Here is a 55,286-nt window from a genome sequence, read left to right as displayed (position 1 = left end):
GTCGCGAGCGCCGAGGCGGGCCATCTGCACTGCCATGTCGATGGCGGTGTTGCCAGCGCCGAGGACGATGCAGTGCTCGGCCAGTGGCAACTGGCTGAGGTCGTCGGCCTGGCGCAGTTCGCGGATGTAGTCGGTGGCGGCCAGCAGCCCGGGGGCATCCTCGTGTGCCAGCCCCAGCAGCTTGCTGGCGGCCAGGCCGAGGCCGAGGAACACCGCGTCGAACTGCTGGTGCAGTTCGGTCAGGCTGAGGTTGGCGCCGAGCTTCTGCCCGTGGCGAATCTCGATCCCGCCGATGCCCAGGAGGAACTCCAGTTCCTGCTGGGCAAAATCGTCCACCAGCTTGTACTTGGCGATCCCGTATTCGTTGAGGCCGCCGGCTTTGTCCCGGGCTTCGAAAATCACCACTTCATGGCCGTGCAGAGCGCAGCGGTGGGCGCAGGACAAGCCCGCCGGGCCGGCACCGACCACAGCGATGCGCTTGCCGGTGGGCGCGGCGCGCTGGAATGGGTGCTGGGTGAAATGGGCGTTGTCCACGGCGTAGCGTTGCAGCAGGCCGATCAGCACCGGTGCGCACTCCTGGGCGTTGTTGCGCACGCAGGCCTGCTGGCAGAGGATTTCCGTGGGGCAGACCCGAGCGCAGCTGCCGCCGAGGATATTGGCCGAGAGAATCTTCTGCGCTGCGCCCTGGACGTTGTCGGTGTGGATATTGCGGATGAACGAAGGGATGTCGATCTCGCTGGGGCAGGCGTTGACGCAGGGTGCGTCGTAGCAGTAGAGGCAGCGTGATGCTTCCAGGTGGGCCTGGCGGGCGTTGAGCGGTGGCGCCAGGTCGGTGAAATGGCCGGCGAGGGTGGCGTTGTTCAGGGTTGGGTGGGGCAAGTGGTTCAAGGTCTTGATCACGGTTTTGGCCTCACGGTTTTTTTGGCTGCCTCTGACGGGCATCTTTGCGAATTTCGTGTAGGAGCCGGCTTGCCGGCGAAGAGGGCCTTGAGTCCTGTGGGGGCTTTGAGGACGTCTTCGCTGGCAAGCCAGCTCCTACACAATCCGGCTCCTGTGATGGGCGGGGAGTGGCGGTCAGCGTTTGACGGCAGTCGGTTTGTGCCGCTCGGCGCGCTTGCTCAAGAGGTCGAACACCGCCGGGTAGGCCGGGCGCTCGATGTAGCGCCCGGCGCCGCGTTCGGCCCGCAGGTCGCCGTCGGCCCACACCAGCCGGCCCTGGCTGATGGTGTGGCTGGGCACGCCGCGCACGGTCTTGCCTTCGAAGATGTTGAAGTCCACCTGCTGGTGGTGGGTCTTGGCGGAGATGGTGCGGCTGCCTTGCGGGTCCCAGAGCACCAGGTCGGCATCGGCGCCAACGCGGATCGCACCCTTGCGCGGGTAGAGGTTGAAGATCTTCGCGGTGTTGGTGGAGGTCAGGGCGACGAACTCCTGCATCGACAGGCGCCCGCTGTTCACCCCTTCGTCCCACAGCACCGCCATGCGGTCTTCGATGCCGGCGGTGCCGTTGGGGATCTTGCTGAAGTCGTCGCGGCCGGCGGCTTTCTGTTCGGCGCAGAAACAGCAGTGGTCGGTGGCGGTGGTGTGCAGGTTGCCCGATTGCAGACCATGCCACAGCGCCTGTTGATGGCCGATGGGGCGGAAGGGTGGGCTCATCACGTAGCCGGCGGCGGTCTGCCAGTCTGGGTGGCGGTAGACGCTGTCATCCAGCAGCAGGTGGCCGGCCAGCACTTCACCGTAGACCGGTTGGCCCTTGCTGCGGGCGTAGGTGATTTCGTCCAGGGCCTCCTGGGTCGATACATGCACCAGGTACAGCGGCGTGCCAATGGTTTCGGCAATGCGGATCGCTCGGCTGGCGGCTTCGCCTTCCACCTGGGAGGGGCGCGACAGCGGGTGGGCTTCCGGGCCGGTGATGCCCTGGGCCATCAGCTTGCGTTGCAGGTGATACACCAGCTCGCCATTTTCCGCGTGCACGGTGGGCACTGCGCCCAGCTCCAGGCAGCGCTCGAAGCTTGCCACCAGGGTGTCGTCGGCGGCCATGATCGCGTTCTTGTAGGCCATGAAATGCTTGAAGCTGTTGATGCCGTGGTGCTGCACCAGCTCGGCCATTTCCTCGCGGACCTGCTCGCTCCACCAGGTGATGGCCACGTGGAAACCGTAGTCGCTGGCGGATTTTTCGGCCCAGCCGCGCCACTGCTGGAAGGCTTCCAGCAACGACTGCTGGGGGTTGGGAATCACGAAGTCGATGATCGAGGTGGTGCCCCCCGCCAGGCCCGCCGCGGTGCCACTGAAAAAGTCTTCGCTGGCCACCGTGCCCATGAAAGGCAGTTGCATGTGGGTGTGGGGGTCGATGCCGCCAGGCATCAAGTATTGGCCGCTGCCATCGAGCACTTCGCAGCCTGCGGGAATATCCAGATTGTTGCCGATGGCTCTAATCAGGCCCTCTGCGCAGAGGACGTCGGCTGTATAACTTTCATCATGGGTAATAACGGTGGCGCCACGGATCAACAGAGACATTCCGAGTTCCTCGCAGGCATGACCGACTTGTGCCGGTTCTAACTTTTTTATTGAACGCGCTGACAACTTTGTAATCCTGTCAGCGGTGTCAGGAATAGAAGCTAGCCCGAGTTACAAGAAACAGCAAGAATATTTTTTATAAGCTTATATTAAATATAAATAGTTGAAATATAAGGATAAAAAATAGAAATCTGCAAAATGGTGCAGCGCCTCACCATTTTGACGCACTTGACAGGATCGAAAAATAGTCGAGATTTCCTATGTCGAATCAGCCGCTTGAGGAGGCACTGGGAAAACCGATAAATAATTAAAAAAATAACTGTGCACTGCTTTGGGTCCTGACCGAATGGACAACTTGCCAAACACCCGGCCTGAGTGAATTGGCAACTAACCAGGGACTCGCAAGTTGCTTGCATAAAACCCAACTACATCAGTTGTTTACATGGATTCCGCCGACTGTGCAGCAGCGCCCGCGCAAGTACTTGGCATCTTTATTGAGTGCCGCCGCAGGTCGATGTGCCAGAGGCTGGAAGTCGTAAGTTCTCCGGCCATCGTCCGGCGCGCGAACCCTTCGCCTGCCGCCCTGATGAGCAAAATAATCAGAACAACAGTGGAGCGGCCATGCAACAGAACAGATCCCAGGTCACCGAGCGCGCCGGCTTGTACGAGCTGGACGCCGGCAGCGACGTACTCGACAGCCCCCGTTACAACCACGACATCGCACCGACCAAGGTCCAGGAGCGCACCTGGAACAAATGGCACATCACCGCATTGTGGATCGGCATGTCGATCTGCGTGCCCACCTACACCCTGGGCGGGGTGCTCACCGCTTACTTCGGCCTCAGCGTCGGCGAGGCGCTGCTGGCGATCCTCCTGGCCAATATCGTGGTGCTGGTGCCCCTGACCCTCAACGCCTTTGCCGGCACCAAGTACGGCATCCCGTTCCCGGTGCTGCTGCGCTCGTCGTTCGGCATCATCGGCTCCAACGTGCCGTGTCTGATCCGCGCCCTGGTGGCCTGCGGCTGGTTCGGCATCCAGACGATGTTCGGTGGGCTGGCGATCCACCTGTTCCTGGGCTCGATCTTCGAGGGCTGGAAGGCCCTGGGCGGCACCGGCGAGGTGATCGGCTTCATGATCTTCTGGACCCTCAACCTGTGGGTGGTGCTGCGCGGCGCCGAGTCGATCAAGTGGCTGGAAACCCTGTCCGCGCCGCTGCTGGTGGCGGTGGGTATCGGCCTGCTGGTGTGGGCCCTGCCCAATGTGTCCCTGAGCGAGTTGCTGGCAATCCCGCCCAAGCGTCCCGAGGGCGCTAGCGTCACCAGTTACTTCATGGCCGGGCTCACGGCGATGGTCGGCTTCTGGGCCACCCTGTCGCTGAACATTCCCGACTTCAGCCGCTACGCGAAAAGCCAGAAGGACCAGATCCTCGGGCAGATCTTCGGCCTGCCACTGACCATGTTCCTGTTTGCCGCCCTGGGGGTGGTGATGACCGCCGCCTCGGTGAAACTGGTGGGGGTCACCGTCTCCGATCCGGTGAGCCTGATCGGCCACATCCAGAGCCCGGGCTGGGTGGCCCTGGCCATGGCGCTGATCATCATCGCCACCTTGTCCACCAACACCGCGGCCAACATCGTCTCGCCCACCAACGACTTCCAGAACCTGGCGCCGAAGCTGATCGGCCGCACCACCGCAGTGATCCTCACCGGCCTGGTGGGGCTGGCGCTGATGGGCCACGAGCTGCTGAAAAAGCTCGGCCTGCTGGTGTCCGACGTCAGCCTGGAAACGGTCTATTCGAACTGGCTACTGGGCTATTCCAGCCTGTTGGGGCCGATTGCCGGGATCATGGTGGTGGACTACTTCATCATCAAGCAACAGCGCCTGGACCTGGCCGGCCTGTACCGCGACGACGTCTACCCGGCGTGGAACTGGCACGGCTTCATCGCCTTCGGCGTACCGGTGGCGCTGACCCTGATGTCCCTGGGCAGCGACGCTTTCAGTTGGTTCTACAGCTACGGCTGGTTCACCGGTTCGGCCCTGGGCGGGCTGCTGTATTACGGCCTGTGCACCTGGCGCAGCCCCCAGGTGGCGACCGCCAAGACCCCGACATGAACACCCAACCAGCGCTCTGCTCACCACCATTCCCGTAGGAGCTGGCTTGCCAGCGAAGGCGTCAGCCACGACGGCACAAGGCTCCAGGGCCTATTCGCCGGCAAGCCGGCTCCTACGGTGGGCTGGCGGTGTTTGTTGTAGGCGCTGGCTTGCCAGCGAAGGCGTCCTCAGCCTTGCAACCGGCTCGAGGGCCTCTTCGCCGGCAAGCGGAGCGCTGCCCGGCCGGCTCCTACAGATACAGGTTTTGCCGGGCCATTATCCCGGGCGATTGCTGGCACGAATCCCCCGACACCATCAGAAGAAACGCCTGAGGAGATCACCATGAACGCTGCTGTCGAGGTTCTGCAATCCAGCCACCAGCACATCAACCGCGACCGCCTGTGGCAGTCGCTCATGCAACTGGCCAAGCTCGGCGCCACGGTCAAGGGCGGGGTCTGTCGCCTGGCCCTGACCGACCTCGACCGCCAGGCCCGGGACCTGTTCGTGCAATGGTGCGAGGAGGCCGGTTGCACCGTCACCGTGGACGGCATCGGCAACATCTTCGCCCGCCGTCCCGGGCGCAACCCGCAACTGCCGCCGGTGATGACCGGCAGCCATATCGACACCCAGCCCACCGGCGGCAAGTTCGACGGCTGCTTCGGCGTGCTGGCCGGGGTGGAAGTGCTGCGCACCCTCAACGACCTCAAGCTGGAAACCGAGGCGTCCCTGGAAGTGGTGGTGTGGACCAACGAAGAAGGCTCGCGCTTCCCGCCGTGCATGATGGGCTCCGGGGTGTTCGCCGAGAAGTTCAACCTGGAAGACACCCTGGCCAAGACCGACGCCGAGGGCGTCAGCGTCGGCGAGGCCCTGAATGCCATTGGCTACGCCGGCAGCCGCAAGGTCAGCGGGCATCCCGTGGGTGCCTACTTCGAGGCGCATATCGAGCAAGGCCCGATCCTTGAGGACGAACGCAAGACCATAGGCATCGTGCTCGGCGCCCTCGGCCAGAAGTGGTTCGACCTCAAGCTGCGGGGCGTCGAAGCCCACGCCGGCCCGACCCCCATGCACCTGCGCAAGGACGCCCTGGTGGGCGCCGCCGCCGTGGTGGCGGCGGTCAACCGCGCCGCCCTCGGTCACCAGCCTCACGCCTGCGGCACCGTCGGCTGCCTGCAAGCCTATCCGGGGTCGCGCAACGTGATCCCGGGGGAGGTGCGCATGACCCTGGACTTCCGCCACCTGGAGCCGGCGCGCCTGGATTCGATGATTGCCGAAGTGCGCCAGGTGATCGACAACACCTGCGAAGAGCACGGCCTGAGCTTCGAACTGACCCCGACCGCGGACTTCCCGCCGCTGTATTTCGACCCCGTCTGTGTCGAAGCCGTGCGCGGCGCGGCCCAGGGGCTGGGCCTGTCCCATATGGACATCGTCAGCGGCGCCGGGCACGACGCGATCTTCGTTGCCGAACTGGGCCCGGCGGGGATGATCTTCGTGCCTTGCGAAGGCGGCATCAGCCACAACGAAATCGAGAACGCCGACCCCGACGACCTGGCCGCCGGCTGCGCCGTGCTGCTGCGCGCCATGCTCGCCGCCTCCCAATCCATCGCCCAACGCCAACCGTAGGAGCCGGCTTGCCGGCGAAGGGGCCCGTCAGACATGCATCGCCCATGGCGACGCCTTCGCTGGCAAGCCAGCTCCTACCGGGGCTGGCGGTGTTTTCACGAATCCGCCCGCGCCACCATTCCCGTAGGAGCCGGCTTGCCGGCGAAGAGGCCCGCCAGACATGCACCGCCCATGCCGACGCCTTCGCTGGCAAGCCAGCTCCTACAAGGGCATCGTCAGCCGCTGGTCCTGGCGTACACTGGCGAACTTTTCGCACGGGATATCGACTATGCACAGGATGGCGTTTTGTTTGGCCCTGGCTCTGAGCCTGGGGGGGTGTATCGATTACAAATGGGGCCATGACTGGAAGGCCGACAGCCTTGGCGGTTGGCAGGACGCCAGCAAGGGAAGGTATGACCAGGGCACTTCGTTCAAGCTGGCCTGCGGGCCCGAGCCGCTGTATGTGAAGCTGACCTCCGCGCCGTCCCACCATCTGATGTCGCTGCTGTTCGTTCCCCTGGTCCCGGCGGCCACCGGTGATGACAACCATCTGAGCATCAACGCCCGCCACCCGAGCCTCTCGGCCTGTTCGGCGGCGCAGAACCCCCTGGTGATCAAACTGGACAACCGGGTGATCAGCAATATCGGCTACACAGCCGGCAACCAGGCAGGCAGTTGCGAGCTGCGGCTGGACGAGCGCGAGTTGCAGGGTGAGCGGGTGTCGATCGAGGTCAATCAGGCCGTGCTGCCTTGTGCCGTGGCCCCGCTGACCTTGAAGAAAAACGGCTTCTTCTGCCTGCGGCAAACCCAGTTCGGTGGTTCCAAGCCCTGTGAGCGCTAGGGGTAGTCAGTCGCACGAACCTAAGCTAATTCCTAAAAAGTATTTATTTTCGATTTGTTAGATCGATTAGCTTTTAGCGACTTTCCTGTCTCTCAGAAGGTCCGCCCCCATGCGCCTGCCCTTTGCTTTGCGTCGCAGCTTGTCGATCACCGCCCTGGCCGGCTTGGCGTTGGGCATGGCCTTGAATGCCCAGGCCGACACCGACTTGCGCATTGGCTACCAGAAATCCTCGACCCTGCTGGCCTTGCTCAAGGCCCAGGGCACCCTGGAGCAGCAACTGGCAGGGCAGGGGGTGAAGATCACCTGGCACGAATTCACCAGTGGCCTGCCGCTGGCGGAATCGCTGAATGTGGGCAATGTCGATATCAGCGCCGATGTCGCCGACACGGTGCCGGTCTTCGCTCAGGCCGCCGGGGCCAAGCTGACCTATTTCGCCACCGAAACCCCATCACCCGCCGCCCAGTCCATCGTCATCGCCAAGGATTCACCGCTCAAGTCCCTGGCCGACCTCAAGGGCAAGCGCATCGCCGTGACCAAGGCTGCCGGCAGCCATTACCTGCTGATTGCCGCCTTGCGCGAAGCAGGGCTGAGCTTCGCTGATATCCAACCGGTGTACCTGACCCCGGCCGATGGCCGCGCGGCGCTGGAAACCGCCAAGGTCGATGCCTGGGTCACCTGGGAACCCTTCGTCGCCAGCGCTCAGCGCCAGCAGGGCGCGCGGGTGCTGCACGACGGCCAGGGGCTGGCCAGCTATCGCCGTTACTACCTGGCATCCAGCGACTACGCCAAGGCCCATCCCGAGGTGCTGAACCAGGTGTTTGCCGAGCTGCAGAAGACCGGTACCTGGGTCAAGGCGCATCCGGCCGAGGCGGCGAGGCTGCTGGGCCCGCTGTGGGGCAACCTGGATGTACCGACCGTGGAACTGGCCAACAGCCGCCGCACCTATCAGGTGGAAGTGGTGAAGCCGGAAGCCTTGGGTGAACAGCAGAAAATCGCCGATGCCTTCTACCAGGAAAAGCTTTTGCCCAAGCCGGTGGACGCGCGGGCCGTGCAGTTGTGGAGCCCCAAGAAGTTGTGATCGCTGGTTAGATTGCCTTCGCTGGCAAGCCAGCTCCTACATGCACCATACGCTGCCCTTGTAGGAGCCGGCTTGCCGGCGAACAGGCCCCCCTTTTTTCTTGTTCACCGCCGGCTACGCCATCCCGCGCCCGGCGTCAGGAGTTCCCGTGTCTGCCGTTCACGCCCAAGAGGCTTTCGCCGTCCCAGCCTCAGCCGCCACGCCACCGAGCCCCGCCGACGTGGTGCTGGAGTTGCGCAACCTGACCAAGCACTACGCCCGCCGCCGTGGCCAGAGCGCGCCGCCGGCGGTGCAGCAGGTCAGCCTCCAGGTGCGCCGTGGCGAAGTGCTGTGCCTGATGGGCACCTCCGGCAGCGGCAAGTCCACCTTGCTGCGGCATATCAACCGGCTGATCGAGCCCAGCAGCGGCGAGGTGCTGATCGACGGTGCGGCCATCAGCCAACTCTCGGCCCAGGAACTGCGCACCCTGCGTTCGCGGCGCATCGGCATGGTGTTCCAGCATTTTGGCCTGTTGCCCCATCGCAGCGTGCGCGACAACGTCGCCTTGCCCCTGGAACTGCGCGGCGAGCCCGAGGCCCAGCGCCATGCCGCGGCCGATCTGCAACTGCAAGCCATGGGCCTGGACGGCTGGGGCGAGCACTACCCCCATGAACTGTCCGGCGGCATGCAGCAGCGGGTCGGCCTGGCCCGGGCCCTGGTCAGCGAGCCGGACATCCTGCTGATGGACGAACCCTTCAGTGCCCTCGACCCGACCATCCGCCGCGACCTGCAAAGCCACTTTCTGCGGGTGGTGCGCGAGCGCGGCATCACCACTTTGCTGGTGACCCACGACCCGGCAGAAGCCTTGCGCCTGGCGGACCGCATCGCCGTGCTGCGCCACGGCCAACTGATCCAGCTGGGCACCCCCAGCGAGTTGCTGGAGCAACCGGCGGATGCCGAAGTGGCGGACTTCTTTCAGGACCACGGGGCCCGCAGCGACACGCCGGTGACGGTCTTGCCGACCCCGGTCAAGCGCGGGGTAGCGCCGGCTCCAGCCAGCCCTGGATTGTCCTTGGCCCAGACCCTGCTGCTGGGGCCGGCGGCCCTGGCTGCCAGCGGTCGTGGTGGCCTGTATTGGCTGGGCTTCGCTCTGGAGCTGGGCGCCGCCGCGGCCCTGGGCCAGGGGCTGGCCACGGCCAGTCTTGCCTGGGGCGCCCTGGCGCTGCTCGGCCTGCTGTGCAGCCGCCTGTTGAGCCTGACCCTGGCCCGGCGCCCCAGCCGCCAGGGCCGTTCCGACTGGCGCCTGCCGTGGCTGGTGTTGCTGCTGTGCCAGGCCCTGGTGCTATGGCGGGTTCTGGCCGCCGATGCTTCGGGCCCCTGGCTGCAATTCCCCGCCGACCGCCAAGTGCTGCTGGGCACCGCGGCGGCCATCGATCAGTTGATCGGCTGGTCCCAGGTCACCTTCGAGAGCACCTTCGTCGGCGTGATAGTGGCCGTGCGCACGGTGATCGAAAGCATCGAAAGCCTGCTGGGCTGGCTGCCCTGGCCGGTGCCGGCCCTGGCCCTGGTGCTGCTGGCCTGGCGCAGCGCCGGCGCCGCCCTGGCCCTGACCAGCGCCGTCGCCTTGCTCTACATCGGTCTGTTCGGCTTCTGGGAACGGACCATCGCTACCCTGGCCCTGGTGGGTTCCTCGGTGCTGATCTCGCTGTTGATCGGCGTGCCTGCCGGCATCCTCCTGGCCAAGCGCGCCCTGGCCCGGCGCCTGATCACCCCCTTGCTGGACGTGATGCAGACCCTGCCGACCTTCGTGTACCTGATCCCGGCGGTGGCGTTCTTTTCGGTGGGCAAGACCCCGGCGGTGATCGCCACGGTGATCTTCGCCCTGGCGCCGATGATCCGCCTCACCGCCCTGGGGATTCAGGAAGTGCCCAAGACCGCCGTCGAAGCGGCCCTGGCCCATGGCGCCACACCGTGGCAGATCCTGACCAAGGTCGAGCTGCCCCTGGCTGCGGGTTCCTTGCTGCTGGGGATCAACCAGACCCTGGTGATGAGCCTGTCGATGGTGGTGGTGGCGGCGCTGATCGGCGCCGGCGGCCTGGGCTACGACGTGATGACCGCGCTGCGCAACATCAAGGGCGGCGAGGGCATGTTGGCCGGCGCCGCGATCGTGTTCTGCGCGTTGATTCCCGACCGCATCATTCAAGCGACCCTGCGCCAGCGGGATCGCACATTGCATCAATCATGAGGTGTCCCTTGAACAAGTCGTTTACCCGTACCCTTGGCGCCGCCGCGCTGCTGTTGGGTTTGTCCCTGCCGGTGCTGGCCAAGGACAAGATCGTTATCGGCGAACAGAACTGGACCGGCGCCATCGCCATCCAGAACATCCTCGGCGAAGTGATCAAGAGCCGCCTCGACGGCGACGTTTCCTACCTGGCCGGCGACGTGCCGGTGCTGTTCGCCGCCGCTGCCAAGGGCGATGGCTCGGTGGACGTGCTGACCGATATCTGGCTGCCCAACCAGTCTGCCGCCTGGGCCAAATACGTCACCGGCGGCACCCGCTCCCTGGTGCCCAACAAGCAGCCGTACCTGGGGGTGCAAGGCTTCTACATTCCCGGCTACCTGCAAGACAAATACGGCGTGAAATCGGTCTACGACCTGCAAAAGCCTGAAGTGGCGAAACTCTTCGAACCCCTGGGCGGCGGCAAGGCGCAACTGCTGGTGGGCCCTGCGGGCTGGGAGTCCACCTACATCGGCGAGATCAAGGCCAAGGACTTCGGCTTTGCCGACCAATTCGAATCGGTGTCCACCGAAGCCTCGGTGACCTACGCCAAGCTCGCCGCGGCCTACAAGGCCCAGCGCGGCGTGGTGTTCTACGCCTACACCCCGGACTGGATCTTCTCCGCCTTCGACCTGCGCCGCCTGGATGAACCGGCGTTCGACGGCTATGCCCAGGACAACAAGAAGGGCGACCCGCTGTACAAGGCCGATGGCTGCTGGAAATTCATCAGCCCCACGGTGGACGCCGACTGGCTGAGCAAGAGCAAGATCACCTGCGCCTACCCGGATGCCCGGGTGTATGTCCTGGCCTCCAGCGCCCTGCAAAAGCGCGCACCGCGAATTGCCGCGTTCCTGGAGAACTTCAGCATCGAGCCTCAGGCCCTGAACGACCTGATCCTCAAGATTGAAAAGGAACAGCAACCGGCGGCGCAGGCGGCCAAGGAATGGGTAGCGGCGCATCCGCAGATCGTCGATGGCTGGCTGGGCGCCAGCGGTGAAAAAGTGGGAGTGGCGCAATGAGCGGGGCGCCGGTGAACAGCGTCGAACAGGCGACCTTCGGCGCCGGCTGCTTCTGGGGCGCGGAAGCCGCGTTCCGGGCCCTGCCTGGAGTAGTTGGCAGCCGCGTCGGCTACGCCGTGGAAGCGGCGGACGAAGCCTTGCAGATAGAAGTGGTGCAGGTGGATTTCGACCCCCAGGTGCTGGCTTATTCGACTCTGATCGAACACTTCTGGGGCCTGCACGATCCCACCTCGGTGGATCGCCAGGGCGAGCATGGCGGGGTGAAGTATCGCTCGGCGATCTTCCACACCAACGCCATGCAGGCCGAACAGGCGAGGGCGGCCAAGACCGCCCTGCAAGACTCCGGACGCCTCAACAAACCCGTAGCCACGGTGGTCGTGCCACTGGGGCGCTTTGAACTGGCGGATGAAGAGCACCAGCGTTACCTGGAAAAGAACGGCCTGAGCAGCTGTCATATCTGATCGTTTGCAGATACGCAGGCTTCTGTAGGAGCTGGCTTGCCAGCGAAGAGGCCCGCAAGACCGCCTTCGCCGGCAAGCCGGCTCCTACGCCACCCGCCACTGAATCACTTCCAGCACCGCGCAGCCTTCTCGTGTCAGCAGGTGCACGCCACGGGTGATGCGGATCAGATCGCAATCGCTGATGTCTTTCAGCTCCAGGCTGGACAGGCTGTCCATCAGGTCGCGGACCACGGTGAAACGGTGGGCGGCGCTGCTGGCCAGGTCGCTCAAAGGGGCTTGGGTGTCGAGGTAGAACACCGGGTGTTCGGTGTCGTGGGTGTCGATGGGGGTGAAGCGGGGGAGGTGATGGTCAGTCATAGGTACGACTCCTGCTCATAGAGCAATCACCTTGGTTGCCGACCGAAAGAGCTGAGGCAGTGGTACGCGAGCAGGTTGGCCGAGGAAAGGGCAACAGCACACCTGGGGTGTCCCGCGCAGCACCGTCGTAACTCCTGATCGCGGGAACAAAAGCGACTGCCAGGATGTTTGAAAGTGGATGCGTTCCTATATTCGACCGGCCAAGGTCGCTCGCGGATTTGGCTGCGAGGGGCGGACTATAGGAAGGATGCCAGGGCGGCGCAACCGAGTGTTGAAGGTGATGTTTGAGTGGTTGTGTCGACTGTCTGGTGGCTGGTTTTGATGGGGTACATATCCATTGCTGCGGTCACGGCCACGTAGGAGCCGGCTTGCCGGCGAATAGGCCTTCAAGTCATGCATCGTTCTGGCGGACGCCTTCGCTGGCAAGCCAGCTCCTACGCGGGAGGGGAACACCCCGGATTCTCTTCAGGCCGGCCGCAAGGCCGCCGTCAGATTTTGCCTTTGCTTTTGATCTTCCTGCCCCTTTAAACACGATGGCCGGAGTGAGGGCATGCCGAGCCTAAGCGAGGCACCGAGTGGAGGGGCAGGAGCGTTTTGCTTACTTTTGCGCTGTTCAAAAGTGAGTCGCTGTAAGAGCGAAACCGTAAGTGGCCACACCCGCAGCAACGGATATGTACACCACCGCGGTAAAAGCGAAACGCAACAACGGATATGTACTCCGAACCTCCCTAACGACCTCTCTATCACCCCTTAAAATAGACTAAAGAGTGTCGTCACAGACTCAAAAAACATTGATGATTGATCTTTCTAGTTAGACGGCCAGCGTGTCGTGGCTCTTGCGACGTCATCGGCGTCACGATATTTACGACAGTTTATGGAACTCGCTGAAACCTCATTTACCCACCCGTTCCCCGTCAGAGGAACTGATGGTGAAACAATACTTCTGCTCAGATATTTGTATTGCCTTGTGGGCTATCAAAGCTTGTGGGCATGAGATTAAGCAGGCATCTCGGCAGAAAAACACAGTTTGTTTTTATCCAAATCTCTCGCATACGCTGAAAAGTAGGGCCCCCGTTGGCCGGGTTTACCCTCGCAAGTACCGCCCAATTCAATCGCCTTTTCATGAAGTCTTTTTACTTTTTCTACAGAGTCAACATTAAAACCAATCATCGTGCCATTTCCATTTGTTGCAGGCTCCTTATCAAAGGGAGTGGCTAGGGCAAATGAAAAATTGTTACTTTGCCAGTAAGTCATTCTGTCTGTTGATATCAAGTGCTTGAGTTCTGTTTTTTCAAAGAGTGCATTGTAGAACTCAATTGCAGCCGCCATGTTGTTTGTGCCTAGGACGCAGTAGTTGACTCTCATAATTTAATATCTCATGTTTGTGACAGGATTTAGTACTCATGATTAGCATGTTGAAGCTGTTCATTGCAGTCATTATGGCGCGGGGCAGTGACAGTTTCTGTCAGGATTGATCGATACGTACAACAAGGGAAGGGGGGGGCGCAGAGTTTGGGGAAGTCCTACGCTAAGCCGGCTTGGCTTAAGTGCGTTTCCTGTTCCGGCGTTTTTCAAGGTAGTTGTCGCGTCAGCCGTCTAGATAGGTCGTCACAAGACTCAAAAAATTGATAATCGGTCTTCCTAGTTAGACGGCCAGCGTGTCATGCCCTTGCAACCCATCGGCGCCACGGTATCTCCGACAATGTATGGAGTTTGCTGAAACCTCATTTAGCCGGCCGCGAAGGCTCCTGGGGAGGACGAGCAAAGGACAATCGGCTATTCATCAACACCGTATTCTGGATTTTGCGCACCGGGGCACCTTGGAAAGGCCTGCCAGGCGATTATGCTTCAGGTTTCAAACTCCACCTTTCCACCCTCCACCCAACGCCACCAGCAACCCCACACTGGCCTGCAACTCCCTTGTCTGCACCGCCTGCAACCCCCGCTGCGCCTGGAGTGCAGCAGTCTGCGCCGTCACCACATCCAGGTAACTCACCGCCCCGGCCTGATAGCTGTTCATGGCCAAGGTCTGGGTATGCAACGCCGCATTCACCGCTGCCTGCTGGTCCAGCGCCTCTTGGCGCAAATCCCGCAGTTGCCCCAGGTTGTCCTCCACCTCGCGCACCGCCCGCAGCACCTGCCCACGGTAATGGGCGGCGGCCTCTTCAAACTCGGCATGGGCCTGGCGCTCATTGGCGCTCAGCCGTCCGCCATCAAAGATCGGCAGGTTCACCAACGGCCCCAAGGCCCAATAGCGATTGCCCGCCGCCAGCAGATTACCCACGCCCTGGGTCTGCCCACCGAGCATCCCGGTCAGGCTGAAATCCGGATACCAGGCGGCGCGGGCCACGCCGATGCCGGCATTGGCGGCGTACACCCGGCGTTCCGCCGCGGCGATGTCCGGCCGGCGTTGCAGCAGGGTGCTGGGCAGTTGTTGGGGAATGCTCGGCAGGCTTAGCAGCTGTTCCGAGGGCGCAAGGCTGAACTGGCTGGCCGGTTCGCCCACCAGTTCGCCAATCGCGTGTTCGCTGAGGTTGCGCTGGGCCCGCACTTCGTCCAGTTCGGCCTCGGCGCTGGCCAGTTGGCTCTGGGCCCGGGTCAGGTCCAGTTCCGAGGCGATCTGCCCTTGATAACGGTCGCGGGTCAGTTGCAGGGCCTGGGCGTAATCCTCCAGGGAGTGGCTCAAGATGCGGCTCTGGGCATCCAGGCCAGTGAGTTGCACATACAGGCTCGCCAGCTGTTTTTGCAGGCTCAGGCGCGCTGCCGCCAGATCGTCGCCGGAGGCTTGAGCCTGGGCGTCGCCGGCCGCCGCTTGATTGCGGATCCGCCCCCACAGGTCGAGGTCGAAGCTCAGGGCGAAACCGGCGGTGTCGCTGTTGTACACCGAGGGCTGGCTGCTGCCCCGCAGGGGGCGGCTGTCCGACTGGCGCTGGCGCAGCGGCTGGGCGCTGGCGCTGATCTGCGGGAACAGCCCGGCATGCAGCTGGCTGGCGTAGGCCTGGGCGCCGTCGTAGTGGGCCAGGGCTGCCGCCAGGTCGGGGTTGGCCTGGAGCAGGCGCTGTTGCAGGTCGTTCAGACGCGGGTCCTGGTACAGCAGCCACCAGTGCTCGGCGAGCCCCTGGGGCGGGGCGGCCGGGTGCCAGGGGCCATCGCTGCTCTGTTCGCGGTATTGCGCCGGCAGGTCGATGGCCGGCACCTGGTAGTGCGGCGCCAGGGAGCAGCCGTGCAGGGCCAGCAACAGCAGGGCGGCGAGGGGTTTAAGCCTTGGGCGCATGCTCACCTCCTGCGTCCGCCAGTTGCACCAGGTCACCTTCGCGCAGGGCGTCCGGCGGGTTGTCGATAACCTGATCCGTGGCTTGCAGGCCCTGGTCGATCACCAGCCGTTCGCCCAGGTCGAGGCCGATATGAATGCTGCGCAGGTGCACGTGCCGGGAACCGTCGATCAGCGCCACCTGGGTGCCCTGGGCGCGGAAGATCAAGGCACTGGCGGGGATGCTCACGCCGTGGGTGTCGGCGGGAATCGCCAGGCTCGCCTCGGCATAGTCGCCGGGCATCAGGGCGCCGTCGGGGTTGGCGGCGACGAACTGCGCCAGCAGGGTGCCGGAGCGCGGGTCGATGGCGGTGGAGTCGCCCACCAGTTGCGCGCGAAAGTGCTGGCCCGGGTGCTCGGGCACGGTCAACTGCGCTTGCAGGCCGGGGCGGATCACGCTGGCGTAGTTCTGTGGGATCGGTACGTAGAGCCGCAGTTTGTGGGTGTCCGCCAGGTCGAACAGTTCCGGGTCGCTGTCGTTGTCGGCCTTGATCAACTGGCCGATGTCGGTGTGGCGGGCGGTGATGGTGCCGGCGAACGGCGCGCGAATGGTCTTGTAATCTTCCAGCGCCGTGAGCCGTGCGTAGTCGGCGGCCGCTGCGTCGGCATTGGCCTTGGCCGCGGCGGCGTTGGAGCTTTTTTCATCGGCTTCCTGGCGCGACACCGAGTGGCTGGCCAAGAGGTGCTGCCAGCGCTCGGCGGTGGTCTGGGCCAGCCGCGCATTGGCTTGCTCCTGGATCATTCGCGCCCGGGTCTGGGCCACTTGCTGATCCAGGTCGGGGCTGTCGATATGGGCCAGCACTTGCCCGGCGGTCACCTTGGCGCCTATGTCCTGGGTCCAGTCCTTGAGGTAGCCGCTGACCCGGGCGTGGATCGGCGCCTTGCTCCAGGCTTCCAGGTGCGCCGGCAGGCGCAGGGTATCGCCCAGTAGGTTGGGCCGCGGTTGGAACACCAGCACCTGCGGCACGGCGGCGGTTTCGGTCCAGGCGACCACGGCCTGTTCATGCCGGGCACGTGCGGCCAGGCCGCTGGCCACCAGCAGGGCGGCCAGGCTCAGGCCGCCTATGCCCAGCAGCATCAGGCGTTTGCGCGAAGGGGTGTGATCAGGCGACATGGGTGTTTTCTCCAGCAACAGCGGATTGGGGACGGCGGCCGTGGACCAGGCTGAAGACCACGGGGACAAAAATCAGGGTGGCGACGGTGGCGAGGAGCAGCCCGCCGATCACCGCGCGGCCCAGGGGCGCGTTCTGTTCCTCGGACAGGGCCAGGGGCAGCATGCCGATGATCATCGCCAGGGCGGTCATGCACACCGGGCGAAAGCGCGTGTAGCCGGCTTCCAGGGCGGCCTTGAGGGCATCGCCGTGCTCCGCCAGGCGCTCGCGGCAGAAGCTCACCACCAGGATCGAGTTGGCGGTGGCCACCCCCATGCACAGGATGGCCCCGGTCAGCGCCGGCACCGACAGCGAGGTGCCACTCAAGAACAGCATCCACACGATCCCGGCCAGGGCCGCCGGTAGCGCGGTGATGATCACGAACGGATCGACCCAGGACTGGAAGTTGACCACGATCAGCAGGTAGATCAGCACCACCGCCCCCAGCAGGCCCAGGCTCAGGCCGCTGAAGGCTTCATGCAGGGCGTCGATCTGCCCGTGCAGGCTGACCGTGGCGCCCTTGGGCCGCAGGGCCGCGGCGTCGTCCAGGACTTTTTGCATGTCGTGGGCCACGGCGCCCAGATCGCGCCCCTGGACGTTGGCGTACAGGTCCAGGGTCGGCTGGATGTTGTAGTGGCTGACCACCGCCGGGCTCTCGACCCGGGAAATATCTGCCAGGCCGCCGAGGATCTGCGACTGGCCGTTGCTGCCGGTGACCGGCAGCGCCTCCAGGGCCGGCAGGCTGTCCAGGCGGTACTGCGGGGTGGCGGCGACGATGGAGTAGGACACGCCGTTCTTCGGGTTGAGCCAGAAGGTCGGCGCCACCTGGGAGCTACCGGCCAAGGAGGCCACCATGCTGTTGGTCACGTCGCGCTCGGTGATCCCCAGGCCGTTGGCCCGCAGACGGTCGACCTTGACTTGCAGCGATGGGTAGCCGGTGGACTGCTGGATGCGCAGGTCGGCGATGCCCGGCACATGCTGCAGGCGCCGTTGCAGTTCCAGGGCGAAGGCGCGGTTGGCCGCGTCATCGGGCCCGGAGACTTTCACGTCCAGCGGTGCCGGGGCGCCGAAGTTGAGGATCTGGCTGCTGATGTCCGCCGGCAAAAAGGCGAACTGGCTGCCCGGGAAGCTTTCCGGCAGGGCTTGGCGCAGTTGCTTCACGTAGTCTGCGCTGGGGGCGTGGCCGGGTTTCAGGGTGACCTGGATATCGCCGTCCTGGGGGCCGATGGTGCCGCTGTTGCTGTAGGCCATGTCGATGCCGCTCAAGGGAATGCCGATGTTGTCGATGATGCTGTCCAGCTGCTCCGGCGGGATCACTTCGCGGATGCGCCCTTCGATGCGGTCGAAGGCCGCCGCGCTTTCCTCGATCCGCGTGCCCAGGGGCAGGCGCACGTGCAGGGCCAGGGCGCCGGCGTCGGTGGCGGGGAAGAAGTCCTGGCCCAGGCTTGGCAGCAGGGCGAAGGACGCCAGCACGCAGGCGAGGAAGCCGAGGATGAAGCTCTTGCGCCGGCCCAGGGCCAGCTGCAGCAGGCCGTGATAGCTGTCGCGTACGTTGGAAAAACGCGCCTCGAAACCCTGTTGGAAGGCCAGCAGCCCGCGCACCAGAGCGTTGCGTGGCTGGGCGTGCGGTTCACCTTCGTGATGGTTGATGAAGGCATCTTCCGGGTGATGCCCGGGGCCCGTTTGCGGCCCATGGGGCTTGAGCAGGTACATGGCCAGTGTGGGCACCAGGGTCCGCGAGAGGATGAACGAGCTGGCCATGGCAAAGATCACCGCCAGGGCCATGGGCCGGAACAGATAGCCGGCAATGCCCTGCAGCAGGAACATCGGCACGAAGACGATGCAGATGCACAGCAGCGAGACGAAGGCCGGGCCGACGATCTGTTTGGCGCCGTCGAGGATCGCGTCCTTCACCGCCTTGCCCTGTTCCAGGTGCCAGTTGATGTTCTCGATGGTCACCGTGGCGTCGTCCACTAGGATTCCCACCGCCAGGGCCAGGCCGCCCAGGGTCATGACGTTGAGGGTCTGGCCGCTGACCGCCAGCAGGGCGATGGCCGCAAGCACCGCCAGGGGGATCGAGGCGGCAATGATCAGGGTCGAGCGCCAACTGCCGAGGAACAGCAGGATCATCGCGCTGGTCAGCAGGGCGGCGATGATGCCCTCACGGGCCACGCTGCCCACCGACTGCTTGACGAACACCGAGGCGTCCCCCAGCAGCGAAGTCTTCAGCGCCGGCGGCAGGGTTTCGTTGATTCGCGGCAGCATCTGGCGGATGCCGTCGACGATGGACAGGGTGGAGATATTGCCGTTCTTCAGCGCCGGCATCAGCACCGCCCGGCGTCCGTCGACCCGCACGATATTGGTCTGCGGCGGCGAGCCGTCACGCACGTGGGCCACCTGGCCGATGGTGATCAGCGCGCCGTCCACGGTCTTGATCGGCAGGTCGTTGAGCTCCTCGATGGCGTTCGGGCTGTTGTTCAGCAGCACCGTGTATTCATCGCCGCCCAGCTTGGCGGTGCCCACCGGGATGATCTGGTTCTGCGCCGCCAGGGCATTGCCCACGTCCTGGGCCGACAGGCCCTTGGCGGCCAGGGCTTGTGGGTCCAGGTCGAGGGTGATCTGCCGCTGCTTGCCGCCCATGGGGGTGGGCATGGCCAGGCCGGGTAGGGCGCTCAGGGGCAGGCGGATGTTGTTCTGCACCAGGTCGCGAATCTTCGCTTCCGAGAGGGTCGGGCTGGAGAAGGCCATCTGCAGGATTGGCACCGTCGAGGCGCTGTAGTTGAGGATCAGCGGTGGGGTGATGCCCGGCGGCATCTGCTTGAGCACGGTTTGTGAAACGGCGGTCACCTGGGCGTTGGCGGTGCGGATATCCACTCCGGGCTGGAAGAAGATCTTGACGATGCCCATGCCCGGCAGCGACTGCGATTCGATGTGCTCGATGTCGTTGACCGTGGTGCTCAGGGAGCGCTCGTAGGTGTAGATCACCCGCCCGGCCATGGCATCCGGCGACAGGCCGTTGTACTGCCAGACCACCGCCACCACCGGAATGCCGATGTCGGGGAACACGTCGGTGGGGGTACGCAGGGCCGCCAGGGGTCCGATGATGCAGATGAAAATCGCCAGCACGATGAACGTGTAGGGCTTGAGCAGTGCGGTCTTGACCAGCCCGAGCATGCCGAAAACCTCCGAGGGAGTGGGATTGCAAACCTCGGCAGCCTGCAGCGACCCACCTAACACGCGGCTTTCAGCCAGGTGAAGGAAGTTTTAGCTAAGGCCTGTATTTCCTTTCATGTGGATTCATTTGTTCTCGAACCGGGGCCTCGACAAGCTTGATGGCCATCGGCGCCGGCGATTTTCTCGGGCCTTCGTCGCACTCCTTTCTGTCACTTGCGAGGTTTCTTCCATGTCCCTCAAACCCTTGTTGCTGCTGCCGGGCCTGGGCCTTATTTGCCTGCTCTCGGCCTGCGCCGGGCCGCTGCCCAAGGCCGATCCGCAGCAGGCCTGGATCGATCTTTCCCCGGAGTCGCCCAACGACTTGCTGGCCGACAGCGTCGATGGCCGGCGGCTGAACGATGGCCGCTACTTTCAGGTCAGCCCCGGTCAGCACCGCTTGCAGATGGCCTTGCTGCAAGGGGCCAACGGCAACTCGGCGCAGCCTGAATGCCTGGGCCGCCTGGACTATGCCGGGTTCCAGGCCGGAGGCCATTACCAACTGCTGGAATCGAGCCGGGGCCAGGAGGTGAGCGCCGCGCTGCTGGATGCCCAGGGTCGGCAAGTGGCCCAGAGCCGGCCGTTCAGCTGCCTGTAAACGTTTTTTAACTGCCGAGGTACTGCTTCATGACACTCAAACCACTGCTGCTTATTCCTGCCCTGGGCCTGGTGTGCCTGCTTTCTGCCTGTGCCGGGCCGATGCCTCAGCCCGATCCCAGCCAGGCCTGGATCGGCCTGCAGGAAGAGGCGCCCAACGACCTGATGGCCGAACGGGTGGACGGGCAGAAGATCGACGATGGCCGTTACTTCCAGGTCCAGCCCGGTGCTCACCGCCTGGACGTGACCCTGTTTGAAGAGAGTGTCGGCGATTCCAACCAGCAAGACTGCAATGGCCATGTCAGCTACAGCGGCTTCAAGGCCGGCGAGCACTACAAACTGGTGGAGTCGAGCTTGGGCACCGAGGTGTCGGCGCGCTTGTATGACGCCCAGGGCAAGCAGGTGGCCAGTACCCATGACTTTGCGTGCATGCCGGGCTGACCGGTCCGTTTACGCAGCTCGAATCAGGACGTTTCGTTCAATGGAAAGAGACAGGGCTGACTACAGGTTCATGGCGGGCCACTGGATGATAGGGGCCTGTTTCCTGTCAATCGGGCATTGCTCATGAATCAACAGGCGCAAGCGGCAAACACATCCACCGACGTGGCATTTGGTGAAGTAGCGTTGATGATCGTCGCCGCTCGGCAACGGGCGGTGCGAGCGGTGAACACTGAACTGGTGGAACTGTACTGGCAGGTCGGGGCCTATATCAGCCGCAAGATCGAGGCGGCGGAATGGGGCGATGGTGTCGTCCAGCAATTGGCGGATTACCTGGCGCGGCAACAGCCGGGCCTGCGGGGGTTTACCCGGGCGAACCTGTTCCGCATGCGCCAGTTTTACGAGGCTTATCGTGATCACGAGAAAGTCGCACCACTGGTGCGACAATTGCCCTGGAGCCACCATCTGGTGGTCATGGGGCAGAGTAAAGGGCCAAGGGAGCGTGAGTTCTACCTGGATCTCGCGGTCCGGGAGCAGTGGTCACGGCGCGAGCTGGAACGGCAGATCAAATCCGCCCTGTTCGAACGCACGCTGACCCGCCCGGCAAGCGTCTCGGCAGCGGTGAGACAAACCCACCCCGAGGCCCTGAAGGTGTTCAAGGATGCCTACATGGTGGAGTTTCTCGACCTGGCCCAGGGGCATGACGAAGCCGATCTGCATCAGGGCCTGGTGCGCCAGCTCAAGGATTTCCTGATCGAAATGGGGCGCGACTTCTGCTTTGTCGCTTCAGGCTATCCGTTGCAGGTTGGCGGGCGCGATTTCGCCCTGGACCTGCTGCTGTTCCATCGTGGCTTGAATTGCCTGGTGGCCGTTGAACTCAAGGTCGGGCGCTTCGAGCCGGAGTACCTGGGCAAGCTGGACTTTTACCTGGAGGCCCTGGACCGCCAGGTGCGCAAACCCCACGAAAACCCGGCCCTGGGCGTGTTGCTCTGTGCCAGCAAGGAGGACGAGGTGGTGGAATATGCCCTCAACCGATCACTGTCGCCGGCGTTGATCGCTGAGTACCGGACCCAACTGCCAGACAAGAAACTGCTGCAGGCCAAGTTGCAGGAGTTTTATGCCCTGGACACGCAAGCGCGGTGAGTCTGGCGGCCATATTGTGCGGGCGCTCCTGAGTGCTCTCGTGAGTCGGATGAACACCAAGGACCGCACCCCAGCCGTTGCGCTTGCCCCTTGTTCAGTCTGGTTCACTGCCGAACCAGTCCGCCAGGCGCGCGCTGGCTTGCTCCTTGACCTCGTCGTTGATGTGGGCGGCCACGGCCACCACTGAACCGGCCAGCAGCCCAAAGTCATCCGCGTATCCGACCCCCGGGATCAGGTCGGGGATGATGTCCACGGGCAGCACGAAGTAACCCAGGGCAGCGTAGATGGTGGTCTTGGCCCAGATCGGGGTTTGCGGTCGTTGCGCGGCGTAGTAGAGCCAGAGGGTTTTTTGGATCAAGGTCCGGCCGGTTCGCGAGGCATAGCGGCCGATCTTGCGCCAGAGGCACTGTTCAAGGGATTGGGTGGTCGACATGGCGTACTCCTGGGGGATACAGGCCATAGTCGCCGCCTGCGCGGTTGACCGGCAGAGGCCAATCTTTCCCTGGCCACTTGCGTCGTAGGAGCCGGCTTGCCGGCGAAGAGACCGGGCCTGGCGCCGTGAGTCCTGTGTCAGGTCAGCGGCGCCGGCGAGGGCGCGTTCGCTGGCAAGCCAGCTCCTACCGGGTGGCGAGGCGCTGTGCCATTCAAGGCTGCCGACGGGCTTCCAGGCGCTGGAACAGCAGCATGCCCACGAGCATGGCCAGGACAAACACCCAGGCTTGCCAGTGCCCGCTCGGCAACAGCACCAGGGCCGGCCCCGGACAGATCCCGGCAATGCCCCAGCCGATGCCGAACAGCAGGCTGCCGCCGATCAGGCGCCGATCCACGCCGCGCTTGGGCGGAATCTGCATCGATGCTCCCAGCCATGCGTGCGACCGGCCCATGGCCCAATGGAAAGGCCACCAGGCCACTGCGATGGCACCGAGCATCACCAGCGCCAGGGACGGGTCCCAGGTTCCCGCCAGATCGAGAAAGCCCAGGACCTTGGCCGGGTTGGCCATGCCCGCCAGCAACAGGCCGATGCCGAACAGCAGACCGGCGATAAAGGCGCAGAGTTTTCTCATGCCGTCAGCCCCAGCAGATGCCGAAGCACCCAGACCGTGGCGAAGCCGGTGGCCATGAAGCACAGGGTGGCGATGAGCGAACGGGGTGACAGCCGGGAAATGCCGCACACGGCGTGCCCGCTGGTACAGCCGGCGCCATAGCGAGTGCCGATGCCCACTAGCAGGCCGGCGCTGACCAGGCCGAACAGACCGCTCTGGAACTCGGCGGCCGGCAGGGCGTGAAACAGGCCCCAGAGCAGCGGTGCCAGCAACAGTCCAAGAATGAACAGCGCCTTTTCGCCCCAGCCGTCGCTGCCGGGTTGCAACAGGCTGCCGAGCAGTCCGCTGATCCCGGCGATGCGCCCGTTGGCGACAATCAGCAGCCCGGAGGCCAGGCCGATCAATGCCCCTCCAGCCAGGGCCGACCACGGTGTGAAATGCAGGTAATCCAAAAGCATATCGAGTTCCTCGTAGGAGCCGGCTTGCCGGCGAAGGGGCCGCTCGTGGCGCCGCTATTTTTCCCTTGCAACGCCGGCGTTGGTGAGGCCGCCTTCGCTGGCAAGCCAGCTCCTACGGGTGGTGGTGCGTAGGTTGATGTAGGAGCCGGCTTGCCGGCGAAGGGGCCGGTCGTGGCGCCGCTATTTTTCCCTTGCAACGCCAGCGTCGGTGAGGGCGCCTTCGCTGGCAAGCCAGCTCCTACGGGTGGTGGTGCGTAGGTTGATGTAGGAGCCGGCTTGCCGGCGAAGGGGCCGGCCGTGGCGCCGCTATTTTTCCCTTGCAACGCCAGCGTCGGTGAGGGTGCCTCCGCTGGCAAGCCAGCTCCTACGGGTGGTGGTGCGTACGTTGATGTAGGAGCCGGCTTGCCGGCGAAGGGGCCGGCCGTGGCGCCGCTATTTTTCCCTTGCAACGCCAGCGTCGGTGAGGGTGCCTCCGCTGGCAAGCCAGCTCCTACGGGTGGCGGTGCGTAGGTTGATGTAGGAGCCGGCTTGCCGGCGAAGGGGCCAGTCGTGGCGCCGCTATCTTTCCCTTGCAACGCCAGCGTCGGTGAGGGCGCCTTCGCTGGCAAGCCAGCTCCTACGGGTGGTGGTGCGTACGTTGATGTAGGAGCCGGCTTGCCGGCGAAGGGGCTCAACGGGATAGCCAGCCCAAGGCACCAGCCGCCAGCAGCAGCCCGGCCAATATGCCGGTGATGGCGAACAGCTGTTGCAGGCGCGGGCCGGCCAGGTGGCTGGCCACCTGGCGCCCCAGCACTAGCCCCAGCACCGCTCCCAGGGCAAAGGGCGCGCCCACCGCCCAGTGCATTACCCCGCTGACGCTGGCGGTCACCACACTGCCCAGGGACACCAGGGCGATCACCGCCAGCGAGGTGGCGACGATGCTCTTGCTGTCCAGGTTGGTGTAGCGACTCAAGGCCGGGATGATCACGAAGCCGCCGCCCACCCCGAGCAGTCCTGAAAGCAGCCCCGAGAGCATGCCGGTAAAGGTCAGCGCCCGGGCGCAGGGCAGGGTCCAGCGCAAGCGCCCCTGGGCCGGATTGAGCACGCAAGGCAGGAACGCCGGACGTGGCGCCGCCTGGCCTTGTTTCAACTCCAGGCTGGCCTTGCGCAAGATCCGCCCGCAGGCGTACAGCAGCACCAGTGAGAACAGCAGCGCCAAGGGCAGGTTCGGCAAACGGTGGGCCAGCCACAAGCCCAGCGGCGCCATGAGGATGCCGATGCCGGCGACGAAGCCCGCCGCGCGGTAGCGCACGATGCCTTGGCGCAGCCCCAGCACCGCGCCGACGCTGGCCGCCAGGCCCACCGCGAGCAAGCCGATAGGGGCCGCCTCGACCATGCTCAGGCCCAAGCCGAAGACCAGCAGTGGCACCGCGAGGATGCCGCCGCCGGCCCCGGTCAGGGCCAGGATTGCACCAATGATTGCCCCTAGCCCGGCGCCCAGCAGAGTGTGTTCATTCATGCTTTCGGGGTGTCCGTGGGCAGGTGCGGCTGCGCCAGCCATTCATGGCCCTTGAGCATGCCGCGCCAGTACAGTGGCGGCAGGATTCGTTCCTTCAGCCACCAGGCGCGGCGGGTCGGCTGGCGGCCGTCCAGTAGCCAGCTCGGGAAGCTTGGGGCGAGCTTGCCACCGTAGGTGAATTCGGCGAGGACGATCTTGCCCCGTTCCACGGTCAGCGGGCAGGAGCCGTAGCCATCGTATTGCGCCAGCTGGGTCAGGCGCTTGAGGGCCACCAGCACGTTGTTGGCCACCACCGGTGCCTGTTTGCGCGCTGCGGCGGCGGTCTTGGCGTTGCTGGTGTTGGTGACGTCGCCCAGGCCGTGGATGTTGACGAAGTGCTTGTGGCGCAAGCTGCCGGGGTCGACGTCGACCCAGCCGGCAGAGTCTGCCAGCGGGCTGCTACGGATGAAGTCCGGGGCGCACTGCGGCGGCACCACGTGCAGCATGTCGAAGGCGCGCTCCAGGGTTTCCTGGCTGCCGTCGGCCAGGGTGCGGACAAAGGTCGCGCGCTTGGCCGGGCCGTCCACCGCCACCAGGTTGTGGCCGAAGGCGAGGTCGACGGCGTATTTCTTGATGTACTCCATCAACGCCGGCACGTAGTCGGCAACGCCAAACAACACGCCGCCGGCGTTCAGGAAACTTGGCTTGATCGGCCCCAGGCGGCCGTTGCGCAGCCAGTGGTCGCAGGACAGGTACAGGGCCTTCTGTGGCGCCCCGGCGCACTTGATCGGCATTGGCGGCTGGCTGAACAGCGCCTCGCCCTGTTGCAGTTGCTGCACCAGCTGCCAGGTGTAGGGCGCCAGGTCGTAGCGGTAGTTGGAGGTCACGCCATGGCTGCCCAGAGTCGCCGGCAGGCCGTCGATGGCTGCCCAGTCGAGCTTGAGCCCGGGGCAGACGATCAACTGGTCGTATGCCAGCACCCGGCCATCGGCCAGGACCAGGGCATTGTTGTGCGGCTCGAACTGGCTGACGGCATTCTGGATCCACTTGACGCCCTTGGGCATCAGCGCGGCCATGTCGCGCACCGTGGACTCGGCGCTGAACACGCCGGCGCCTACCAAGGTCCAGCCAGGCTGGTAGTAGTGGGTCTGGGCCGGATCGATGATCGCCACGTCCAGGTGGGGATCGCGGGACAGCAGGCTGGCGGCAACGGCGATGCCGGCGGCACCGCCGCCGACGATCAGCACCTGGTGGCTGCCGTCGACGGCGCGCAGGGCTGGGTTGATGGGACGCATGGCGAGGTCTCCGTGTGGAGTAGTTATAGGGTGTTAAGGGGCAGCTTCAGGTAGCTCACGCCGTTGTCCTCGGGCTCGGGAAAGTGCCCGCTGCGCATGTTGACCTGCACCGAAGGCAGGATCAGCACCGGCATGTCCAGGGTGGCGTCGCGGGCTTCGCGCATCTTCACAAAGCTGTCTTCGTCGATGCCCTGGTGGATATGGATGTTGTTGGCTCGCTGCTCGGCGACGGTGGTCATGTACTGCAGTTCGCGGCCGTTGGGCAGGTAGTCGTGGCACATGAACAAGCGGGTCTGGGGGGGCAGGGCGAGGATCTTGCCGATCGAGCGGTACAGGGTTCGCGCATCGGCCCCGGGGAAGTCGCAGCGGGCGGTGCCGTAGTCGGGCATGAACAGGGTGTCGCCGACAAAGGCCACGCATTGGTCAGCGACGTGTACCAGGTAGGTCATGCACGCCGGAGTATGTCCCGGAGTGTGCAAGGCCCTGGCCTGGAGTTGGCCGATGGCGAATTTGGCGCCGTCGGCCAGCAGTACGTCGAACTGGCTGCCGTCGCGAGCGAACGCCGGGGCTTCGTTGAACAGCGCGCCGAAGACTTTTTGCACCTGGGTGATCTGGTTGCCGATGGCCACCTGGGCCCCCAGTTGCTCCTTGAGATAAGCCGCGGCGGACAGGTGATCGGCGTGTACGTGGGTTTCCAGGATCCAGTCGACCCGGGCATCCAGCTCCTTCACCCGAGCGATCAGCCGGTCGGCGGATTCGGTGCGGGTGCGGCCGGATTTCGGGTCGTAGTCCAGCACGCTGTCGATCAGTGCGCAGCGGCGGCTGGCCAGGTCCATCACCAGGTAGCTGATGGTCCAGGTATGGCTGTCGAAAAAGGCGTCTACACGCAGCGTGTCGCTGATGATCATGGGGCACTCCAGGCAATGAAGGTGAGGGCAGTCTGCGCTGTCGCTCGTCCCTTGGACCGTCAATAAACGTGCCAACCCGAAACGCCTTGATTGGCCGCCTATTCATTGAAGTAGAAGGCCGGGGAGGCTGCCATCAGCATTTTTTCAGGTCGACTGACAGCGTTTGTTGGCAGTGATATGGCAGTTTGTGGCAGAAAATGGCAGAAAGTCGCGGCGTGCTTTAAGCTGCCGCCACTGCCCTGGAGTCACCATGTCCCTGATCGCCACCGACCTTGCCCAGTCACAGATGTCTGCCCTGGTGTCCTACCTCGAACACGACCCGCAACCGACCATCGTGCTCGACACCGGCTACAACATCATCGCCGCCAACACCGCCTACCAGCGCCAGTTCGGGGTGGCCGGCAAACCCCATGTCGGTGCCAAGTGCTACCAGGTGTCCCACCAGTTTGCCGTGCCCTGCGACCAGGCCGGCGAGCACTGCCCGATGCGCAAGGCCCACGCCAGCCGGGTGCCGGAGCGCATGCTGCATATCCATCACACGCCCCGCGGGCCGGAGCATGTGGACGTCGAGCTGCGTCCGATCATCGGCGCCTCGGGGGCGGTGGTGGCTTATGTCGAGCGCCTGAGTTCGGTGGCGGTGGCTTCGGTGCAACCCCAGCGCAAGGGTCTGGTGGGGCGTTCGCCGGCGTTCAACGAGGCTTTGAGCGCCTTGCAGCGGGCCGCCCCGGCGCCGATCCCGGTACTGCTCCAGGGTGAGTCCGGCACCGGCAAGGAGTTGTTCGCCCGTGCCCTGCACGACGGCAGCCCCCGGGCCAGCGGGCCGCTGGTGGTGGTCGATTGCACCGGCCTCACTGAGACCCTGCTGGAGAGCGAACTGTTCGGCTACGAAAAGGGCGCCTTCACTGGCGCCCTGCAACGCAAGATCGGCCTGGCCGAAGCGGCCCACGGCGGCACCTTGTTTCTCGATGAAATCGGTGAGGTGCCGCTGGCCATGCAGGTCAAGCTGTTGCGCCTGATCGAGTCCGGCAGCTTCCGTCCGGTGGGTAGCCTGCGTACCGTGCACTCGGATTTCCGCCTGGTGGCGGCGACCCACAAACCGCTCAAGGAAATGGTCGCCGCCGGAACCTTCCGCCAGGACCTGTACTACCGCATCAGCGCCTTTCCGATCCGCTTGCCGGCACTGCGTGAGCGTAGCGACGACTTGCCGTTGCTGATCGACAGCCTGTTGCGCCGCCTCGATCCCGGGGTGGTGCCGCGGGTCGACCCCCAGGCCCTGGAGCAACTACGCCTGTACACCTATCCGGGCAATATCCGCGAGTTGCGCAACATCCTCGAACGGGCGCGGCTGTTCAGCGACGACGGGATGATCCGCCTGGCGGACCTGCCGCCGGAGCTGCGCAGCACGCCGCCGCCAGCGCCGCCCGGCCGCCGTCGCGGTGGCAAGGACCTGGAGCAACTGGCCCATGCCCTGGAGGTGTTCGAGGGGTCGCGCAGTGAGCTGGCCAAGGCCCTGGGCCTGAGCGAGCGGACCCTGTACCGGCGGCTCAAGGCCCTGGGTCTCTGAGTGCCGGTGCTGATCAGGGGGCGGCGGTTTCGAGGAACTTGCTTTGCAGCCGCGAGCGAAACGCGGCATCGACCCCCAGCCCCTCGCGCAGGTAGTTCTCCACTGAGCCGTAGTCTTCGCGCATGGCCATGAACGCCGCTTGCAGGTAGCGCGGCTCGACGCCGAGCAAGGGCTGCAGAAGGGCAGGATCGGTACGGCCTTTTGACGCCAGCCTGACGTGTTCGGCGATCCGGCGGTTTTTTTCCCCGAGGTAGCGGTTGGACGCCAGATAGTCCTCCATCGCCGTTGCTTCCGGTACCCCCAAGGCCAGCAACAGCATGGCCGAAGCGAAGCCGGTGCGATCCTTGCCCGCAGTGCAGTGGTAGAGAACCGGGGTGCCCTGGTCATCGAGCAGGCCATGCAGCCAGGCTCGAAAGAGCGGGCTCTGCTCGCGGACGAATTGGATGTTGGCCCTGACCAGCACATCGTCCAGGTGCAGCTCGGCGGTGTCGCCACTGTTGATGCGCCGAGTCAACTCGCGGATGTCGATGTTGCCGGCACTGATCGGCATCTCGATCCGCCGCTCCATCAGCGCAGGCGGCAGACGGTCGGGGGCGTCGGCGATTTCCTCGCGGCTGCGCAGGTCCACCACTCGCTGCAGTTGCAGGCGTTGCAGCCTGCGTTGATCTTCGGCACTGAGCTGGTCCAGGGCTCCACCGCGATACAGCAGGCCCCACTTCACGCTGCGCCCGTCGGCCGTGCGGTAGCCACCCAGGTCCCGCAGGTTGGGTGCGCTTGCCAGGTCCAGGGCGCGCAGCACTTGGCGTTCCGTGGCGGGCGGGTCTTGCGCGAGCGCTGGCTGCTCGGCAGGGGCCGCGTTGGCCGCGGCGATGGTGCACAGCAGGGCGGCCCCGAGGGCCAGGTCGAATCGGCTCATGTTGCGCTCTCCCGGAGTGTTCATTTGGCGCGCTTGCGCACGGCGGCGGGGGTGAAATCACCGGCATCGTGGGCTAGGTCCGTCAGGCGGGTCGGGCCGTACTCATTGGTCAGGCGATCCACCAGATAGGCCCCGGAAATCAGGTCGTGATACACCGAAGGGCCCGCCTGATAGCTCTGGGTGTCATAGGCGTAGAAGGTGGTTTGCAGGTTGGTGCGCCAAAGGTGGTTGCGGGCGTCATAGCTGTCGGCCATGACCGCGCCCCAGGTGTCTTCGTCGATGTAGATGCGGCGTTTGGCATACACATGGCGGTTGCCGGGCTTGAGGCTGGCCTCCAGTACCCAGACCCGGTGCAACTCATAGCGCAATGCTTCGGGGTTGGGATGGCCAATGGTTTCGGTGAGCTGGGCCAGGGTGGTTGCGGGGTCGTTGATTGCATAGTTGTGGTAGGGGATGAACAGCTCGCGTTTGCCGATGATCGTCCACTGGTAGCGGTCGGTGCTGCCATTGAACATGCGGCTGTCGTCGTTGACCCGCAGGCTGTCGCTGGCGCCACTGGAGGGGTTGTCGTAGCCGACGTTGGGCGCGCGCCGCACTCGGCGGCTGCCCGGGTCGTATTGCCAGCTCTGCTGGGCGTTGGCCACCGGATTGATGAAGCTGTGGCCGAAGGTGATCTTGCCCAGCTCGCGGGCCGGCTCCAGGGTCCGGTACATGAAGTGGCCGCTGATGGCATCGCTGGCGTCTTGCCGGGGACTGTCCGGGTTGGTCCCGATGTTCAGCGTCTGGTGATGCTGAACCTGACGTGCCTGCTTGCCGTTGGCCAGGGTGACGATCAGGCTGTAGACGCCGTCCTCGCCGGGCCCCCGCCCTTGTAGGGAGTGGTTCCAGATCAGTTCATTGCCGTTTTTCGGGATCGGGAACGGCGATCCGCCCCAGGTCCCGGTGACGCCGTTGCCATCCTCGCTGAGTTGCGCGGTGCGCCCGTTTTCACGGATCTGCTGTTCGATCTTCGCACTCGGGCGCAGGTCGCGATGACTGGGATAGATGTCCATCCAGTAGCTGCGTGGATAGCGTTTGAACAGGGCGATCTGGCCGTCGCTGAGGCGGTTCTGGTACTGCTCCAGGTTCTGCGCGGTAATCCTGAACAACGGACGCTCTGCGGCGTAGGGATCGGGATACAGCGAGCCGCTGCCGGCGAACTGCACATGGGGCGGAGTGCCGCGCCACTTGCCGGACCAGGCGGGAATGCTGCCGTCGGCGTTACCGGCACGTTCCGCGCCGACGGGGGTGAGATCCTGATCGAGGCGCGCCAGCTCGGCCTCGCTGAGCGCGGCCTGGGCCAAGGGCACACCGAGCAGGGCGGCGAGCACAAAGGCAGGGAATTGCGTTTGGCAGGACATGGAATGTTCTCCGGTTGTCTGGGCGAGGCTCAGAAGCTGTACTTGGCGTTCAGGGCGATGTGGTCGCGATCGCTCTGGTTGTTGTACCGGGGGCTGCCCAGGTAGGCGTTGTAGACGGCCTCCAGGGAGAGGTTTCCGAGGTACTCCAGGGTGCCCCCCAGGGACAGCCGGTTCTTGCCCTGGGTGTAGCTGCCCAGAGAGGAATTGCCGTTCACCCCCTGGTTGAAGGACAGCGGGATGGTCAGGTCCCAGCCGGGCATGATCTCGATGTAGCGCGAACTGGCGCGCAAGGTGTAACCCCAGGCCGAGCGATCGTTCCACAGCTTGTCACTGGGGGCGCGCCGGGGCAGGTAGGCACTGTCGTTGCTCAAGACGCGGTTGTAGCCGACCTCCCCATTGAGGGTGAAGTTGTCGGAAAAGGGCGTCTGGCCGAAGCCGTGGGTCATCGACAGCAGTGCCTGGCCGGTCCTGCCACGGGCAGTGTGGCGGGCGCCGCCGAGGTCGATCGCCAGGGGCAGGCGATCCTGGATGCTGATCTCGCCGTTGAGGTTGGTGTCGACCACCACCGTGGCGAAGCTTGCGCCATACAGTTCGATGTTCTCGAAGTAGCGCGCCTGGTAGCTGCCGCGGCGGCTGAGGTTGTCCACCACCGGTGTCTTGCTGTGATAGCGCAGGCGGTAGAGGCCGAACTCGGTGTTGTTCAGGCTTTGGGCGACATAGCGCAGGGCCAGGCCGAACTGCCCGCTGTCGCGGGGTTCGTCATCTTTCAAGCGCAGCAGTTGACCGGTGGAGTTGCTGTAGCCGCCCCTGTCGAGGAGGTCGGTGGTGGAAAAGTAGCTGCCGACCGCGCTGAGCCGGCTCTTCTTCCACTCGTACTGGTAGTAGAGCTGCAGGTCGAGCGCGTCGGTGAGGCTGTAGGAGGCGAACAGCTGGCCGGTGGGCAGGGTCCGCTCCTTGACTTCGACCCCGGGCACGTTGGATTTGCTGGCGTCAAACGGGCTCATGGTCGAGGCAATGCCGTTGCCGTTGTAGACGCTCTCGCCCCAGTAGACCACCTGGCGCCCGAGGCGCAGGTTGAAGGGCCGGTCAGCGACCTGCCAACTGCCATACAGGTAGTTGTCGAGCATTTCCACGGCACCGCCGTGAGCGTCGCGGGTGGGCCTGGAAAACTGGTCGGGGCGCGAGCATTGCCCGGCGGCATAGCAGTTCGAAGTGCCGGTGTGGTTGGCATTGCGCCGCTGGTAGACATCGTCGTAGTAGGCGCTGGCACGCACGAACAGGCCGAAGTCCCGGCGAAAGTTAAAGTCGGCGTCGCTGACCAGGCCCAGGCGATGAGTGATCAGGCTGCCCCGATCGAAGGCGTTGTTGCCATCGTTGCCGTTGGCATTGTTGCGCCCGCTCAGGGCATGGGCCGGCTTGGCCGTGCGCCATGCCAGGCCATAGGAGACGACGTTGCTGTTCTGCACTTTGAGGTCGTCGCCGATTTCGAAGACCAGGGCGGCCAGCGGGGAACTGAACAGGACCAGGGAACCGGGAATTGCGAGCAAGGCGGAGCGCGCGTAAGGCGTTGTTGTTTTTTTCATTGCTGCCTCTGAATGTCTGTTTTTGCGTCGAGCTACCGTAGAGTTGTGGAAGGGGGGAGAGGGACTATCGGAAATGCAGCGGGGGCTGGACATCGTCTATTCGGACTAGTCGCTGTGTTGCTGGCACTGCAGGTTCAGGCCGCTGGGGGCTGAACGCGCAGGGTTCTGGAGGGAGGGGACGACGGAGCAGACGCTGCCCCTGGGCGGGATCTCGAGCGTCAGGCCGGGCGTTCGCCGGTGCGCGGCAGGTCGCAGGCCATCACCCACATGCCGATTTGCTCCATGTCGGTGCTGAACGGCACTTCGCCGATCTGCCGCAGGCCGGCACTTTCATAAAAGCGCCGGGCACCGGTGTTGCTCTTGAGCACGTCCAGCCACAGGCACGACTCACCAGCCGCACTGGCCCGTTGCAGCACATGTTCCAGCAGGCGCCGGCCATAGCCTTTGCCGGCCTGGGACTTGAGCAGGTAGATCTTCTGCAGTTCGGCGCCGGGGAGGCCGCTGCCCGGCGTCGGCCGGTGCCAGTTGAGCTTGGCAAAACCCAACGGTTGCTGTTGCGTGTCCAGGGCCAGCAGCCAAAGGTGTTGGTCGCGGGCCTCCAGGGAGTTGCGCAGGGCCTCATCGGAGAAGTCCTGGGCGAGAAACTGGCGCAGCCCTTCGGCACTCCAGATCGAGGCGAAGTGCTCGCGGTAGGTGGCTTCGCCAATGGCCTGGAGGGCCTCGATATCATCGTTTCCGGCTTCACGCAGAGTGATCATCTTCCGCTCCTTGAAGGCCGCCCGGGGCGGCACCTGGTTGGGGTCCAGTGGCTGGCGCCAGACCCTGGCCCGGCAGCTTAACCCGGCCCGGTGAGGGGCTCCAGTGATCAGTGGTGCGAGGGCAGTCGCAGCGCAGGGCACGATGGCGACGCCTCGCGGTCGTAGTTTTAGCCCCCCTTAAATCCGCAGTGCTGGCCCCCGCACCAGCCTTGCAGGCCCTGATGGAGACGCCATGAGCCAGGCCGTACTCGCTTCCGAAACCAATCGACGCCAACTGCAGCAGATCATCTCCGGGCTGTCCGACGGGGTGATCCTGCTGGAAACCGACAAGACCCTGCTCTGGGCCAACGATGCGGCGCTGGCCATGCACGGGGTCAGTGAAGTCAGCCAACTGGGCACCGATGTTCGCCAATACGCCCGGCGCTATGCCTTGCGCTACCGCAACAATCACCCGCTGGCCCTGGACAGCTACCCCATCAACCGGGTCGCTGCCGGCGAAACCTTCAGCGATGTGGTGGTGGAGGTCCGGGCCGAGATCGACGGTGAAGCTCGGCACTGGGTCCATCGGGTGCGCAGCATGATCCTGCGTGACAGCCAGGGTGCGGCGGAGTCGCTGGTGCTGATCCTCAGCGATGCCACCGACTGGGCCAGCGCCGAGCAGCGCTTCGAGAAAACCTTCAATGCCAATCCGGCGCCCGCGGTGATCTGCCGCCTCAGTGACCTGCGCTACATCAAGGTCAACCAGGGCTTCCTGGAGATGACCGGCCACGCCCGTGACCAGGTGATCGGCCGCTCGGTGTACGAACTGGATGTACTGGAGCATGCCGAGCAGCGCGACCTGGCCATCGAACGCCTGAACCAGGGGGCAACCATCCCGCAGATGCAGGCCGAACTGCGCTTGCCCGACGGTGGCAGCAAGCTGGTGGTGGTCGCCGGCCAGCCCCTGGATATCAGTGATGAAGACTGCATGCTGTTTTCCTTCATGGACCTGGAACCGCGGCGCAAGGCCGAAATGGCCCTGCGCCAGAGCGAGGAACGCTTTGCCAAGTCCTTCCGCCTGACGCCGGTGCCAACCCTGTTGTGCAGCGCCGAGCACCAGCAGATCGTCGACGTCAACGAAGCGTTCCTCAATACCTGTGGTTACGCCAGCGAGGAACTGCTGGGCAAGACCGTGCAGGCGATTGGTTTCATCGAGGAGCCCGAGGCCGGCGAGCGCTTGTTCGGCCGCCTGGAAAAACACGGCAGCCTTGAGGCCCAGGACCTCAAGGTGCGCAAGAAGGGCGCGGAGGTCATCGATTGTGTGGTGTCTGCCGATACCGTGAGCATCGAGGGCAGTCCCTGCTACCTGCTGGTGTTGATGAACATCACCGAGCGCAAGCGTTCGGAGCTGGAGTTGGTGACGGCGATCGAGGAGGTGATGCGTGACGCTTCGTGGTTCAGCCAGACCCTGATCGAAAAGCTCGCCAATGTCCGCAGCGCCAAGTCGGTGGCGACACCAGGGGCTTGTTCTGCCGACCTGACTGCCCGCGAGCGCGAAGTGCTTGGGCTGATCTGTCAGGGGCTGGCGGACAAGGAAATTGCGGCACAGTTGCAGCTGGCCCTGAGCACGGTGCGCAACCATGTGGCCACGCTGTATTCCAAGCTGGCGGTGCACAGTCGCGCCGAGGCCATTGTCTGGGCCCGCGAGCGCGGGCTGTTTGCCGGTGTGCAGCGCGTTCGCAAGCGTTGAACCAGTGCAAACGCACTAGCTGGACCAGTACAAATGGCGCTTCTGCGCCGCGTGGCGATTTCTTAGGCTGTGAGCATCCGGGGGGGCGAAGCATCCCCTCGGATTTTTTGATCCCACAGCGGAAGGAAAGCCAAGATGCGTAGCGAACAGATCAAGGGTGCCGTGGACAAGGTGGCCGGCAAGGCCCAGGACAGCCTGGGCGAGTGGCTGGACGATCCGCAAATGCAGGCCCAAGGCCTGGCCCGGGAGGCCACTGGCGAGCTCCAGGAACGTTATGGCCAGACCCTCGACCAGGCGGCGCGTCTGCTGCGGGAGAAACCCTGGCTGAGTGTGGCGTTGCTGGCGGGCGCCGGCCTGTTGGCGGGTCTGCTGCGGCGGCGGCGCTGAGGTGCCGGCAGTGATCACCCAGGCGCAATTGCGCGTCTGCATCGAACAGCGCCTGGCGCCCCTGGCCTGCAGCTTCAGCAACGCCGGCGACGGCACCCTGACCCTGCGAGTGTTCGAACCCGAGAGCGGCCGGGTCGACCTGGTGGTCACCGGCCTGAGTGCCAAGGCGCTGCAGAGCGAGGCCGACGTGTTGACGATGATCGACGAGCTGCTCTACGAACTGGACAGCAACTCCCTCAGACAGATCGAACTGGCGCCCTGAACGGCGCCGGGTGTCGCGGGATGGCGCAGCCGCCGGCCCTGCCTGTCTCTGCCCAGCCCGGGGCCGCGCTGACCGGGCCCCTCAGCTTTTTTCGACGATCAGGCTCGGCCGACAGTCCAGGCTCAGGCGCGCGCCGCCGCGTTCGCTGGTACCCACTTCAAGTTTGAAACCGTGCAGGCTGACAATCGCCGCGACGATCGACAGGCCCAGGCCAAAACCGCCCTGGGCATCGTTCTCATCCACCCGGTAGAAACGCCGGAACACTGCCGCCCGTTCTGCTGCGGGAATGCCTGGGCCGGAGTCCAGCACTTCCAGGCGTGAGCTGCCGTCGTCATCGATACCCCGCAGGATCACTTCGCCTCCCACTGGGGTGAACTTGATCGAATTGCTCAGCAGGTTGGCCAGGGCCTCGAACAGCAAGGCGCGGTCGCCGATGAGGCGGGGCAGGCTTGGCGGCACATCCAGTACCAGGCTCAGTTGGCCTTCCTCGGCCAGCGGCAGGTAGAAGTCGTGCAGTTCTTGCAACAACGGCAGCGGGTCGAGCTCGAGGAAGCCCGAGCGCCGCTGCTGGTCTTCCAGTTCGGAGATCCGCAGCAGCCCGCGAAAACGCGCCATCAGGGTGTCGGCTTCGGCCAGCAGTTGGTCCATCTGCAGGGCCTGGGGCGAGCCTTCCTCGGCCTGTTGTTGCAGGCGGTAGAGTTGCGCTCGCAGGCGGGTCAGCGGGGTGCGCAGGTCGTGGGCGATGTTGTCGCACACGCCCTTGACCTCGTGCATCAGCCGCTCGATGCGCTCGAGCATGGCGTTGACGATGGCCGCCAGCATGTCCAGTTCGTCACGCCGGTTAGACAGCGGCAGGCGCCGGGTCAGGTCGCCGGCGACGATGGCTTCGGCACTGTCCTGGATCTGCCGGATGCGCCGCAATGGCCGGCGCCGCAGCAGGTGCCAGCCGGCGGCCCCGGGAATGATGGTCAGGGAGATGCCCCAGAGCAGCGCGTGGAGGATGATCCGGGTCACCGCGAACAGCGAGCCGTTGTCGCGCACCAGCACCAGCCAGCGGCCGTCGCGGGTGTGGGTGGCCACGGCGTCGCAGCTGTACCGAGGCAGGTTCGGGTCTTCGGAGTCGATGCAGTTCTTCAGTTCGTGGATCTTGCCGTCCAGGGGCAGGTCGTCGGGGATCTGCCGGATCGGCCCGCTCAGCGGCCGGCGCTGTTCGTCGAACAGGCCGTAGGCGTCGATGGCGCGCATGTCGAAGGTCATGCTGGTGGTCAGTGCCTCCACCAGCTGGTCGCCCTCGAAGCGCGCGAACAGGTGCTGGCGCTGCATCAGCGAGTGCTTGGCCAGGCTGTCCAGGTAGGTGGAAACCTCGTAGTACAGCACCCCCATGAGGATGCAGCTCCAGGCCACGAACAGTGAACTGTAGAGGGCCAGCAGGCGGCTGCTGGAGGAGCGCCAGCCTTTAGAGGGGTTCAGCAATGACATAACCCGAGCCTCGCACGGTGCGGATCAACGGGGTCATGCCGGGCGGGTCGATCTTCTTGCGCAGGCGGCCGATGTGCACGTCGATCAGGTTGGTGCCCGGGTCGAAGTGATAACCCCAGACCTCCTCGAAGATCATCATCCGCGAGAGGATCTGCCCGGTGTTGCGCATCAGGAATTCCAGCAGTTTGTATTCGGTGGGCAGCAGGCTCAGCAGTTGATCGGCGCGGGTCGCCTCGCGGCTGATCAGGTTCAGTTCCAGGTCCGCGACCCGCAGGCTGGTGTCGAAATCCTTGACCGTGTTCTTGCGCCGCAGCAGCACCTCGACCCGGGCCGCCATCTCGTCGGAGGCAAACGGCTTGGTCAGGTAGTCGTCGCCACCGGCCCGCAGGCCGCGCACCCGCTCATCGACGTCGGAGAGGGCGCTGATCATCAGGATCGGCGTCGATACACCGATGGTGCGCAGGGTGGTGACGATGGCCAGGCCGTCCAGCTCCGGCAGCATGCGGTCCAGGGTGATCAGGTCGTAGTCGCCGCTCACGGCGCGCACCAGGCCCTCGCGGCCATTGTCCACCCAGTCCACGTCGAGGCCGTGGCTGCTCAGTTCGGCGACGATTTCCCGGGCGGTCACAGCGTCGTCTTCGATGGTCAGAATGCGGGTCATAGGCGTTACCTGTTTAGCGGTTCGTGACACAGGCGGGCATTTTGCCAAGAAACCGCCGCCGGGTTTCTAAAAAAACTTTCATCTGCGCCGCCGGGGCCCCGTCGGGACCTGGAACACGCCCATCCCAGGGGCCGCGTTGCCTGATATTATCGCGCCACTTTTGTTGCCAGGAGGCACATCCATGGGGAGCCTGTCCCGGGTCGGCTGGAAGCCATTGTCCTTTCTCTGCCTGATGGCACTGTGCAGCGATGCAGTGCTGGCGGCCAACCAACCCTGTTCCGGGCGCAAGGGCGGCATCGCCCGCTGCGACGGCGAGCTGTTCCTGTGCAACGACGGTTCCATCAGTGCCTCGAAAAAGAATTGCGCGCTGATGCTGGGCCCGCGTTCCAGCCCTCCGCGGGCCGAGCCCCTGCTGCGCGATGCCCAGGGCTGCATCTGCGGCAGCGGCAGTTTCTGCACCGGGCCCCGGGGCGGGGTGTACTGCCTGCCCCCCGGTGGCAATAAAAGCTACAAGCGGCATTGAAATCCCGATTGACCTTCTGTGTATCAAGGTGTTGTGCAATGAACTACGCATCACGTTTCAAAGGCCTGCTGTGGCTGTTGGTGGGCAGCCTGCTGCTGAGCCTCGCCGTGGATCTGGCGCTGCGCCTGCCGGGCTATCTGCAGGCCTATGCTGACGATCCCCGCTATGCGCGCTGGATGCTGGGGTATCGGGGGCTGGACATCTTGGTGATCGGCCTGATGGCGCTGATAGTGCCGGGCATCATGCGGCTCCTGGATTTTCGCCGTGCGGCCTGGCTGGCATTGCCGCTCTTTACCTTGTGGGGGCAGGGCATCGCGCAATTGACCCTGGCGGGCAACCTGCTGCTGGCGCTGTGGATCCTGGTGCTGGTGCTGCAATGGTGCTGGACCCGAGGCCGGGAGCTCTACCAGGGTCGGCGGGCCTGCGCGCCGGGCGGGCCGTGCAGAACGCCCGCCAGAAAACTCCCGGGCCGGTAAGTTGCACGATCAGGGATTATCTGTTTATCGCAACCCATTGAAATACAAGCGCTTATAAAGTTCGTGCAACTGGCACGGTGGCTGCACTTGTCCCTTCGAGACGTGTAACACCACTTTTCATGCCTGGAGCCGAACAACAATGAACAGACCCTCTGAACACCTGCTGGCCCCCGCGGATGCCTCGAGTCATCACTCGGGCGTGTCCTGGGCGGCGATCTTCGCCGGCGCGGCGGCGGCGGCCGCACTCTCGCTGATCCTCCTGCTGCTGGGCTTCGGCCTCGGCTTCTCCGCGGTTTCGCCCTGGGCCGGCAGCGGCATCAGCGCCAAGGGCCTGGGTATTTCCAGCATTGTCTGGCTGGCCGTGACGCAGATCATCGCCGCGGGCCTTGGCGGCTACATCGCCGGGCGCCTGCGGGTGAAGTGGGCCAACCTGCATGGCGATGAAGTGTATTTCCGCGACACCGCCCACGGCTTCCTCGCCTGGGCCGTGGCCACCCTGGTCACCGCGACCCTGGTGCTGGGCTCGGTCAGCAGCGTCATCAGCGGCGGCGTGCAGGCCGGCGCACAGGTGGCTTCCGGTGCCGCCAGCGCCATGACCCAGGTGGCCGGCCATGCTGCCAGCCAGGGCTCCCAGGACGACTACGGCTATTTCGTCGACAGCCTGTTCCGCGACGATCGCCCGGCGGTAGTCAGCGATGATGCGGCCCGGGGCACGGTGTCGCGGATCTTCGTGCGCACCCTGGGCAACGATGGCCAGCTTGCCCCTGAAGACCGCAGCTACCTGGCGCAACGGGTGGCCCAGCGCACCAACCTCAGCCAGGCCGACGCCGAACGCCGGGTCGACGAGGTGTTCACCAAAGCCCGCCAGACCGTGGAGGAGGCCAAGCAGGCCGCCAAGGAAGCTGCCGACACCGCGGCCAAGGTGGCTGCCTGGTCGTCACTGTGGATGTTTGTCGCGCTGCTGTGCGGGGCCTTTTTCGCCAGCCTGGCGGCGACCTTTGGCGGCCGCCGCCGGGACGCCGTGGTCTGGCTTGAAAGCGAGGTTCAGCCGCGCACCATTGCCCCCACCCCCGTTCACTGATCCAGGAGATTTCCCATGCGCTCATTACTCTTGTGGTTCCTCGGCGTGCCGATCCCGGTGATTATCCTGATCGCCCTGTTCGTGCACTAAGCGTCATCCTCAACGCGGGCTGACCGTTGTTCCTGCGCCGCTGCCGACCTCTGTCGGTCGCGGCTTCTTTGCACCCTGGGTCTCACTTTGGCACTCCGGCAGCAGCACTCGGGGGGGGCTGCACAGCGGTTTGCTTGGCCCAGATCAATGTTCGTCTGCGAAATAGCGACTAGATTGGCCCGCGCTCGGTCCCGACAGCTTTGGACCGGGGTGTTGTCGTATCCCGGCTGCAGGACCTCAAGCGGCAGGATGCCGGCAACCCCATTTACTTTTCACGGATGAACCCGCAATGCGTCAGATAGACCGCAACTTCGATATCCAGCCGCTGCAGCATGCGGACATGACCATCAGCCTCAACGGCCAATCGGTCACTGCCGCCCTGGGTGAAACAGTCCTCAGCGTGATCCAGGCCACCGGCCAGCGCCAAGTGGCACTCAATGACCACGGGCAACTGGTGGGGGCCTACTGCGGCATGGGGGTGTGCCATTGCTGTCTGGTGCAGATCGACGGCCGTCACAAGCGCCGTGCTTGCCAGACCCTGGTCAAGCCGGGCATGCAGGTGCAGACCCTGAGTAACCGCATCAGCGAGCCGGAGTCCAGCCTATGAGCCTCAATCCGGTGATTGTCGGGGGCGGGCCTGCGGGCATGGCTGCAGCCATCGAACTGGCCGCGCACGGCGTGCGCAGCACCCTGCTTGAAGAAGCCTCGCGCCTGGGCGGCGTGGTCTTTCGCGGTCCGTTGCGCGACGGCGTGCAACTGGACTACCTGGGGCCGCGCTACTGCGAGATGCTGGCCAAGCTGCACGGTGAGTTCGGCGACCACGAACAGTTGATCGAAGTGCGCCTCAACAGCCGGGTGATCGGCGCCGAGGGCAATCACGGCCTGGTGCTGCTGGACGCCGATGAACAGGTGCAGCAGGTGCCTTACTCGCAATTGCTGCTGGCGGCCGGTTGCCATGAGCGCAGCGTGCCGTTTCCCGGTTGGACCCTGCCCGGGGTCACGTTGCTCGGTGGCCTGCAGTTGCAGATCAAGAGCGGGGTGGTCAAGCCTCTAGGGCCGGTGGTGATCACCGGTACCGGTCCGTTGCTGCCGTTGGTGGCATGCCAACTGCACGCCTCGGGCGTGCGCGTCGCCGGGGTCTATGAGGCCAGCGCCCTGGGCAAGATCGCCAAGCAGAGCCTGGCCCTGCTGAACAAGCCGCAGCTGTTTCTCGACGGTCTGAGCATGCTGGCCTATCTCAAGCTCCACAGCATCACTCTGCGTTATGGCTGGGGCGTGGTCGAAGCCCAGGGCCAGGACGCCTTGAACGTGGTCACCGTGGCCCCGTATTCCAGCGACTGGCAGCCGGACATGGCCCAGGCCCAGCGTATCGCCGCGCAGACTCTGGCGGTGGGCTATGGCTTTATTCCCCGGACCCAGTTGAGCCAGCAGATGGGCCTGGATCACGGTTTCAGCGAGGACGGCTACCTGCGGGCCAACGCCAATGCCTGGCAGCAGAGCAGCGAGCCGCACGTTCACCTGGCCGGCGACATGGGCGGGATTCGCGGCGGTGAAGCGGCAATGCTCAGCGGCCGTATCGCCGCCTTGTCGATCCTCATGCAGCGCGATGTGCTGAGCAATGAGGAGGCCTTGCAACGGCGCCAGGGCTATGAGCGCAAGCTGGCTTCGATTCTGCGCTTTCGTGGTGCAGTGAACCGCTATACCGAGCGCGGCACTGGGCAGATCGACCTGCCCAAGGGCGACACGGTGATCTGCCGCTGTGAACACACCACCCGCAACGATATCGAACGTGCCCTGGCCCAGGGCGTGCAGGACATGGCCAGCCTGAAAATGCGCACCCGGGTGAGCATGGGCGACTGCCAGGGGCGGATGTGCGTGGGCTACTGCAGCGACCGCCTGCGCCAGGCCACCGGGCGCCAGGACGTGGGCTGGATACGCCCGCGCTTCCCCCTCGATCCGATTCCGTTTTCGGCTTTTCCGTCGTCCGACCAGGAGGTCTCTCAGCATGACTAAGCACTATGACGTGGTGATCGCCGGCGGCGGTGTGATCGGGGCGTCCTGCGCCTATCAGTTGTCCAAGCGCAAGGACCTCAAGGTGGCGTTGATCGACGCCAAGCGTCCAGGCAATGCCAGCCGCGCCTCGGCCGGCGGCCTGTGGGCCATCGGTGAGTCGGTGGGCCTGGGCTGCGGGGTGATCTTCTTCCGGATGATGTCGGCCAACCGCAAGCGCGAGGCCCAGGGTTCGGCAGTGCTGGTGGATTCCTCCACGCCACATATCCTGCCGCAGTCATTCTTCGACTTCGCCTTGCAGTCCAACGAGCTCTATCCGCGCCTGCACCGCGAGCTGGTGGGCATGCACGGCATGGATTTCAAGTTCGAGGAGACTGGGCTGAAGTTCGTCATTTATGACGAGGAAGACCGCCTGTATGCCGAGCATATTGTTGGCTGCATCCCGCACTTGGCGGATCAGGTGCGCTGGCTCGACCAAGCGGCCCTGCGCGCCTCTGAACCGACCATCACCCACGAAGCCAAGGGTGCCCTGGAGTTCCTCTGCGACCACCAGGTCAACCCCTTCCGCCTCACCGACGCCTACACCGAAGGCGCACGGCAGAACGGCGTGGATGTGTACTTCAACACCAACGTCACCGGGGTCCTGCACCAGGGCAACCGGGTCAGTGGGGTGACGACCGACGTCGCCGGGCTGTTCCACTGCTCGACCCTGATCAATGCCGCCGGGGCCTGGGCCGCCGAACTGAGCCTGCAGGCCACGGGCATCGAGATTCCGGTGAAGCCGGTGAAGGGCCAGATCCTCCTGACCGAGCGCATGCCCAAGCTGCTCAACGGCTGCCTGACCACCAGCGACTGCTACATGGCGCAGAAGGACAATGGCGAGATCCTGATCGGCAGCACCACCGAGGACAAAGGGTTTGACGTCAGCACCACCTACCCGGAGATCAACGGTCTGGTACAGGGCGCGGTGCGCTGCATTCCCGAACTGGCCAACGTCAACCTCAAGCGTTGCTGGGCCGGGTTGCGCCCGGGCTCGCCGGACGAGTTGCCGATCCTTGGGCCGATGGACGGGGTCGAGGGTTACCTCAATGCCTGCGGGCACTTCCGCACCGGCATCCTGACCTCGGCGATCACCGGGGTGCTGCTGGACAAGCTGGTGAACGACGAAGCCCTGCCGCTGGATATCACCCCGTTCCTGGCTCGGCGCTTTGCCGCGGTCCCGGAGAAGAAGGCCAAGCAGGCACTTCCCGCCTGATTGCCCTGCGCAGGTGCTGGCTTGCGGGCGAAGACCACCATGAGGGCGATGTAAAGCCTGTGGGCCTCTTCGCCGGCAAGCCGGCTCCTGCGTTTCGGGGTAGCGGCTGACCCCTCGCTACAACGGCTCAGGTGGCCGGGGTGTCGAGGAACACCGGCAACTGCTCGGCGTATTCGGCAAAGTCCCGCACTGCCGGGAATTGCCCGGGGCTGAACTGATCCGCAACCATCATCTGGCTGAAGCTCCAGGCCACCGCCAGGCTGATTGCGGCCTGGCCCAGGGAGCCATCCCGGGGCAATGGGCGTTTGCGCAACTCCTCCTCCAACTCGGCATAAGCCGCCTGCAACTGGCCGCCGACCCGCTCCAGCCAGGGGCCGTGCTGCTTTTCGGCAGGGCGCAGGTTTCTTTCGTAGACGATCTGTACCGCTTTCTCGCAGGCTGCCAGGGCCAGGCCGATCAGCCGCAACTCATGCAGGCGTTCCGGCACGGTTTTCGGCATCAGGCTCTTGGCCGGTCCGGCCAGGGTTTCCAGGTAATCGAGGATCAGGCTCGAATCCATCAGCACTTCACCGTCTGCGCAGACCAGGCTCGGCGCCTTGACCACCGGGTTGATCGCCTTGAACTGCTCGAAGGTGCTGAACACCGAGAGCGAGTGGTGCTCGAACGGCAGGTCCAGGCATTTGAGGCTGATGGCGACGCGGCGCACGTAGGGTGAGTCGAGCATTCCAATAAGCTTCATCAAGTGTTTCCTTGTCTTGAGCGGCGAAAGGGCGGGGGCGGCTAATGTAGCGGCATTGGATTTCTCTTGAACAGTGCCCAGTCGCGCTGTCGCCAGGTTTTGTGTGGCCGCAGTGGCAGGCCGGGTAACGGACCGCAGGGCCTTCGCGGTTCTCGACTGCGGCGTCCGCCTTGAGGGCGATGGCCGCCGCTGCCAACGGCTATCGGGATCGAGGCCCCAGGCACCACCAGGCCAGGCCCAGGGCCACACTGAACAGGCCGGTCAAGGCGCCCAGGGAACCGGCAAAGCTGTCCGCCCACAGACTCGCCAGCAGCCCACAAGCGGCGCTCATGGCCATCTGGATGAAGAAAAACAAGCCGGAGGCGCTGCCCGCTACTGCCGCATAGGGTTGCAGGATCGCCAGTTGGCAGGCGGGAATCGCCAGGCCCACCGAAATCATGATCGGCATCATCGGCAACACGATCGCCAGCAGGCTCTGAGGCCACAGGTTGCTGCTGATCAACAGCAGGCCCGAGCCTGCCAGGTTCAGCAGCGTGGCGCGGGCGATCAGGCGGTCGGCGCTGTGGCGGACCGCCAGGCGCTGGAACAACCGCGAGCCCAGTAGGTAACCCGCCACGGTGGCGGCGAACACCAGGGCGTAGGCCGTCGAGGACAGCCCCAGGCTGCGCTGCAGCAGGGCCGGCGATTGCAGGATAAAGGGGAAATAGGTGCAGTACAGGCAGCCAATGGCCAGCGAATAACGCATGAAGTAGGGCGTTTGCAGCAACCGCAGATACAACCGCGGCAGGCTTTCGGCATTGGGCTCGGCGCGGCGCGGTGGGCGGGTTTCTGCAAGCTTAAGCAGCATCAGCAACCACACCCCGGTGGCGATCAGGCTGAGGCTCAGGAACATTCCACGCCAACCCAGCAGGTTGTCGATCAGGCTGCCCAGCAGCGGCGCCAGCATCGGCGACAGGGCGATGCCCATGGACAACAGGCCCAGCACCCGCGCCTGTTCCTGGGGCTCGCAGCGGTCGCGGACCATGACCCGGCCGATCAGGGTGCCGCAGCAGCCACCCAGGGCCTGCAGCAGCCGTGCGGCCATCAGCACTTCGACGCTGCTGGCGAGCATGCACGCCAGGCTGGCAATCAGGTACAGCGCCATGCCCGCCAATAGCACCGGGCGCCGTCCATAGCGGTCGCAGAGAGGGCCGCCGAGCAGCATCGACAGGGCATAACCAAGCATGTAGAGGCTCAGGGTCAGTTGCAGTTGGCTATCGCTGGCCCCCAGCTCATCGGCCATGGCCGGTAGCGCTGGCAGGTACAGGTCGATGCTGATGCGTGGCAGGCAGACCAGCACCAGCAGCAGGAACGTCCAGAGCCAGGGCGCCAGGGCTTGTGGTGGCGCGGTGGCGGTGGGCGCGGTGTTGGCAATCGAATTCATGACGGGCTCTTGGCGATAAGGGGCGGAGAAAAACCGCATGGACGTGAAATTAAAGGCTCTATGGTTTAATGCCGAGCACCATTTAGGCCGCTATTGACTGGACCACTATGAGCCGTGGAAAACACCCCGTGCCGCTGGATCTGCCGCTCCCGCAAACCACCGCTGAGGGCCTGAGCAAGCAGGACAGCGCCTACAGCGCCCTGCGCCAGGCGATCCTCGAGAAACGCTTGCCGGCCGGTTGCCGCCTGCCGTCGACGCGGACCCTGGCCCAGCGCTGGTCGATGTCCCGGGGGACCCTGGAAGTGGTCTTCGATCGCTTGCGCAGCGAAGGTTACGTCAGCCGGCTTTGCGGCTCCGGGACCCAGGTTTGCGCGGTGGTGCCGGACCTCTATCTGAGTCCCCCGGCACGGGCGTTGGTGCGGCCCGAGCGTGTCGACAGTCTTCAGTCCCAGCCGTTTGCCGTGCGCGCCGGCCAGCCATTTGTTGCTCGGCTCGCCGACCCGGCACTGTTTCCCCTGCAGCGCTGGGCCCGCGCGCTGACCCGGGCCCTGGCGAATGCCCCGGCGCAATTGCTTTGCGACCCGGACCCCGGTGGCCTGCCAGCCCTGCGCCAGCAGATCGCCGAGTACCTGGGGCAGCACCGCGGCATTGCCTGTGATCCGCGCCAGGTAATGGTCACCACGGGCATTCGCCACGGTCTCGACCTGCTGGCCCGCAGCCTGCTGCAACCTGGCGACAAGGTGTGCATCGAAGACCCCGGCTATCAATCGGCCAAGGGGCTGTTTGCCTTGGCCGGGGCGCGTCTGGTGCCGATCCCGGTGCAGGAGGAGGGCATCGATGTGCAGTGCCTGCAGCGTCACCGCGATGCGCGCATGGTCTACGTGACCCCGGCCCATCAGGCCCCCCTGGGCATGACCATGCCGGTGTCCCGGCGCCTGGCCCTGTTGGACTGGGCGCGACGTAGCGAGGCCTGGGTGGTGGAGGACGACTACGACAGTGAATTCAACTACCAGGGCGCGCCGCTGGCGGCCCTCAAGTCCCTGGACCGGGAGGACCGGGTGATCTACTGCGGCAGCTTCAACAAGACCCTGTTCGCCGGTTTGCGGGTGGGCTTCATGCTGGTGCCCGAGGCCCTGCGCCCACGGCTGCTGGCCACCTTGCAGAGCACCGGGCGTTCGGTGGGGGTGATCGAGCAGGTGGCCCTGGCCGACTACATTGCCAGCGGTGCCTTCCTGCGTTACCTGCGTGCGGCCCGCCAGGCCTATCAGGAGCGCCGTGACCAGTTGCTGGCGATTTTGCAGCGCGAAGCGCCGGGCTGTTACACCGTCAGCGGCCAGCAGGCCGGATTGCATCTGCTCCTGGAGTTGCCGCCGGGCAGCGATGAGGCGCGGTTTTGCCAAGCCGCCGCGCAAGCCGGATTGTTCCTGCAGGGGGTGGCCGAGAGTTGTCAGCAGGTGCGCCGGCCCCCGGCGGTGATCATTGGTTATGCGGCCCTGAGCCTGGCGCAGATCCGCTTCAGCGGTTCGCGACTGGCGGCCTTGCTGGTGGCCGAGGCGCAAGGCCGGGATGAGGGTTGATTGTCATGTCACGGTCATGTCTTTGCGGCATGCTCGATGCCCCGGCCTTTAGGCCTTTGTGTACTACAGGGACGTCATGATCATTGTTACCTCCGGCGCGGCCTATCTGGATATTGACGCCTACGCCGGTTGCATCGCCTACGCCGAGTGGCTCAGCCTCAGCCTCAGCGGCCGTCCGGCCCGGGCCCTGAGCAGCGCTGCGCTCAACGAGAGCATTCCCGAAAGTTTCAGGCGCGACCTCAAGGGCCTGGATTGCCACGTCCCTGACGGCAGCGAGCAGTTCGTCCTGGTGGATGTTTCCAATCACCTGCACCTGGATCCCCTGGTGGACCTGTCGCGGGTGGTGGAAGTCATCGATCATCACCCGGGCTTCGAAGCGTTCTGGGATGAGCGCCTGGGCAGTCACGCGGATATCCGGCCGATTGGCGCCGCCTGCACCCAGGTCTACGAGCGCTGGCGCGATTCCGGGCTGCTGCCACGGATCAGCCGCGACAGCGCGCAACTGCTGGCGGCCGGGATTCTCGACAACACCCTGAATTTCACCGGCGACAGTTGCACCCCGGCGGACCTGCAAGCCTATGCCGCGCTGGCCCAGCGTGCGGGCCTGGACTGGCAGTGGCCCGAACATTACTTCCGCGAATGCCAGCAGCAGATCGAAGGGGGCTTGGAGCAGGCGTTGCTCAAGGACCTGAAGGTGCTTGAAGCCTCGAGCAATCTGCCCCGGTACTTTGCCCAACTGACCCTGTGGAATGGCGCCGGGTTGTTGCAGCACCAGCGGCCCTTGATCGAAAGAGTGCTGGGGCAGCGCGGTGACGACTGGTTGCTGAACCTGATCTGCCTCAGCGAGGGCCGCAGCTACTTGCTCACCGGCAGCAACCCCGACAGTGCACGCAAGCTCGACCGACTGCTAGAGTGCCCGGGCCTGGACGGCTTGCGTTGCCTGACACGGCCGATCCTGCGCAAGGAGCTGCTGCGCAAAGGCCTGGCATTGCAGCCGTCGACTTGAACCTGGAGTGCCCGTGGACCTTGATCAGCGATTGCAGCAGGTGGTGGATGAACGCAGCTTCCTGGAGTTTGTCCAGGCGCTGATCGCCGACCGCCGTCAGGAACAGCGCAAGACCCTGGCCGGGCAATCCGGCAGTTGGCACAACGATTCCATCGAGGACTATCTCGACAGCGCCCACGCCTGGGCCGAGGCGACGGCTGTCGGCGCCACCCAGGGGCTGGCCGAGGCCTCGCCCTGGCAGCGTTTTGCGGTGTTTTTGTACTGCGGCAAGATCTACGAATAAGCCTACCCGCTATGCTCAGCTTCTACGGCGCCAGCCTTGGCGCGGGAGCTCGATCATGAGTCAGGACCAAACCGCGTTGGTGCTTTCCGGGGGCGGCAGTCTCGGAGCCGTCCAGGTCGGCATGCTGCAAGCCCTGGTGGAACTGGGGATCGAATTCGATCTGGTGGTGGGCGCCTCGGTGGGGGCGATCAACGGTGCTTACTTCGCCGCTCGGCCCAATGCCCGGGGCGTCGCCGAGCTGGCGGACTTCTGGCGCGGCTTGCGCAAGGCCGATGTGTTTCCCTTTTCCCTGCTCGACAGCCTGGTGGCGTTCTTGCGTCACCGTGGTTGCCTGCTGCCGTCCACGGCCCTGGCCCGGCTGGTGCGGCGGGCCTTGCCGGTGGCGCGCATCGAAGACTGCGAACTGCCACTGCACATCGTCACCACCAACCTGCTCACCGGCGCCCAGGAAGTGCTGTCCAGCGGCAGCACCGAGCAGGCGCTGCTGGCCAGTGCGGCGATTCCCCTGGTGTTTCCCTGGGTGCGCATCGGCGACAAGTTGCTGGTGGACGGCGGGGTCGCGAGCAACACGCCGATCGCCGCGGCAGTAGGGCTGGGGGCGACGCGGGTGATTGTCCTGCCTACCGGTTTCGGCTGCGCTTGCCTGGCGCCGCCGGCCGGGATGCTGGCCCTGGCGCTGCACACCTTGAACCTGTTGAGCATGCGCCAGCTGGTGCGCGACATCGAACTCTACGCACCGCGGGTGGCGATCCATGTGGTCGACCCGCTGTGCCCGCTGGGCGTTTCGGTGTTCGATTTCAATCAAACCGACCAGTTGCTGCAGCGGGCTTACCGGCAGACCCTGGACTGGGTCGAGCAGGGCGGCCTGCAGCGCAGTGGTGTACCGGGCGCACTGCAGGCCCACAGTCATGGGGCGGCGTCGGGCTAGTCGTCGAAGCCGGCCTGTTCGTGAATCTCGTCCACCTTCAATTCCAGGCGATAGGCCACGGCGATGAACAGCGCCTGGCACAGGCACAGGGTGGCGCTCAGTGAACGGAAAGCGAAGGAGCTGCCTTCGTTGACCAGCAGCACGCTGTTGGCGCGCTTGGCCAGGGGCGAGAGGGTGCTGTCAGTGATGATCAGGGTCTTGGCCTGGTTATGCTGGGCAATGCGCAGGCAGTGCTGGGTCTCTTTGGCGTAGGGGGTGAAGCTGATGGCGATCACCAGATCGTTGGGACGGATGCTGCGCATCTGCTCTCGATAGCTGCCCCCCAGCCCCGACACCAGGTGGATGCGCTTGTTGGTGTGCTGCAGGTTGTACACCAGGTAGTCGGCCACGGCGAAGGAGCGACGTACCCCCACCACATAGATGTTGTCGGCGTTGACCACCAGGTCCACGGCCTGGTCGAAGGCCGTGTCGTCCAGTTCCAGCCCCAGGCGCTCGATGCCCGAGAGGGTGGCGTTGATGCATTCCCGGGCCAGGTCGCCGCCGCTGGCTTTCTGCGATTTGTTGGCGATCATGCTGCGCACGCGCTGTTGGTAGTTCTGCACCGGCGTGGCCTTGTGGGTGTAGGCCTGGCGAAACAGCGCCTGCATTTCACTGAAGCCGCTGAAGCCGAAACGCTGGGAGAAACGCACGATGGCCGAGGGATGCACTTCGCATTCCTGGGCGATGTCGCTGATCCGGTCGACCATGATCCGCTCGCTCTGCTGGCTCATGTAGCTGGCAATGCGCTTGAGCTGGCGGGGCAGGCTTTCGTACTCCTCGGTGATCAGCTGCAGCAGGCGCTCGGCATTGGCTGGGGGGCTGACGAGGTCGCTCTCTGGCGTACTCTCGGACAGGGCCGGCTGATCGGTGCGGGACATAGGGAATCCTTCTGGCGGATGCTGTGGGGGCGGTTGCGGGCAGCGCCCCGGACAATAGGTTGGCTGCGGCCAGTCTACAGGGTCGGCGTCGGGGAAATCTTCAGCGGTCCAGGCCTGGTGGCACTGCTGAAACGATGCACGCCACGGGGCTGGGCCTTGAAAATAAGTTTAATGGAAAAAATATTCCAAGTAAAAATATATAGAATAAATATTGATTGGTTTCGACAGTCGTTCTAGTCTGCATCCACCAAGAGTGCCTGCCAGCGCAACAACGGCGGCGGGCAGCGGCTGATAAAAATAACAGGAGCCAGCATGGGCCAGACTCGTTTTGCCAGTGGGCGTCAATTGGATCTGATCTGCCTTGGCCGCTTGGCCGTCGACCTCTATGCCCAGCAGGTGGGCGCTCGCCTGGAAGACGTCAGCAGCTTCGCCAAGTACCTCGGCGGCTCGTCCGCCAACATCGCTTTCGGCACCGCGCGGCTGGGGTTGAAGTCGGCAATGCTGAGCCGGGTCGGTGACGATCACATGGGGCGCTTCCTGCTGGAGTCGCTGCAGCGCGAAGGCTGCGATGTCAGTGCGGTCAAGGTCGACCCCGAGCGTCTCACTGCCCTGGTGCTGCTGGGTCTCAAGGACCGCGAGACCTTTCCCCTGTTGTTCTACCGCGAGAACTGCGCCGACATGGCGCTGTGTGCCGAGGACATCAGCGAGGCCTTTATTGCGTCGAGCAAGGCGCTGTTGATCACCGGTACGCATTTCTCCAGCGCCGGGGTCTATCGGGCCAGCGTCCAAGCCTTGGAGTACGCCGAGCGCCATGGTGTGCAGCGGGTGCTGGATATCGACTACCGGCCGGTGCTCTGGGGCCTGGCGGCCAAGGCCGATGGCCAGACCCGCTTCGTCGCCGACCAGCAGGTCAGCCAGCATGTGCAGAGCATCCTGCCGCGCTTCGACTTGATCGTCGGCACGGAAGAGGAATTCCTGATTGCCGGTGGTTGCCAGGCGCTGCTGCCGGCCTTGCGCCGGGTACGCGAACTGACGGCCGCGACCCTGGTGGTCAAGCTCGGTCCCCAGGGTTGCACGGTGATTCATGGGGCAATTCCGTCGCGCCTGGAGGACGCGGCGCTGTACCCCGGGGTGCGGGTCGAAGTGCTCAATGTACTGGGGGCCGGTGATGCTTTCCTGTCGGGGTTTCTCAGTGGCTGGCTGGAGGGCGCGGACGATCAGCGCTGCTGCGAACTGGCCAATGCCTGTGGCGGCCTGGTGGTGTCGCGTCATGCCTGCGCCCCGGCGATGCCGACCCGGGCCGAACTGGATTATCTGCTCAGCAGCCCGCTGCCGATTACCCGGCCGGACCAGGATGCGACGTTGCAGCGCCTGCACCAGGTCAGCGTGCCGCGCAAGGTCTGGCGGCCGCTGTTCATCTTCGCTTTCGACCACCGTGGGCAACTGCTGGAGCTGGCCCAGCAGGGCGGTCGCGAGCTCAAGGCCATTGGTCAACTCAAGTTGCTGTTCATCGAAGCGCTGCAGCAGGTCGAAGCCGACCTGCGCGAGCAGGGCATCGAGGCCGATGTCGGGTTGCTGGCCGACCAGCGTTTCGGCCAGGACGCGTTGAATGCCGCCACCGGTCGCGGCTGGTGGGTGGCGCGCCCGGTGGAAGTCCAGGGCTCGCGGCCCCTGGCGTTCGAGCATGGGCGCTCGATTGGCAGCAACCTGATCGCCTGGCCCCAGGAGCAGATCATCAAGTGCCTGGTGCAGTACCACCCCGATGACGAACCGTTGCTGCGCCTGGAGCAGGAAGCGCAGCTCAAGGGGTTGTACCAGGCGTCCCAGGTCAGCGGTCATGAACTGCTGCTGGAAATCATCCCGCCCAAGGATCTGCCCGGCGCCCATCCGCAGGTGCTGTACCGGGCCATCAAGCGCCTTTACAACCTGGGAATCTACCCGGCCTGGTGGAAGATCGAAGGCCAGGACGCGGAGCAATGGCAGTGTCTGGATGAGCTGATCGAGGCACGTGACCCCTATTGCCGTGGGGTGCTCCTGCTGGGCCTCAATGCACCGCCGGCGGACCTTGCCGAAAGCTTCCGCCAGGCCGCTCGCAGCCGCAGTTGCCGGGGCTTTGCGGTGGGCCGCACGATCTTCCAGGAACCCAGCCGCGCCTGGCTGGCGGGAGACATCGATGACCAGGCGCTGATTGCCCGGGTGCAGGGCACCCTGGTCCAGCTGATTGACGCCTGGCGCAGTGCCCGGGGGTGATGGCGAGGGTTGAGAGCAGCCGTCGCCAGATTGATCTGAACAACAATAAAAGGTGCAGCCATGCCCGCCATCCGAATTGGCATCAATCCGATTTCCTGGAGCAACGACGACCTGCCGGCCCTGGGCGGTGAAACCCCCTTGAGCACGGCGCTGGCCGAAGGCAAGGCGATCGGCTACGAAGGTTTTGAACTCAACGGCAAGTTTCCCAAGGATGCCAAGGGCGTCGGCGATGTGCTGCGGCCCTATGACCTGGCGCTGGTTTCGGGCTGGTACTCCGGCCGCCTGGCCCACCGCTCGGCGGCCGAGGAGATCGACGCCATCGGCGCCCATGTGCAACTGCTGGGGCAAAACGGCGCTCAGGTGCTGGTCTATGGCGAAGTCGCCGACTCGATCCAGGGCCAGGCCATTGCCTTGGTGGAGCGCCCGCGTTTTCACTCCGAACAGGCGTGGCAGGACTATGCCGACAAGCTCAGCGAACTGGCCCGTTTCACCCTGTCCCAAGGCGTGCGCCTGGCTTATCACCATCACATGGGCGCCTACGTTGAATCCGCCGCCGATATCGACCAACTGATGCGGCGCAGCGGACCTGAAGTCGGCCTGCTGTTCGACTCGGGCCACTGCTACATGGGCGGCGGCGAGCCCTTGACGGTGCTGCGTCGGCACATCGGACGGGTCTGCCATGTGCACTTCAAGGACGTGCGCAAGGCTGTGGTGCAACTGGCGCGCAATCACCTGTGGAGCTTTCCCGACTGCATCATCAACGGCACCTTCACCGTGCCTGGTGACGGCGCTATCGATTTCGCCGGGTTGCTGGAGGAACTGCTGGATGCCGGGTATCAGGGCTGGTTGGTGGTGGAGGCCGAGCAGGACCCGGCGGTGGCGCCCAGCTACGTCTACGCGAAGAAGGGCTACGACACGCTGCGCACTCTGCTTGATGCTGCGCAGCAACGGAGGATGGGGGCATGAGCCTGCTGGTCAAGAGCAACGCCATGGGCCGGACCATGGTCCAGCTCGATGAGGGCGTGTTGCAATACGTGGGGTTTGCCGCCTACCGCCTGAGCCGTGGCGAAAGCCTGCCGCTCAGTGCCGGCGACCGCGAGCTGTGCCTGGTACTGCTCGGCGGGCGAGTGGATATCCACGGCGAGGCGCCGAGGCAGGGACGTTTCAACTGGGACAACATCGGCGACCGCCACTCGGTGTTCGAGGACAAGTCGCCCTTTGCGGTCTATCTGCCGCCGGGCAGCCAGGTCCAGGTCAGCGCCCTGAGCGAGGTGCAGATAGCCGTATGCTCCGCTCCCGGCTGCCGTGAAGCGGGCCTGGGGCCGCGGCTGATCCGCCCCGAGCAGTGCTCGCGCAGTGTGCGCGGCAAGGGCGCCAACACCCGCTATGTCTGCGACATTCTGCCGGACAGCGAGCCGGCCCATTCGCTGCTGGTGGTGGAGGTGCGCACGCCGTCGGGGCATTCCTCCAGCTACCCGCCGCACAAGCACGACAGCGATGACCTGCCGCACCAGAGCTTGCTCGAAGAGACCTACTACCACCAGATCAGCCCGTCCCAGGGCTTTGTGTTCCAGCGGGTCTACACCGATGACCGGAGCATCGATCAGGCCATGGCGGTGGAGCACAGTGACCTGGTGGTGGTGCCCAAGGGCTATCACCCGGTCAGCGTGCCTTACGGCTACGAGTCCTATTACCTGAACGTGATGGCCGGGCCGAAGCGGGTCTGGCAGTTCCATAACGATCCGCAGCACAGTTGGCTGCTGGACCTCTGAGCCGCTTGCTTTCTCAGTTGCCCGCGGGAGCACCAGGACCATGCCTCAGCCCTTGCGTTTTGCCTTGAACCGGATGGTTGCACCGCAGCTGTCCCTAAGCGACTTCATTGACCTGGCGCTGGCCGTGAAGGTCGACGCCATCGAGCTCCGTAACGACCTCAAGGGGGTGGAGATCGAAGATGGCACGTCTGCCGAGCGGGTCCGCGAGCTGTGCGCGGTTCGCGGCGTCAAGGTGCTGTCGATCAATGCGCTGTATCCCTTTGATGTGTGGAACGAGCAACGCCGCCGGCAATTGCTCGACCTGGCGGGCTATGCCCGTGCCTGTGGAGCCGCAGGCCTGGTGCTGTGCCCATGCAACGAGCGTGACGACCCGCGTACCGAGGCCCAGCGAGTGGCGGGGCTGGAGCGCGCATTGAGCGAGATTGCGCCGATTCTGCGCGAGCATGGCTTGCAGGGTCTGGTCGAGCCGCTGGGGTTTGAGCAAAGCGCGCTGCGCTACAAGCGCGTGGCGCTGGAGGCGATCAGGGCCTGTGCCGGGCTGGACGTGCTGCGCCTGGTGCACGACACCTTCCACCACCACTTGGCGGGCGAGCAGGTGCTGTTCCCCGAGCTCACCGGGTTGCTGCACATCTCCGGTGTCGAAGCGCTGCAGACGCCGCTGTCCGCTCTGCGCGACGGCCACCGAGTGCTGGTGGGCGACGCGGATCTTCTCGGCACCACGGCGCAGATCGCCGGCCTGCTCGATGGCGGTTATGGCGGCTACCTGTCGTTCGAGCCGTTTGCCGCCAGCGTCCACGGGCGGTCGGATATTCGCCAGGCCCTGGAGGCCAGCATCCGCCACCTACGCCAGGCCCTGAGCTCACGACCCGCGGTGGGCGCCGACAAAGAACACAGTGCTGCGGGTTCAGTAGCACCCATGTACCTCTGAAGGAACTGACATGAGCACGACACGGTTGACCATGGCCCAGGCCCT

The 55,286-nt window shown here is 64.8% G+C and carries 51 protein-coding genes and 1 pseudogene (2 of these 52 only partly in view); 30 read left to right on the top strand and 22 right to left on the bottom strand.

Annotated features, from left to right (window positions below):
* Both GV818_RS10590 and hydA read right to left on the bottom strand, forming a co-directional pair.
* Positions 1-900 carry the 5' portion of an NAD(P)-dependent oxidoreductase gene (locus GV818_RS10590; RefSeq protein ID WP_372242087.1) on the bottom strand. Its footprint begins 468 nt before the window's first position, so the window shows 900 of its 1,368 coding nt (coding positions 1-900); its start codon is at positions 898-900; the stop codon falls past the left edge of the window.
* Positions 901-1,074: 174 nt separating this feature from the next.
* A complete protein-coding gene (gene hydA / locus GV818_RS10585; RefSeq protein ID WP_161776511.1) occupies positions 1,075-2,514 on the bottom strand; it encodes a dihydropyrimidinase in 1,440 nt (479 codons plus the stop codon).
* A gap of 621 nt (positions 2,515-3,135) precedes the next feature.
* Between hydA and GV818_RS10580 the strand changes: the two genes are divergently transcribed.
* From GV818_RS10580 to msrA, 7 genes are all read left to right on the top strand, one after another.
* Entirely contained in the window at positions 3,136-4,623 is a 1,488-nt protein-coding gene (locus GV818_RS10580; protein WP_161776510.1) for an NCS1 family nucleobase:cation symporter-1, read from the top strand.
* Positions 4,624-4,944: 321 nt separating this feature from the next.
* Entirely contained in the window at positions 4,945-6,222 is a 1,278-nt protein-coding gene (locus GV818_RS10575) for a Zn-dependent hydrolase (protein ID WP_161776509.1), read from the top strand.
* A 289-nt stretch (positions 6,223-6,511) separates the two neighbouring features.
* The gene (locus tag GV818_RS10570; protein ID WP_256667562.1) at positions 6,512-7,042 is read left to right on the top strand and encodes a hypothetical protein; all 531 of its coding nucleotides are present in this window, start codon (positions 6,512-6,514) and stop codon (positions 7,040-7,042) included.
* Positions 7,043-7,151: 109 nt separating this feature from the next.
* Positions 7,152-8,120: an aliphatic sulfonate ABC transporter substrate-binding protein gene (locus tag GV818_RS10565; protein ID WP_161776507.1), complete on the top strand. Its 969-nt coding sequence runs from the start codon at positions 7,152-7,154 to the stop codon at positions 8,118-8,120.
* Between the two features lie 148 nt (positions 8,121-8,268).
* Positions 8,269-10,344: an ATP-binding cassette domain-containing protein gene (locus GV818_RS10560; protein ID WP_161776506.1), complete on the top strand. Its 2,076-nt coding sequence runs from the start codon at positions 8,269-8,271 to the stop codon at positions 10,342-10,344.
* A complete protein-coding gene (locus tag GV818_RS10555; RefSeq protein WP_161776505.1) occupies positions 10,341-11,396 on the top strand; it encodes an ABC transporter substrate-binding protein in 1,056 nt (351 codons plus the stop codon). Before GV818_RS10560 ends, GV818_RS10555 begins: the two co-directional genes overlap by 4 nt.
* Positions 11,393-11,857, top strand: a complete 465-nt coding sequence (gene msrA, locus GV818_RS10550; RefSeq protein ID WP_178124844.1) for a peptide-methionine (S)-S-oxide reductase MsrA — start codon at positions 11,393-11,395, stop codon at positions 11,855-11,857. Before GV818_RS10555 ends, msrA begins: the two co-directional genes overlap by 4 nt.
* Before the next feature lie 84 nt (positions 11,858-11,941).
* Here msrA and GV818_RS10545 read toward each other — a convergent pair whose 3' ends face one another.
* Both GV818_RS10545 and GV818_RS10540 read right to left on the bottom strand, forming a co-directional pair.
* On the bottom strand, positions 11,942-12,214 hold the full coding sequence (locus GV818_RS10545) for a hypothetical protein (RefSeq protein ID WP_110724166.1): 273 nt from the start codon (positions 12,212-12,214) through the stop codon (positions 11,942-11,944).
* A 996-nt stretch (positions 12,215-13,210) separates the two neighbouring features.
* Positions 13,211-13,579: a VOC family protein gene (locus GV818_RS10540; RefSeq protein ID WP_161776504.1), complete on the bottom strand. Its 369-nt coding sequence runs from the start codon at positions 13,577-13,579 to the stop codon at positions 13,211-13,213.
* A gap of 327 nt (positions 13,580-13,906) precedes the next feature.
* Here GV818_RS10540 and GV818_RS10535 point away from each other — a divergent pair.
* Positions 13,907-14,080 (top strand): annotated as a pseudogene (locus tag GV818_RS10535) (transposase); the annotation flags it as partial.
* Here the strand turns inward: GV818_RS10535 and GV818_RS10530 are convergent.
* The 3 genes from GV818_RS10530 to GV818_RS10520 are packed head-to-tail and all read right to left on the bottom strand — an operon-like array spanning position 14,070 to position 19,849.
* Entirely contained in the window at positions 14,070-15,488 is a 1,419-nt protein-coding gene (locus tag GV818_RS10530; protein WP_161776503.1) for an efflux transporter outer membrane subunit, read from the bottom strand. The pseudogene GV818_RS10535 and the gene GV818_RS10530 sit on opposite strands and share 11 nt — an antisense overlap.
* A complete protein-coding gene (locus GV818_RS10525; RefSeq protein WP_161776502.1) occupies positions 15,472-16,638 on the bottom strand; it encodes an efflux RND transporter periplasmic adaptor subunit in 1,167 nt (388 codons plus the stop codon). The genes GV818_RS10530 and GV818_RS10525 overlap by 17 nt, the downstream gene beginning before the upstream one ends.
* A complete protein-coding gene (locus tag GV818_RS10520; RefSeq protein ID WP_161776501.1) occupies positions 16,628-19,849 on the bottom strand; it encodes an efflux RND transporter permease subunit in 3,222 nt (1,073 codons plus the stop codon). The genes GV818_RS10525 and GV818_RS10520 overlap by 11 nt, the downstream gene beginning before the upstream one ends.
* A gap of 229 nt (positions 19,850-20,078) precedes the next feature.
* Here GV818_RS10520 and GV818_RS10515 point away from each other — a divergent pair, with 229 nt between their 5' ends.
* The 3 genes from GV818_RS10515 (at position 20,079) to GV818_RS10505 (ending at position 22,063) form a co-directional block, all read left to right on the top strand.
* On the top strand, positions 20,079-20,483 hold the full coding sequence (locus GV818_RS10515; RefSeq protein ID WP_161776500.1) for a hypothetical protein: 405 nt from the start codon (positions 20,079-20,081) through the stop codon (positions 20,481-20,483).
* Positions 20,484-20,512: 29 nt separating this feature from the next.
* Positions 20,513-20,923, top strand: coding sequence for a hypothetical protein (locus GV818_RS10510; protein WP_161776499.1), 411 nt, complete (start codon positions 20,513-20,515; stop codon positions 20,921-20,923).
* Positions 20,924-21,046: 123 nt separating this feature from the next.
* Positions 21,047-22,063 carry a PDDEXK nuclease domain-containing protein gene (locus tag GV818_RS10505; RefSeq protein WP_161758169.1) on the top strand — a complete coding sequence of 339 codons (1,017 nt, stop codon included), beginning with the start codon at positions 21,047-21,049 and terminating at the stop codon, positions 22,061-22,063.
* A gap of 94 nt (positions 22,064-22,157) precedes the next feature.
* Here the strand turns inward: GV818_RS10505 and GV818_RS10500 are convergent, their stop codons facing one another.
* From GV818_RS10500 to GV818_RS10475, 6 genes are all read right to left on the bottom strand, one after another.
* On the bottom strand, positions 22,158-22,496 hold the full coding sequence (locus tag GV818_RS10500) for a YkvA family protein (protein ID WP_161776498.1): 339 nt from the start codon (positions 22,494-22,496) through the stop codon (positions 22,158-22,160).
* 211 nt (positions 22,497-22,707) lie between these two features.
* The gene (locus GV818_RS10495) at positions 22,708-23,127 is read right to left on the bottom strand and encodes a DUF6691 family protein (protein ID WP_161776497.1); all 420 of its coding nucleotides are present in this window, start codon (positions 23,125-23,127) and stop codon (positions 22,708-22,710) included.
* The gene (locus tag GV818_RS10490; protein ID WP_161776496.1) at positions 23,124-23,564 is read right to left on the bottom strand and encodes a YeeE/YedE family protein; all 441 of its coding nucleotides are present in this window, start codon (positions 23,562-23,564) and stop codon (positions 23,124-23,126) included. The genes GV818_RS10495 and GV818_RS10490 overlap by 4 nt, the downstream gene beginning before the upstream one ends.
* Before the next feature lie 670 nt (positions 23,565-24,234).
* The gene (locus tag GV818_RS10485; RefSeq protein ID WP_161758173.1) at positions 24,235-25,062 is read right to left on the bottom strand and encodes a sulfite exporter TauE/SafE family protein; all 828 of its coding nucleotides are present in this window, start codon (positions 25,060-25,062) and stop codon (positions 24,235-24,237) included.
* Entirely contained in the window at positions 25,059-26,336 is a 1,278-nt protein-coding gene (locus GV818_RS10480; RefSeq protein WP_161776495.1) for an NAD(P)/FAD-dependent oxidoreductase, read from the bottom strand. Before GV818_RS10480 ends, GV818_RS10485 begins: the two co-directional genes overlap by 4 nt.
* Positions 26,337-26,359: 23 nt before the next feature.
* A complete protein-coding gene (locus GV818_RS10475; RefSeq protein ID WP_161776494.1) occupies positions 26,360-27,244 on the bottom strand; it encodes an MBL fold metallo-hydrolase in 885 nt (294 codons plus the stop codon).
* A 250-nt stretch (positions 27,245-27,494) separates the two neighbouring features.
* Here GV818_RS10475 and GV818_RS10470 point away from each other — a divergent pair, with 250 nt between their 5' ends.
* The gene (locus GV818_RS10470) at positions 27,495-28,808 is read left to right on the top strand and encodes a sigma-54 interaction domain-containing protein (protein ID WP_161776493.1); all 1,314 of its coding nucleotides are present in this window, start codon (positions 27,495-27,497) and stop codon (positions 28,806-28,808) included.
* A 13-nt stretch (positions 28,809-28,821) separates the two neighbouring features.
* Here GV818_RS10470 and GV818_RS10465 read toward each other — a convergent pair whose 3' ends face one another.
* From GV818_RS10465 to GV818_RS10450, 4 genes are all read right to left on the bottom strand, one after another.
* Positions 28,822-29,724 carry a tyrosine-protein phosphatase gene (locus GV818_RS10465; protein WP_161776492.1) on the bottom strand — a complete coding sequence of 301 codons (903 nt, stop codon included), beginning with the start codon at positions 29,722-29,724 and terminating at the stop codon, positions 28,822-28,824.
* 20 nt (positions 29,725-29,744) lie between these two features.
* Positions 29,745-31,124 (bottom strand): DUF1329 domain-containing protein, encoded by a 1,380-nt coding sequence (locus GV818_RS10460; RefSeq protein ID WP_161776491.1) that lies wholly within the window; start codon positions 31,122-31,124, stop codon positions 29,745-29,747.
* Positions 31,125-31,153: 29 nt separating this feature from the next.
* Entirely contained in the window at positions 31,154-32,707 is a 1,554-nt protein-coding gene (locus GV818_RS10455) for a DUF1302 domain-containing protein (protein ID WP_161776490.1), read from the bottom strand.
* A gap of 218 nt (positions 32,708-32,925) precedes the next feature.
* Positions 32,926-33,465 carry a GNAT family N-acetyltransferase gene (locus GV818_RS10450; RefSeq protein ID WP_161776489.1) on the bottom strand — a complete coding sequence of 180 codons (540 nt, stop codon included), beginning with the start codon at positions 33,463-33,465 and terminating at the stop codon, positions 32,926-32,928.
* Between the two features lie 232 nt (positions 33,466-33,697).
* On the opposite strand from GV818_RS10450, the gene GV818_RS10445 reads away from it, so the two are divergent.
* From GV818_RS10445 to GV818_RS10435, 3 genes are all read left to right on the top strand, one after another.
* On the top strand, positions 33,698-35,194 hold the full coding sequence (locus tag GV818_RS10445) for a helix-turn-helix transcriptional regulator (protein WP_161776488.1): 1,497 nt from the start codon (positions 33,698-33,700) through the stop codon (positions 35,192-35,194).
* A gap of 135 nt (positions 35,195-35,329) precedes the next feature.
* Positions 35,330-35,581, top strand: a complete 252-nt coding sequence (locus GV818_RS10440; RefSeq protein ID WP_161776487.1) for a CsbD family protein — start codon at positions 35,330-35,332, stop codon at positions 35,579-35,581.
* A 1-nt stretch (position 35,582) separates the two neighbouring features.
* A complete protein-coding gene (locus tag GV818_RS10435; RefSeq protein WP_161758180.1) occupies positions 35,583-35,843 on the top strand; it encodes a DUF1652 domain-containing protein in 261 nt (86 codons plus the stop codon).
* A gap of 81 nt (positions 35,844-35,924) precedes the next feature.
* On the opposite strand, the gene GV818_RS10430 is transcribed toward GV818_RS10435, so the two are convergent.
* Both GV818_RS10430 and GV818_RS10425 read right to left on the bottom strand, forming a co-directional pair.
* A complete protein-coding gene (locus GV818_RS10430) occupies positions 35,925-37,322 on the bottom strand; it encodes a sensor histidine kinase (RefSeq protein ID WP_161758181.1) in 1,398 nt (465 codons plus the stop codon).
* Entirely contained in the window at positions 37,300-37,983 is a 684-nt protein-coding gene (locus GV818_RS10425) for a response regulator transcription factor (protein ID WP_011060869.1), read from the bottom strand. Before GV818_RS10425 ends, GV818_RS10430 begins: the two co-directional genes overlap by 23 nt.
* A gap of 181 nt (positions 37,984-38,164) precedes the next feature.
* Between GV818_RS10425 and GV818_RS10420 the strand changes: the two genes are divergently transcribed.
* The 6 genes from GV818_RS10420 to hcnC all read left to right on the top strand — a co-directional run bounded on the left by GV818_RS10420 (position 38,165) and on the right by hcnC (position 43,418).
* Positions 38,165-38,506: a hypothetical protein gene (locus GV818_RS10420; protein WP_161758182.1), complete on the top strand. Its 342-nt coding sequence runs from the start codon at positions 38,165-38,167 to the stop codon at positions 38,504-38,506.
* Positions 38,507-38,544: 38 nt separating this feature from the next.
* Positions 38,545-38,982, top strand: a complete 438-nt coding sequence (locus GV818_RS10415) for a hypothetical protein (RefSeq protein WP_161758183.1) — start codon at positions 38,545-38,547, stop codon at positions 38,980-38,982.
* A gap of 139 nt (positions 38,983-39,121) precedes the next feature.
* Complete coding sequence (locus GV818_RS10410) at positions 39,122-40,063, top strand: hypothetical protein (RefSeq protein ID WP_161758184.1); 942 nt, start codon at positions 39,122-39,124, stop codon at positions 40,061-40,063.
* Between the two features lie 379 nt (positions 40,064-40,442).
* Positions 40,443-40,760, top strand: coding sequence for a cyanide-forming glycine dehydrogenase subunit HcnA (hcnA, locus tag GV818_RS10405; RefSeq protein WP_161758185.1), 318 nt, complete (start codon positions 40,443-40,445; stop codon positions 40,758-40,760).
* Positions 40,757-42,166, top strand: a complete 1,410-nt coding sequence (gene hcnB, locus GV818_RS10400) for a cyanide-forming glycine dehydrogenase subunit HcnB (protein ID WP_161758186.1) — start codon at positions 40,757-40,759, stop codon at positions 42,164-42,166. The genes hcnA and hcnB overlap by 4 nt, the downstream gene beginning before the upstream one ends.
* Positions 42,159-43,418, top strand: coding sequence for a cyanide-forming glycine dehydrogenase subunit HcnC (gene hcnC, locus GV818_RS10395; protein WP_161758187.1), 1,260 nt, complete (start codon positions 42,159-42,161; stop codon positions 43,416-43,418). The genes hcnB and hcnC overlap by 8 nt, the downstream gene beginning before the upstream one ends.
* 127 nt (positions 43,419-43,545) lie before the next feature.
* Here hcnC and GV818_RS10390 read toward each other — a convergent pair whose 3' ends face one another.
* Both GV818_RS10390 and GV818_RS10385 read right to left on the bottom strand, forming a co-directional pair.
* Positions 43,546-44,157 (bottom strand): glutathione S-transferase, encoded by a 612-nt coding sequence (locus GV818_RS10390; RefSeq protein WP_161758188.1) that lies wholly within the window; start codon positions 44,155-44,157, stop codon positions 43,546-43,548.
* Between the two features lie 199 nt (positions 44,158-44,356).
* A complete protein-coding gene (locus GV818_RS10385; RefSeq protein WP_161758189.1) occupies positions 44,357-45,580 on the bottom strand; it encodes a multidrug effflux MFS transporter in 1,224 nt (407 codons plus the stop codon).
* Positions 45,581-45,687: 107 nt separating this feature from the next.
* Here GV818_RS10385 and GV818_RS10380 point away from each other — a divergent pair, with 107 nt between their 5' ends.
* The 4 genes from GV818_RS10380 to GV818_RS10365 all read left to right on the top strand — a co-directional run bounded on the left by GV818_RS10380 (position 45,688) and on the right by GV818_RS10365 (position 49,374).
* Positions 45,688-47,157 carry a PLP-dependent aminotransferase family protein gene (locus tag GV818_RS10380; protein WP_161758190.1) on the top strand — a complete coding sequence of 490 codons (1,470 nt, stop codon included), beginning with the start codon at positions 45,688-45,690 and terminating at the stop codon, positions 47,155-47,157.
* A 76-nt stretch (positions 47,158-47,233) separates the two neighbouring features.
* On the top strand, positions 47,234-48,163 hold the full coding sequence (locus GV818_RS10375) for a DHH family phosphoesterase (RefSeq protein WP_161758191.1): 930 nt from the start codon (positions 47,234-47,236) through the stop codon (positions 48,161-48,163).
* A gap of 13 nt (positions 48,164-48,176) precedes the next feature.
* The gene (locus tag GV818_RS10370; RefSeq protein WP_161758192.1) at positions 48,177-48,446 is read left to right on the top strand and encodes a DUF7660 family protein; all 270 of its coding nucleotides are present in this window, start codon (positions 48,177-48,179) and stop codon (positions 48,444-48,446) included.
* Positions 48,447-48,501: 55 nt separating this feature from the next.
* Positions 48,502-49,374 carry a patatin-like phospholipase family protein gene (locus GV818_RS10365; protein WP_161758193.1) on the top strand — a complete coding sequence of 291 codons (873 nt, stop codon included), beginning with the start codon at positions 48,502-48,504 and terminating at the stop codon, positions 49,372-49,374.
* Here the strand turns inward: GV818_RS10365 and GV818_RS10360 are convergent.
* The gene (locus GV818_RS10360) at positions 49,371-50,291 is read right to left on the bottom strand and encodes a MurR/RpiR family transcriptional regulator (protein WP_161758194.1); all 921 of its coding nucleotides are present in this window, start codon (positions 50,289-50,291) and stop codon (positions 49,371-49,373) included. The genes GV818_RS10365 and GV818_RS10360 overlap by 4 nt on opposite strands.
* A gap of 312 nt (positions 50,292-50,603) precedes the next feature.
* Between GV818_RS10360 and GV818_RS10355 the strand changes: the two genes are divergently transcribed.
* The 5 genes in view from GV818_RS10355 to iolD are tightly spaced (at most 60 nt apart) and all read left to right on the top strand, a layout consistent with a single transcriptional unit that may run on beyond the window.
* The gene (locus GV818_RS10355) at positions 50,604-52,541 is read left to right on the top strand and encodes a bifunctional 5-dehydro-2-deoxygluconokinase/5-dehydro-2-deoxyphosphogluconate aldolase (RefSeq protein WP_161758195.1); all 1,938 of its coding nucleotides are present in this window, start codon (positions 50,604-50,606) and stop codon (positions 52,539-52,541) included.
* A 60-nt stretch (positions 52,542-52,601) separates the two neighbouring features.
* Complete coding sequence (iolE, locus tag GV818_RS10350) at positions 52,602-53,507, top strand: myo-inosose-2 dehydratase (protein WP_161758196.1); 906 nt, start codon at positions 52,602-52,604, stop codon at positions 53,505-53,507.
* Positions 53,504-54,313: a 5-deoxy-glucuronate isomerase gene (gene iolB, locus GV818_RS10345; RefSeq protein ID WP_161776486.1), complete on the top strand. Its 810-nt coding sequence runs from the start codon at positions 53,504-53,506 to the stop codon at positions 54,311-54,313. Before iolE ends, iolB begins: the two co-directional genes overlap by 4 nt.
* Positions 54,314-54,353: 40 nt before the next feature.
* Positions 54,354-55,241: a TIM barrel protein gene (locus tag GV818_RS10340; protein ID WP_161758198.1), complete on the top strand. Its 888-nt coding sequence runs from the start codon at positions 54,354-54,356 to the stop codon at positions 55,239-55,241.
* A 10-nt stretch (positions 55,242-55,251) separates the two neighbouring features.
* On the top strand, positions 55,252-55,286 hold the 5' portion of the coding sequence (gene iolD / locus GV818_RS10335) for a 3D-(3,5/4)-trihydroxycyclohexane-1,2-dione acylhydrolase (decyclizing) (RefSeq protein WP_161758199.1). The gene runs 1,903 nt beyond the window's last position; only the first 35 of its 1,938 coding nucleotides appear in the window; it begins with the start codon at positions 55,252-55,254; the stop codon falls past the right edge of the window.

This window comes from Pseudomonas sp. Fl4BN1 (genome assembly GCF_009908285.1).
GTDB lineage: Bacteria > Pseudomonadota > Gammaproteobacteria > Pseudomonadales > Pseudomonadaceae > Aquipseudomonas.
This window is presented reverse-complemented; position numbering and strand designations above follow the sequence as displayed.

What these genes read in the sequence shown, in the direction of transcription:
- hydA (WP_161776511.1), bottom strand. Translation starts at nt 2,514, where the DNA reads ATGTCTCTGTTGATCCGTGGCGCCACCGTTATTACCCATGATGAAAGT.
- GV818_RS10580 (WP_161776510.1), top strand. Translation starts at nt 3,136, where the DNA reads ATGCAACAGAACAGATCCCAGGTCACCGAGCGCGCCGGCTTGTACGAG.
- GV818_RS10575 (WP_161776509.1), top strand. Translation starts at nt 4,945, where the DNA reads ATGAACGCTGCTGTCGAGGTTCTGCAATCCAGCCACCAGCACATCAAC.
- GV818_RS10565 (WP_161776507.1), top strand. Translation starts at nt 7,152, where the DNA reads ATGCGCCTGCCCTTTGCTTTGCGTCGCAGCTTGTCGATCACCGCCCTG.
- GV818_RS10555 (WP_161776505.1), top strand. Translation starts at nt 10,341, where the DNA reads ATGAGGTGTCCCTTGAACAAGTCGTTTACCCGTACCCTTGGCGCCGCC.
- msrA (WP_178124844.1), top strand. Translation starts at nt 11,393, where the DNA reads ATGAGCGGGGCGCCGGTGAACAGCGTCGAACAGGCGACCTTCGGCGCC.
- GV818_RS10545 (WP_110724166.1), bottom strand. Translation starts at nt 12,214, where the DNA reads ATGACTGACCATCACCTCCCCCGCTTCACCCCCATCGACACCCACGAC.
- GV818_RS10540 (WP_161776504.1), bottom strand. Translation starts at nt 13,579, where the DNA reads ATGAGAGTCAACTACTGCGTCCTAGGCACAAACAACATGGCGGCTGCA.
- GV818_RS10530 (WP_161776503.1), bottom strand. Translation starts at nt 15,488, where the DNA reads ATGCGCCCAAGGCTTAAACCCCTCGCCGCCCTGCTGTTGCTGGCCCTG.
- GV818_RS10525 (WP_161776502.1), bottom strand. Translation starts at nt 16,638, where the DNA reads ATGTCGCCTGATCACACCCCTTCGCGCAAACGCCTGATGCTGCTGGGC.
- GV818_RS10520 (WP_161776501.1), bottom strand. Translation starts at nt 19,849, where the DNA reads ATGCTCGGGCTGGTCAAGACCGCACTGCTCAAGCCCTACACGTTCATC.
- GV818_RS10515 (WP_161776500.1), top strand. Translation starts at nt 20,079, where the DNA reads ATGTCCCTCAAACCCTTGTTGCTGCTGCCGGGCCTGGGCCTTATTTGC.
- GV818_RS10510 (WP_161776499.1), top strand. Translation starts at nt 20,513, where the DNA reads ATGACACTCAAACCACTGCTGCTTATTCCTGCCCTGGGCCTGGTGTGC.
- GV818_RS10505 (WP_161758169.1), top strand. Translation starts at nt 21,047, where the DNA reads ATGAATCAACAGGCGCAAGCGGCAAACACATCCACCGACGTGGCATTT.
- GV818_RS10500 (WP_161776498.1), bottom strand. Translation starts at nt 22,496, where the DNA reads ATGTCGACCACCCAATCCCTTGAACAGTGCCTCTGGCGCAAGATCGGC.
- GV818_RS10495 (WP_161776497.1), bottom strand. Translation starts at nt 23,127, where the DNA reads ATGAGAAAACTCTGCGCCTTTATCGCCGGTCTGCTGTTCGGCATCGGC.
- GV818_RS10490 (WP_161776496.1), bottom strand. Translation starts at nt 23,564, where the DNA reads ATGCTTTTGGATTACCTGCATTTCACACCGTGGTCGGCCCTGGCTGGA.
- GV818_RS10485 (WP_161758173.1), bottom strand. Translation starts at nt 25,062, where the DNA reads ATGAATGAACACACTCTGCTGGGCGCCGGGCTAGGGGCAATCATTGGT.
- GV818_RS10480 (WP_161776495.1), bottom strand. Translation starts at nt 26,336, where the DNA reads ATGCGTCCCATCAACCCAGCCCTGCGCGCCGTCGACGGCAGCCACCAG.
- GV818_RS10475 (WP_161776494.1), bottom strand. Translation starts at nt 27,244, where the DNA reads ATGATCATCAGCGACACGCTGCGTGTAGACGCCTTTTTCGACAGCCAT.
- GV818_RS10470 (WP_161776493.1), top strand. Translation starts at nt 27,495, where the DNA reads ATGTCCCTGATCGCCACCGACCTTGCCCAGTCACAGATGTCTGCCCTG.
- GV818_RS10465 (WP_161776492.1), bottom strand. Translation starts at nt 29,724, where the DNA reads ATGAGCCGATTCGACCTGGCCCTCGGGGCCGCCCTGCTGTGCACCATC.
- GV818_RS10460 (WP_161776491.1), bottom strand. Translation starts at nt 31,124, where the DNA reads ATGTCCTGCCAAACGCAATTCCCTGCCTTTGTGCTCGCCGCCCTGCTC.
- GV818_RS10455 (WP_161776490.1), bottom strand. Translation starts at nt 32,707, where the DNA reads ATGAAAAAAACAACAACGCCTTACGCGCGCTCCGCCTTGCTCGCAATT.
- GV818_RS10450 (WP_161776489.1), bottom strand. Translation starts at nt 33,465, where the DNA reads ATGATCACTCTGCGTGAAGCCGGAAACGATGATATCGAGGCCCTCCAG.
- GV818_RS10445 (WP_161776488.1), top strand. Translation starts at nt 33,698, where the DNA reads ATGAGCCAGGCCGTACTCGCTTCCGAAACCAATCGACGCCAACTGCAG.
- GV818_RS10440 (WP_161776487.1), top strand. Translation starts at nt 35,330, where the DNA reads ATGCGTAGCGAACAGATCAAGGGTGCCGTGGACAAGGTGGCCGGCAAG.
- GV818_RS10430 (WP_161758181.1), bottom strand. Translation starts at nt 37,322, where the DNA reads ATGTCATTGCTGAACCCCTCTAAAGGCTGGCGCTCCTCCAGCAGCCGC.
- GV818_RS10425 (WP_011060869.1), bottom strand. Translation starts at nt 37,983, where the DNA reads ATGACCCGCATTCTGACCATCGAAGACGACGCTGTGACCGCCCGGGAA.
- GV818_RS10420 (WP_161758182.1), top strand. Translation starts at nt 38,165, where the DNA reads ATGGGGAGCCTGTCCCGGGTCGGCTGGAAGCCATTGTCCTTTCTCTGC.
- GV818_RS10415 (WP_161758183.1), top strand. Translation starts at nt 38,545, where the DNA reads ATGAACTACGCATCACGTTTCAAAGGCCTGCTGTGGCTGTTGGTGGGC.
- GV818_RS10410 (WP_161758184.1), top strand. Translation starts at nt 39,122, where the DNA reads ATGAACAGACCCTCTGAACACCTGCTGGCCCCCGCGGATGCCTCGAGT.
- hcnA (WP_161758185.1), top strand. Translation starts at nt 40,443, where the DNA reads ATGCGTCAGATAGACCGCAACTTCGATATCCAGCCGCTGCAGCATGCG.
- hcnB (WP_161758186.1), top strand. Translation starts at nt 40,757, where the DNA reads ATGAGCCTCAATCCGGTGATTGTCGGGGGCGGGCCTGCGGGCATGGCT.
- hcnC (WP_161758187.1), top strand. Translation starts at nt 42,159, where the DNA reads ATGACTAAGCACTATGACGTGGTGATCGCCGGCGGCGGTGTGATCGGG.
- GV818_RS10390 (WP_161758188.1), bottom strand. Translation starts at nt 44,157, where the DNA reads ATGAAGCTTATTGGAATGCTCGACTCACCCTACGTGCGCCGCGTCGCC.
- GV818_RS10385 (WP_161758189.1), bottom strand. Translation starts at nt 45,580, where the DNA reads ATGAATTCGATTGCCAACACCGCGCCCACCGCCACCGCGCCACCACAA.
- GV818_RS10380 (WP_161758190.1), top strand. Translation starts at nt 45,688, where the DNA reads ATGAGCCGTGGAAAACACCCCGTGCCGCTGGATCTGCCGCTCCCGCAA.
- GV818_RS10375 (WP_161758191.1), top strand. Translation starts at nt 47,234, where the DNA reads ATGATCATTGTTACCTCCGGCGCGGCCTATCTGGATATTGACGCCTAC.
- GV818_RS10365 (WP_161758193.1), top strand. Translation starts at nt 48,502, where the DNA reads ATGAGTCAGGACCAAACCGCGTTGGTGCTTTCCGGGGGCGGCAGTCTC.
- GV818_RS10360 (WP_161758194.1), bottom strand. Translation starts at nt 50,291, where the DNA reads ATGTCCCGCACCGATCAGCCGGCCCTGTCCGAGAGTACGCCAGAGAGC.
- GV818_RS10355 (WP_161758195.1), top strand. Translation starts at nt 50,604, where the DNA reads ATGGGCCAGACTCGTTTTGCCAGTGGGCGTCAATTGGATCTGATCTGC.
- iolE (WP_161758196.1), top strand. Translation starts at nt 52,602, where the DNA reads ATGCCCGCCATCCGAATTGGCATCAATCCGATTTCCTGGAGCAACGAC.
- iolB (WP_161776486.1), top strand. Translation starts at nt 53,504, where the DNA reads ATGAGCCTGCTGGTCAAGAGCAACGCCATGGGCCGGACCATGGTCCAG.
- GV818_RS10340 (WP_161758198.1), top strand. Translation starts at nt 54,354, where the DNA reads ATGCCTCAGCCCTTGCGTTTTGCCTTGAACCGGATGGTTGCACCGCAG.